Origin of the sequence: Streptomyces sp. NPDC047072 (assembly GCF_040643855.1) — a bacterium.
GTDB lineage: Bacteria > Actinomycetota > Actinomycetes > Streptomycetales > Streptomycetaceae > Streptomyces.
This window is the reverse complement of sequence record NZ_JBEYVC010000006.1, coordinates 57,672-112,921: the sequence shown is the minus strand read 5'-3', so window position 1 is coordinate 112,921 and position 55,250 is coordinate 57,672. Positions and strand designations below refer to the sequence as shown.

55 protein-coding genes (2 of these 55 cut by a window edge) are annotated in these 55,250 nt (G+C 71.8%); 22 read left to right on the top strand and 33 right to left on the bottom strand.

What is annotated here, in order from left to right; translation table 11 throughout:
* A protein-coding gene (locus tag ABZ896_RS04445) for an aldehyde dehydrogenase family protein (RefSeq protein WP_360921739.1) crosses the window boundary here: on the bottom strand, window positions 1–688 show its 5' end (the start). 767 nt of this gene lie to the left of the window's left edge; 688 of the gene's 1,455 nt are visible here — the first part of the coding sequence; it begins with the start codon at window positions 686–688; the stop codon falls past the left edge of the window.
* A gap of 103 nt (window positions 689–791) precedes the next feature.
* On the opposite strand from ABZ896_RS04445, the gene ABZ896_RS04440 reads away from it, so the two are divergent.
* Both ABZ896_RS04440 and ABZ896_RS04435 read left to right on the top strand, forming a co-directional pair.
* On the top strand, window positions 792–1,229 hold the full coding sequence (locus ABZ896_RS04440) for a MarR family transcriptional regulator (protein WP_360921737.1): 438 nt from the start codon (window positions 792–794) through the stop codon (window positions 1,227–1,229).
* 232 nt (window positions 1,230–1,461) lie between these two features.
* Window positions 1,462–1,842, top strand: coding sequence for an anti-sigma factor antagonist (locus tag ABZ896_RS04435; protein WP_360921734.1), 381 nt, complete (start codon window positions 1,462–1,464; stop codon window positions 1,840–1,842).
* A 26-nt stretch (window positions 1,843–1,868) separates the two neighbouring features.
* On the opposite strand, the gene tuf is transcribed toward ABZ896_RS04435, so the two are convergent.
* Both tuf and ABZ896_RS04425 read right to left on the bottom strand, forming a co-directional pair.
* The gene (tuf, locus tag ABZ896_RS04430) at window positions 1,869–3,062 is read right to left on the bottom strand and encodes an elongation factor Tu (RefSeq protein ID WP_360921731.1); all 1,194 of its coding nucleotides are present in this window, start codon (window positions 3,060–3,062) and stop codon (window positions 1,869–1,871) included.
* Window positions 3,063–3,119: 57 nt separating this feature from the next.
* On the bottom strand, window positions 3,120–4,073 hold the full coding sequence (locus ABZ896_RS04425; protein WP_360921728.1) for a ribose-phosphate pyrophosphokinase: 954 nt from the start codon (window positions 4,071–4,073) through the stop codon (window positions 3,120–3,122).
* A 198-nt stretch (window positions 4,074–4,271) separates the two neighbouring features.
* On the opposite strand from ABZ896_RS04425, the gene otr(A) reads away from it, so the two are divergent.
* Window positions 4,272–6,119, top strand: a complete 1,848-nt coding sequence (otr(A), locus tag ABZ896_RS04420; protein WP_360921724.1) for a tetracycline resistance ribosomal protection protein Otr(A) — start codon at window positions 4,272–4,274, stop codon at window positions 6,117–6,119.
* On the opposite strand, the gene ABZ896_RS04415 is transcribed toward otr(A), so the two are convergent.
* Window positions 6,106–6,270 carry a hypothetical protein gene (locus tag ABZ896_RS04415; protein WP_360921721.1) on the bottom strand — a complete coding sequence of 55 codons (165 nt, stop codon included), beginning with the start codon at window positions 6,268–6,270 and terminating at the stop codon, window positions 6,106–6,108. The genes otr(A) and ABZ896_RS04415 overlap by 14 nt on opposite strands.
* Window positions 6,271–6,332: 62 nt before the next feature.
* Entirely contained in the window at window positions 6,333–7,529 is a 1,197-nt protein-coding gene (locus ABZ896_RS04410; RefSeq protein WP_360921718.1) for a cytochrome P450, read from the bottom strand.
* Between the two features lie 153 nt (window positions 7,530–7,682).
* On the opposite strand from ABZ896_RS04410, the gene ABZ896_RS04405 reads away from it, so the two are divergent.
* Window positions 7,683–8,345 carry a DUF4230 domain-containing protein gene (locus ABZ896_RS04405; RefSeq protein ID WP_360921715.1) on the top strand — a complete coding sequence of 221 codons (663 nt, stop codon included), beginning with the start codon at window positions 7,683–7,685 and terminating at the stop codon, window positions 8,343–8,345.
* Here the strand turns inward: ABZ896_RS04405 and ABZ896_RS04400 are convergent, their stop codons facing one another.
* Genes ABZ896_RS04400 through ABZ896_RS04375 form a run of 6 tightly spaced genes read right to left on the bottom strand, consistent with a single transcriptional unit; the run spans window position 8,346 to window position 12,106 of the window.
* Window positions 8,346–10,106, bottom strand: a complete 1,761-nt coding sequence (locus ABZ896_RS04400) for a complex I subunit 5 family protein (protein ID WP_360921712.1) — start codon at window positions 10,104–10,106, stop codon at window positions 8,346–8,348. It abuts the gene before it with no gap.
* Entirely contained in the window at window positions 10,106–10,453 is a 348-nt protein-coding gene (locus tag ABZ896_RS04395) for a sodium:proton antiporter (RefSeq protein WP_360921843.1), read from the bottom strand. Before ABZ896_RS04395 ends, ABZ896_RS04400 begins: the two co-directional genes overlap by 1 nt.
* 10 nt (window positions 10,454–10,463) lie before the next feature.
* Window positions 10,464–11,219, bottom strand: coding sequence for a hydrogen gas-evolving membrane-bound hydrogenase subunit E (gene mbhE, locus ABZ896_RS04390; protein ID WP_360921709.1), 756 nt, complete (start codon window positions 11,217–11,219; stop codon window positions 10,464–10,466).
* The gene (locus ABZ896_RS04385; RefSeq protein ID WP_360921706.1) at window positions 11,216–11,482 is read right to left on the bottom strand and encodes a hydrogenase subunit MbhD domain-containing protein; all 267 of its coding nucleotides are present in this window, start codon (window positions 11,480–11,482) and stop codon (window positions 11,216–11,218) included. The genes mbhE and ABZ896_RS04385 overlap by 4 nt, the downstream gene beginning before the upstream one ends.
* On the bottom strand, window positions 11,475–11,927 hold the full coding sequence (locus ABZ896_RS04380) for a monovalent cation/H+ antiporter complex subunit F (RefSeq protein WP_360921703.1): 453 nt from the start codon (window positions 11,925–11,927) through the stop codon (window positions 11,475–11,477). Before ABZ896_RS04380 ends, ABZ896_RS04385 begins: the two co-directional genes overlap by 8 nt.
* On the bottom strand, window positions 11,924–12,106 hold the full coding sequence (locus ABZ896_RS04375) for a hypothetical protein (protein WP_360921700.1): 183 nt from the start codon (window positions 12,104–12,106) through the stop codon (window positions 11,924–11,926). Before ABZ896_RS04375 ends, ABZ896_RS04380 begins: the two co-directional genes overlap by 4 nt.
* Before the next feature lie 138 nt (window positions 12,107–12,244).
* Between ABZ896_RS04375 and ABZ896_RS04370 the strand changes: the two genes are divergently transcribed.
* Window positions 12,245–12,793, top strand: a complete 549-nt coding sequence (locus ABZ896_RS04370) for a VanZ family protein (RefSeq protein WP_360921697.1) — start codon at window positions 12,245–12,247, stop codon at window positions 12,791–12,793.
* 12 nt (window positions 12,794–12,805) lie between these two features.
* On the opposite strand, the gene ABZ896_RS04365 is transcribed toward ABZ896_RS04370, so the two are convergent.
* From ABZ896_RS04365 to ABZ896_RS04355, 3 genes are read right to left on the bottom strand one after another with little or no spacing between them, the layout of a single operon-like run.
* On the bottom strand, window positions 12,806–13,042 hold the full coding sequence (locus tag ABZ896_RS04365) for a hypothetical protein (protein WP_360921694.1): 237 nt from the start codon (window positions 13,040–13,042) through the stop codon (window positions 12,806–12,808).
* 43 nt (window positions 13,043–13,085) lie between these two features.
* Entirely contained in the window at window positions 13,086–14,102 is a 1,017-nt protein-coding gene (locus ABZ896_RS04360) for a DNA topoisomerase IB (protein WP_360921691.1), read from the bottom strand.
* A gap of 13 nt (window positions 14,103–14,115) precedes the next feature.
* Complete coding sequence (locus tag ABZ896_RS04355; RefSeq protein ID WP_360921689.1) at window positions 14,116–14,925, bottom strand: SDR family oxidoreductase; 810 nt, start codon at window positions 14,923–14,925, stop codon at window positions 14,116–14,118.
* A gap of 175 nt (window positions 14,926–15,100) precedes the next feature.
* Here ABZ896_RS04355 and ABZ896_RS04350 point away from each other — a divergent pair, with 175 nt between their 5' ends.
* From ABZ896_RS04350 to ABZ896_RS04335, 4 genes are read left to right on the top strand one after another with little or no spacing between them, the layout of a single operon-like run.
* A complete protein-coding gene (locus ABZ896_RS04350) occupies window positions 15,101–16,138 on the top strand; it encodes a PHP domain-containing protein (protein WP_360921686.1) in 1,038 nt (345 codons plus the stop codon).
* Between the two features lie 48 nt (window positions 16,139–16,186).
* On the top strand, window positions 16,187–16,843 hold the full coding sequence (locus ABZ896_RS04345; RefSeq protein WP_360921683.1) for an HAD family hydrolase: 657 nt from the start codon (window positions 16,187–16,189) through the stop codon (window positions 16,841–16,843).
* A 1-nt stretch (window position 16,844) separates the two neighbouring features.
* The gene (locus ABZ896_RS04340; RefSeq protein ID WP_360921840.1) at window positions 16,845–17,987 is read left to right on the top strand and encodes an aromatic acid exporter family protein; all 1,143 of its coding nucleotides are present in this window, start codon (window positions 16,845–16,847) and stop codon (window positions 17,985–17,987) included.
* A 34-nt stretch (window positions 17,988–18,021) separates the two neighbouring features.
* Entirely contained in the window at window positions 18,022–18,981 is a 960-nt protein-coding gene (locus tag ABZ896_RS04335; protein WP_360921680.1) for an SDR family NAD(P)-dependent oxidoreductase, read from the top strand.
* Window positions 18,982–19,002: 21 nt separating this feature from the next.
* On the opposite strand, the gene ABZ896_RS04330 is transcribed toward ABZ896_RS04335, so the two are convergent.
* Window positions 19,003–19,662, bottom strand: a complete 660-nt coding sequence (locus ABZ896_RS04330; protein WP_360921677.1) for a M15 family metallopeptidase — start codon at window positions 19,660–19,662, stop codon at window positions 19,003–19,005.
* Window positions 19,663–19,764: 102 nt separating this feature from the next.
* Here ABZ896_RS04330 and ABZ896_RS04325 point away from each other — a divergent pair, with 102 nt between their 5' ends.
* Entirely contained in the window at window positions 19,765–20,793 is a 1,029-nt protein-coding gene (locus ABZ896_RS04325; protein WP_360921674.1) for an SDR family oxidoreductase, read from the top strand.
* 37 nt (window positions 20,794–20,830) lie between these two features.
* Here ABZ896_RS04325 and ABZ896_RS04320 read toward each other — a convergent pair whose 3' ends face one another.
* The 4 genes from ABZ896_RS04320 to ABZ896_RS04305 all read right to left on the bottom strand — a co-directional run bounded on the left by ABZ896_RS04320 (window position 20,831) and on the right by ABZ896_RS04305 (window position 26,688).
* Window positions 20,831–21,040 (bottom strand): hypothetical protein, encoded by a 210-nt coding sequence (locus ABZ896_RS04320; protein ID WP_360921837.1) that lies wholly within the window; start codon window positions 21,038–21,040, stop codon window positions 20,831–20,833.
* A 123-nt stretch (window positions 21,041–21,163) separates the two neighbouring features.
* Window positions 21,164–22,453: an ROK family transcriptional regulator gene (locus ABZ896_RS04315; protein WP_360921671.1), complete on the bottom strand. Its 1,290-nt coding sequence runs from the start codon at window positions 22,451–22,453 to the stop codon at window positions 21,164–21,166.
* A gap of 76 nt (window positions 22,454–22,529) precedes the next feature.
* Entirely contained in the window at window positions 22,530–23,519 is a 990-nt protein-coding gene (locus ABZ896_RS04310) for an aminoglycoside phosphotransferase family protein (protein WP_360921668.1), read from the bottom strand.
* 19 nt (window positions 23,520–23,538) lie between these two features.
* Window positions 23,539–26,688 carry a cytochrome P450 gene (locus tag ABZ896_RS04305; RefSeq protein WP_360921665.1) on the bottom strand — a complete coding sequence of 1,050 codons (3,150 nt, stop codon included), beginning with the start codon at window positions 26,686–26,688 and terminating at the stop codon, window positions 23,539–23,541.
* A 141-nt stretch (window positions 26,689–26,829) separates the two neighbouring features.
* On the opposite strand from ABZ896_RS04305, the gene ABZ896_RS04300 reads away from it, so the two are divergent.
* Entirely contained in the window at window positions 26,830–27,450 is a 621-nt protein-coding gene (locus tag ABZ896_RS04300; RefSeq protein ID WP_360921663.1) for a PAS domain-containing protein, read from the top strand.
* Here the strand turns inward: ABZ896_RS04300 and ABZ896_RS04295 are convergent.
* Complete coding sequence (locus ABZ896_RS04295) at window positions 27,405–28,310, bottom strand: DUF3626 domain-containing protein (protein ID WP_360921660.1); 906 nt, start codon at window positions 28,308–28,310, stop codon at window positions 27,405–27,407. The two genes, ABZ896_RS04300 and ABZ896_RS04295, sit on opposite strands and share 46 nt — an antisense overlap.
* 82 nt (window positions 28,311–28,392) lie before the next feature.
* Window positions 28,393–29,391 (bottom strand): zinc-binding dehydrogenase, encoded by a 999-nt coding sequence (locus ABZ896_RS04290; RefSeq protein WP_360921657.1) that lies wholly within the window; start codon window positions 29,389–29,391, stop codon window positions 28,393–28,395.
* Window positions 29,392–29,530: 139 nt separating this feature from the next.
* On the opposite strand from ABZ896_RS04290, the gene ABZ896_RS04285 reads away from it, so the two are divergent.
* The 4 genes from ABZ896_RS04285 to ABZ896_RS04270 all read left to right on the top strand — a co-directional run bounded on the left by ABZ896_RS04285 (window position 29,531) and on the right by ABZ896_RS04270 (window position 33,947).
* A complete protein-coding gene (locus ABZ896_RS04285; RefSeq protein ID WP_360921650.1) occupies window positions 29,531–30,109 on the top strand; it encodes an ABATE domain-containing protein in 579 nt (192 codons plus the stop codon).
* 143 nt (window positions 30,110–30,252) lie between these two features.
* Window positions 30,253–31,539: an aromatic acid exporter family protein gene (locus ABZ896_RS04280; RefSeq protein ID WP_360921647.1), complete on the top strand. Its 1,287-nt coding sequence runs from the start codon at window positions 30,253–30,255 to the stop codon at window positions 31,537–31,539.
* Between the two features lie 28 nt (window positions 31,540–31,567).
* Window positions 31,568–32,593, top strand: a complete 1,026-nt coding sequence (locus ABZ896_RS04275) for a hypothetical protein (RefSeq protein WP_360921644.1) — start codon at window positions 31,568–31,570, stop codon at window positions 32,591–32,593.
* Window positions 32,594–32,690: 97 nt separating this feature from the next.
* Window positions 32,691–33,947: a lactonase family protein gene (locus ABZ896_RS04270; protein WP_360921641.1), complete on the top strand. Its 1,257-nt coding sequence runs from the start codon at window positions 32,691–32,693 to the stop codon at window positions 33,945–33,947.
* On the opposite strand, the gene ABZ896_RS04265 is transcribed toward ABZ896_RS04270, so the two are convergent.
* Both ABZ896_RS04265 and ABZ896_RS04260 read right to left on the bottom strand, forming a co-directional pair.
* Window positions 33,915–34,640: a DUF2470 domain-containing protein gene (locus ABZ896_RS04265; RefSeq protein WP_360921638.1), complete on the bottom strand. Its 726-nt coding sequence runs from the start codon at window positions 34,638–34,640 to the stop codon at window positions 33,915–33,917. The two genes, ABZ896_RS04270 and ABZ896_RS04265, sit on opposite strands and share 33 nt — an antisense overlap.
* Before the next feature lie 96 nt (window positions 34,641–34,736).
* The gene (locus ABZ896_RS04260) at window positions 34,737–35,345 is read right to left on the bottom strand and encodes a TetR/AcrR family transcriptional regulator (protein ID WP_360921635.1); all 609 of its coding nucleotides are present in this window, start codon (window positions 35,343–35,345) and stop codon (window positions 34,737–34,739) included.
* A gap of 107 nt (window positions 35,346–35,452) precedes the next feature.
* Between ABZ896_RS04260 and ABZ896_RS04255 the strand changes: the two genes are divergently transcribed.
* On the top strand, window positions 35,453–36,964 hold the full coding sequence (locus tag ABZ896_RS04255; protein WP_360921632.1) for a cytochrome P450: 1,512 nt from the start codon (window positions 35,453–35,455) through the stop codon (window positions 36,962–36,964).
* On the opposite strand, the gene ABZ896_RS04250 is transcribed toward ABZ896_RS04255, so the two are convergent.
* On the bottom strand, window positions 36,926–37,762 hold the full coding sequence (locus tag ABZ896_RS04250) for a pentapeptide repeat-containing protein (protein ID WP_360921629.1): 837 nt from the start codon (window positions 37,760–37,762) through the stop codon (window positions 36,926–36,928). The two genes, ABZ896_RS04255 and ABZ896_RS04250, sit on opposite strands and share 39 nt — an antisense overlap.
* A gap of 138 nt (window positions 37,763–37,900) precedes the next feature.
* Here ABZ896_RS04250 and ABZ896_RS04245 point away from each other — a divergent pair, with 138 nt between their 5' ends.
* Window positions 37,901–38,101 carry a DUF5999 family protein gene (locus ABZ896_RS04245; protein ID WP_360921626.1) on the top strand — a complete coding sequence of 67 codons (201 nt, stop codon included), beginning with the start codon at window positions 37,901–37,903 and terminating at the stop codon, window positions 38,099–38,101.
* A 1-nt stretch (window position 38,102) separates the two neighbouring features.
* Here ABZ896_RS04245 and sigJ read toward each other — a convergent pair whose 3' ends face one another.
* The 9 genes from sigJ to ABZ896_RS04200 all read right to left on the bottom strand — a co-directional run bounded on the left by sigJ (window position 38,103) and on the right by ABZ896_RS04200 (window position 48,048).
* On the bottom strand, window positions 38,103–39,014 hold the full coding sequence (sigJ, locus tag ABZ896_RS04240; protein ID WP_360921623.1) for an RNA polymerase sigma factor SigJ: 912 nt from the start codon (window positions 39,012–39,014) through the stop codon (window positions 38,103–38,105).
* Window positions 39,015–39,072: 58 nt separating this feature from the next.
* Window positions 39,073–40,374, bottom strand: a complete 1,302-nt coding sequence (locus ABZ896_RS04235) for an alpha/beta fold hydrolase (RefSeq protein ID WP_360921620.1) — start codon at window positions 40,372–40,374, stop codon at window positions 39,073–39,075.
* A 131-nt stretch (window positions 40,375–40,505) separates the two neighbouring features.
* Window positions 40,506–41,531 carry a LacI family DNA-binding transcriptional regulator gene (locus tag ABZ896_RS04230; protein ID WP_360921617.1) on the bottom strand — a complete coding sequence of 342 codons (1,026 nt, stop codon included), beginning with the start codon at window positions 41,529–41,531 and terminating at the stop codon, window positions 40,506–40,508.
* A gap of 79 nt (window positions 41,532–41,610) precedes the next feature.
* On the bottom strand, window positions 41,611–43,035 hold the full coding sequence (locus tag ABZ896_RS04225) for a BNR repeat-containing protein (protein ID WP_360921614.1): 1,425 nt from the start codon (window positions 43,033–43,035) through the stop codon (window positions 41,611–41,613).
* A gap of 22 nt (window positions 43,036–43,057) precedes the next feature.
* Complete coding sequence (locus ABZ896_RS04220; protein ID WP_360921611.1) at window positions 43,058–43,378, bottom strand: L-rhamnose mutarotase; 321 nt, start codon at window positions 43,376–43,378, stop codon at window positions 43,058–43,060.
* A gap of 23 nt (window positions 43,379–43,401) precedes the next feature.
* Window positions 43,402–44,481 (bottom strand): rhamnose ABC transporter substrate-binding protein, encoded by a 1,080-nt coding sequence (rhaS, locus tag ABZ896_RS04215; RefSeq protein WP_360921608.1) that lies wholly within the window; start codon window positions 44,479–44,481, stop codon window positions 43,402–43,404.
* 30 nt (window positions 44,482–44,511) lie between these two features.
* A complete protein-coding gene (locus tag ABZ896_RS04210; protein WP_360921605.1) occupies window positions 44,512–45,501 on the bottom strand; it encodes an ABC transporter permease in 990 nt (329 codons plus the stop codon).
* Window positions 45,494–46,534, bottom strand: coding sequence for an ABC transporter permease (locus tag ABZ896_RS04205; RefSeq protein ID WP_360921602.1), 1,041 nt, complete (start codon window positions 46,532–46,534; stop codon window positions 45,494–45,496). The genes ABZ896_RS04210 and ABZ896_RS04205 overlap by 8 nt, the downstream gene beginning before the upstream one ends.
* Window positions 46,531–48,048, bottom strand: a complete 1,518-nt coding sequence (locus ABZ896_RS04200) for a sugar ABC transporter ATP-binding protein (RefSeq protein ID WP_360921599.1) — start codon at window positions 48,046–48,048, stop codon at window positions 46,531–46,533. The genes ABZ896_RS04205 and ABZ896_RS04200 overlap by 4 nt, the downstream gene beginning before the upstream one ends.
* 273 nt (window positions 48,049–48,321) lie before the next feature.
* Between ABZ896_RS04200 and rhaI the strand changes: the two genes are divergently transcribed.
* The 5 genes from rhaI to ABZ896_RS04175 all read left to right on the top strand — a co-directional run.
* Window positions 48,322–49,482: an L-rhamnose isomerase gene (gene rhaI / locus ABZ896_RS04195; RefSeq protein WP_360921596.1), complete on the top strand. Its 1,161-nt coding sequence runs from the start codon at window positions 48,322–48,324 to the stop codon at window positions 49,480–49,482.
* 113 nt (window positions 49,483–49,595) lie between these two features.
* Window positions 49,596–51,635, top strand: coding sequence for a bifunctional aldolase/short-chain dehydrogenase (locus ABZ896_RS04190; protein ID WP_360921593.1), 2,040 nt, complete (start codon window positions 49,596–49,598; stop codon window positions 51,633–51,635).
* Window positions 51,636–51,643: 8 nt separating this feature from the next.
* Window positions 51,644–53,068, top strand: coding sequence for an FGGY-family carbohydrate kinase (locus ABZ896_RS04185; protein ID WP_360921834.1), 1,425 nt, complete (start codon window positions 51,644–51,646; stop codon window positions 53,066–53,068).
* Window positions 53,069–53,140: 72 nt separating this feature from the next.
* Entirely contained in the window at window positions 53,141–53,896 is a 756-nt protein-coding gene (locus tag ABZ896_RS04180; protein WP_360921590.1) for a (Fe-S)-binding protein, read from the top strand.
* On the top strand, window positions 53,893–55,250 hold the 5' portion of the coding sequence (locus tag ABZ896_RS04175; RefSeq protein ID WP_360921586.1) for a LutB/LldF family L-lactate oxidation iron-sulfur protein. The gene runs 130 nt beyond the window's last position; only the first 1,358 of its 1,488 coding nucleotides appear in the window; the start codon lies at window positions 53,893–53,895; the stop codon falls past the right edge of the window. The genes ABZ896_RS04180 and ABZ896_RS04175 overlap by 4 nt, the downstream gene beginning before the upstream one ends.

Here is a 55,250-nt window from a genome sequence, read left to right as displayed (position 1 = left end):
CGACCTTGTCGACGCCCCGGTGGCGCAGCAGTGCCTCGCCGGCGACCGGGCCCGCGCCGGTGACGACGTTGACGACGCCGTCCGGCACACCGGCCTGCTGGAAGAGGCGGGCCATGTAGAGGGCGCTGAGCGGGGTCTCGTCGGCGGGCTTGTGGACCACCGTGTTGCCGGCGGCCAGCGCGGGGCCGATCTTCGAACCGGCCAGGATCAGCGGGAAGTTGAAGGGGGTGATCGCGGCGACCACGCCGATCGGCTCGCGCCGGGTGTAGGCGAGGGCGTTCATCGGGGTGTCGCGCACCGCGCCGTCGAGCGCGTAGGCGAGGGAGCCGAAGTGCTCGTAGTCGTTGGCCGCGTTGGTCACGTCGACCGCCTGGCACAGCGAGATGGGCTTGCCGACGTCGAGGCTCTCCAACCAGGCGATGCCGTCGGCGTTCTCGCGGATGAGCTGGGCGATCCGGTGCAGGATCCGGCCCCGCTCGCGGCCGCTCAGGCCCGACCAGGCGCCGTCGTCGAAGGCCTCCCGGGCGGCCCGTACGGCCGCGTCCACGTCGGCGGCGCCCGCCTCCGCGACGGTGGTGACGACCGCGCCCCGGGACGGGTCGACCACCTCGGTGCGCGCTCCGTCGGCGGCCTCGCGCCACCTGCCGCCTATGAACAGTCGGCCGGGTTCGATCTCGATGGTGGTCATCACCGCTCCTCAGCTCCGTCGCCAAGATTTCAACCAACAGGATTCCTGTTGGTTCGCAGTCTCTTTACAGACAGGTTTCCTGTCAATGCTCTAGTCTCGGTTCATGCTCGACTCTCAGGTGACCAAGGCACCTCCGTCGCTCCTCTACATGGTCAAACAGGTGGAGCTCGTCGTCCGCTCACACCTGGACGAGCTGGTCAGACCGTCCGGGATCACCGCTCTCCAGTACACGGCACTGACCGTCCTGCAGCGACACGACGGGCTGTCCGCCGCCCAGCTGGCCCGGGACTCGTTCGTCACCGCCCAGTCGATCGCCGATCTCGTGCGCTCACTGGAGACCCGTGGACTGGTGCGCCGGGAACGCAATCCGGCCAATCGCCGCGAACTGCAGATCCTGCTCACCGAGGCGGCCCGGGAGCTGCTGGCCCGGTACGAGGGCCCGGTGCGGGAGCTGGAGGAGCGGATGGTGCGGGACCTCACCGCACACCAGGCCGAGCAGCTGCGGCAGGCCCTCACGAAGGCGTGGCACGCCCTGTCGTGAGCCGGGCGCGAGCCCCGCGTGAATCGGGCGCGATCCAGCGGCCGCAATTCGAAGACATATGTCAATCGAACATGCTCAAATTCACTCCATCGAGGGTAACTTGCAGGGCGGGGAAGGGATTTGCACGCACTCAGGGGCACGTGACGCGTCTACGCTCGCAGGACGTCGTCACCCCGGCCCCCGGTGACCTGCATCCCTGCTGTCCGAGGAGCCGGTTGGAGGCGATGTCGTCGTGGAGCAGGAGCCTGCGCCGCTGTCCCGGCATCTGCGTGTCCACCGGGACCGCGGTCACACGGTCCTGGAGTTCCGCGGGGAGATCGACATCGCCGCGGCCGTGGAGATCCTTCCGTATCTGGACCGGGTGACCGGCCGCCCCGACGTCCGGCTGGTGATCGACCTCAGCGCCGTGGAGTTCTTCGACTGCTCCGGGCTGCGGCTGCTCTTCCGCGCGCGCTCCCGGGTGCAGGACCGCGACGGCCGGCTGCTGCTGGTCTGCACGCACCCGCTCACGCTGCGGATCATGAGGGTGACGGGTCTGGCCAAACTGCTGCCCCCGCAGCCGTCGCTGGACGCGGCCCTGGGCCAGCCCGAGGCCACGTCCGGCACCTTATGACGGAGTTCTCCGTGCGATGACGGGGACTACTTCACGATCTTCGTGACCTGACCCGCGCCGACCGTCCGCCCGCCCTCGCGGATGGCGAACTTCAGCCCCTCCTCCATGGCGATGGGCTGGATCAGCTCGACGTGCATGGTGGTGTTGTCGCCCGGCATGACCATCTCGGTCCCCTTGGGCAGGGTGACCACGCCCGTGACGTCCGTGGTGCGGAAGTAGAACTGCGGGCGGTAGTTCTGGAAGAACGGCGTGTGCCGGCCGCCCTCGTCCTTGGAGAGGATGTAGGCGCGGGCCTCGAACCGCGTGTGCGGGGTGACCGATCCGGGCCTGATGACGACCTGGCCGCGCTCGACCTCCTCACGCTTGATCCCGCGCAGCAGCAGACCGACGTTCTCGCCCGCGCGGCCCTCGTCGAGGAGCTTGCGGAACATCTCGATGCCGGTGACGGTCGACTTCGTCTTCTGGGCGTGGATCCCGATGATGTCGACCTCGCTGTTGACCTTCAGCGTGCCGCGCTCGATCCGGCCGGTGACGACGGTGCCGCGTCCGGTGATGGTGAAGACGTCCTCGATCGGCATCAGGAACGGCTTGTCCACGTCACGCTGCGGTTCCGGGACCGCCGTGTCGACGGCGTCCAGCAGGTCGAGGACCGAGCGCGCCCACTCCGGGTCGCCCTCCAGGGCCCGGAGCGCCGAGACCTTGACGACCGGGACCTCGTCGCCGGGGAACTCGTACTCGTTCAGCAGCTCGCGCACCTCGAGCTCCACGAGTTCGAGGATCTCCTCGTCGTCGACCATGTCGGTCTTGTTGAGGGCGACGACGATGTAGGGCACGCCCACCTGCCGGGCCAGCAGCACGTGTTCCTTGGTCTGCGGCATCGGCCCGTCGGTGGCCGCGACGACCAGGATCGCGCCGTCCATCTGGGCCGCGCCCGTGATCATGTTCTTGATGTAGTCCGCGTGTCCGGGACAGTCGACGTGCGCGTAGTGCCGTCGTTCGGTCTGGTACTCGACATGGGCGATCGAGATCGTGATCCCGCGCTGCCGCTCCTCGGGCGCCTTGTCGATCTGGTCGAACGGCGTGTACGGGTTGAGGTCGGGGAACCGGTCGTGCAGCACCTTCGTGATGGCCGCCGTGAGGGTGGTCTTGCCGTGGTCGATGTGACCGATGGTGCCGATGTTCACGTGCGGCTTGGTCCGCTCGAACTTCGCCTTCGCCACTGCGGGGCCTCCTGGTCACCTGGATGATGCCGGGGTCGCCTTGCCTGAGACTCCTGTCTATTCGTTTCGTGGCGCGTCGAACAGGGCGCTGACGGACTCACCGTTGTGAATGCGCCGTACGGCCTCGGCGAGGGCCGGGGCGATGGAGAGGATCCGCAGCTTGTCGGTGCGCTCCTCCTCGGGGACCGGCACGGTGTTGGTGCAGACGATCTCCAGGACGTCGGGCTGCTCGCCGATCCGTTTGAGGGCACCGTCGGCGAACAGCCCGTGCGTACAGGCGACTCGGATGGAGCGTGGGCCCAACTCCCTTAGCTTGCCGAGGAGTTCCAGCACGGTGCTGCCCTTGGCGATCTCGTCGTCCAGCACGATGACGTCCCGGTCCGTGATCTCGCCGATGACGTCGCTGATGCTCACCCGGTCGTCGGCGAACCGCTGTTTGGCGCCGGCGGCCACCTGGGCGCCGATCAGCCGGGCGAAGGCGGCCGCCTCCTTGGCGTTGCCGAGGTCCGGGGAGACGACGGTGGTGCGGGTCAGGTCGTACTGCCGGAAGTGCGCGGCCAGTTCACGCAGCGCGTGCAGATGGTCGACGGGCACCGAGAAGAAGCCGTGCACCTGCGGGGAGTGCAGCGTCATGGCGAGGACGCGGCTGGCGCCCGCGGACACCATGAGGTCGGCGACCAGCCGGCCGCCCAGGGAGATCCGGGGCGCGTCCTTCTTGTCGGAGCGCGCGTAGGAGTAGTGCGGCATGACGACGGTGATCCGGCGGGCCGAGGCACCGCGGGCCGCGTCGCACATCAGCAGCAGTTCGACCAGGTGCTCCTGCACGGGTCTGACGAGGGGCTGGACGAGGAAGACGTCCCGCTCCCGGCAGTTGGCCTGGAGCTGCACCTCCAGGCAGTCGTTGGCGAACCGGCTGACCCGGGTGGGGCTGAGCGGCACACCGAGATGCGCGCAGACCTCCGCCGCCAGCTCGGGGTGGGCACTACCGCTGAACACGGCGATGTCTCGCACGGACCTGCTCCTCGGATGATCATCTCGGGCTGCCGGGGTCATGCTACTGGCCGTCGAAATCCGGTTGAGGGTCCCGGTGAGCGGGCGTCATCATGGCCGCGTCCGTATCGCCTCACGTCAGGACCCCTCGCATGCGCCGACTCCTCGACACGACCCAGTGCCCCTTCCGGCCCACGGTTCCCGAGGACTCGACTCCGCATGCACACCCTGAACATCGGCATTCTGGCCCACATCGACGCGGGTAAGACCAGCCTCACCGAGCGGCTGCTCTTCGACCACGGCGCGATCGACCGGCTCGGCAGCGTCGACGCCGGCGACACCCGTACGGACGACGGCGCGATCGAGCGGCAGCGCGGCATCACCGTCCGCTCCGCGGTCGCCTCCTTCACCGTCGGCGACACCCGGATCAACCTCATCGACACCCCAGGGCACTCCGACTTCATCGCCGAGGTCGAGCGCGCCCTGGAGGTCCTGGACGGCGCGGTCCTCCTGCTGTCCGCCGTCGAGGGCGTCCAGGCGCAGACCCGTGTCCTGATGCGCACCCTGCGCGGGCTCCGGCTGCCGACGCTGGTCTTCGTCAACAAGGTCGACCGCGCGGGCGCCCGCTCCGAGGGCCTGCTCGCCGACATCCGGCGCAGACTGACGCCGTACGTCGCTCCGCTGACGGAGGTGACGGACATCGGCACGCCGGACGCCCGGGTGACGTCCGTGCCCTACGGCCCGACGGTCGCCGAAGCCCTCGCCGAGGTGGACGCCGACGTCCTGGCCGCCGTCGTGGACGGCCCCGCGCCGACCCCGGACGGCCTCCGGTCCGCCCTCGCCGCCCGCACGGCCGACGGCTCCTTCCACCCGGTGTTCTTCGGCTCGGCCCTCGACGGACAGGGCATCCCCGAACTGGTCGAGGGCATCACCCGCCTGATCCCGCCGACCCCCACGACACCGGGCACCCCGCGGGGCACGGTGTTCGCCGTCCGGACCGGACCCGGCGGTGAGCGCATCGCGTATCTCCGGCTCTACGGCGGTGAGGTGACGGAGCGTCAGCGACTGACGTTCCTGCGCCGCGAGGCCGACGGCACGACGGCCCGGGTGTCCGGACGGGTCACCCGTCTCGGTGTCACCGGTGCGCTGACGGCGGGGAACATCGCCGGGCTGGTGTTCTCCACGGGCCTGCGCGTGGGCGACCGGCTCGGTGAACTCGGCGAGCGCGTGCCGCAGTTCGCGCCCCCGACCCTGGAGACCCTGGTCACCGCCCGTCACCCCGAGCAGGCCGCACGGCTCCGCGAGGCGCTGCTGGCCCTGGCCGACCAGGACCCCCTGATCCATGCCCGCCCCTCGGCCGGGGGTGCCACCTCGCTGCTCCTGTACGGCGAGGTCCAGATGGAGGTGCTCGCGGCGACCCTCGCCCAGGACTTCGGCGTCGAGGCGGACTTCGAGCCCGGCCGGGTGCGGTTCCTGGAACGGCCGCGTGGCGTCGGCGAATCCTGCGAGGAGCTGCCCTGGCTGCTCGGCACCCGGTACTGGGCGACGATCGGGCTCCGGGTCGAGCCGGGACCGCGCGGCTCCGGCGGGGTGTTCGCCTACGAGACCGAACTCGGCGCGCTGCCCCGGGCGTTCCACCAGGCGATCGAGGAGACGGTCCACGTGACCATGCGCTCCGGTCTGACCGGAGCGCCCGTCACGGACTACCGCGTCACCCTGATCCGCTCCGGTTTCGTGGGCCCGCTCAGCAAGGCGTCCGACTTCCGCGACCTCACGCCGCTCGTCCTGCGCCGGGCCCTGGAACGGGCGGGCACGCGCCTGTACGAACCGTGCCACACGTTCGAGGCGGAGGTCCCGCTGGACGCCCTGGCACCGGTGACATCCCAACTCGCCGCCGCGGGAGCCGAGTTCGGCAGCACCACAGGCGGCACCACATCATGGCTGATCTCCGGAGAACTCCCGGCCCGCCGGGTACGGGAGATCGAGCTACGGCTGCCGGGGCTCACGCACGGCGAGGGGATGTGGTGGTCCAAGCCCTCGGGTGACCGCGAACTCAAGGCGCCATGAAGCCGATCAGCAGGGCGAGCGGCAGGAGGACCAGGGCGGTCGCGGTCAGCCAGCCCGCCCGCCCGGACGACCGCGAACCGACCAGGACGCTGAACAGCGCCGCGAAGGGGCCGTAGATCAAGAACAGCACCAGGACGACGCCCGCCCCCACCGCACCCTCCTCGCGTCCAGGATTTGAACGCGTTCAACTCTAAAGGCTCGCGCGCCGAGACCTCACCACGACACCGGCAGCCTCCGCGGCCCCCGTGTCATCTGCCCCTCCCGCCACTCGATCCCCTCCGGTGTGAACTCGGCGCGCAGGCCAGGGAATCGGGCCGCCAGGCGGTGCAGGGCCAACCCCAGTTCCAGGCGGGCCAGCCACGCGCCCAGGCAGTGGTGGGGGCCCGCTCCGAAGACCACGCTCGGGGTCGGCAGGGGGGCGAACAGGTCGGTGCCGGAGGGCGGGAAGACCTCGGGGTCGCGGTTGGCCGCGTTGGTCTGCACGGCGACCACCGCCCCCGCCGGAATCGTCACCCCGCCGACCTCCACGTCCTCGACCGCCCGCCGGATCAGCCCCGGCAGCACCCGCCCCTCACTCAACGGCACGGTCCGCAGCAACTGTTCGACGGCGATGGACGCGCTCTCCTCGCTCTGCCCGAGCCGCGCCCACACCTCCCGCCCGTCCGCGTCGGTCAGCAGCCGGACGACGATGTTGCCGAGGGCCGTCATGGTCGTCTCGTGTCCGGCGACGACCAGGCCGAGGACCAACGTGACCAACCGCACCTCCTCGATGCCGAGTTCGTCACCCGCGGCGACCAGCGCGCTGACCAGATCGTCCCCGGGGTTCTTCCGCCGCTCGACGACCACTTCCCAGGCGAACACCCCGAACTCCCGCATGGCCGCGCCGACTTCCTCGGCGGAGTGCGCCCCGCCGGAGAGGGCGTGGTCGGCCCAGTACCGGATGCGTTCCCAGTCGGCGTCCTCCAGGCCCATCAGCCGGGCGATCACGGAGACGGGCAGCCGCCGGGTGAACGACTCGACGATGTCCGCGGGTTGCGGCCGCGCGGCGAGGTCGTCGAGGAGGGTCTCCACCACGGCCGCGGTCCAGGGCCGCCAGCGGGCGATCGCGCGCGGGGTGAAAGCCCGCTGGACCGTGCCGCGCAGCAACTGGTGGGGCGGGCCGTCCTGGTTGAGCAGCCCCTCGGGGGCGTCGAGCAGATTCGGCACGACGAGGAGCGGCGGGGCGTCCGGGGCCTTGAGGGACTTCCGGTCGAACCGCGGGTCCATCAGCACCTGGCGCACGTCGGCGTAGCGGGTGACGAGCCATACCGGGGTTCCGGTGGCCAGGGCGGTCAGCCGGGGCGGTCCGGACTCCGGGAGGGGGATGCGGTGCATGGGGCGAAGGGTCCGGGACGTACTGTCAGCGCTCATCCGGGTCTCCAGACACGGCCGTACGCAGAGTTCTCCACGCTAGTGCGCCACGCGCGCTCCCGTCAGTGTCGCAATCGGTCAACAAGACGTTTCGGCAAGGCTTTTGGCGGCCGTCGTGGGGCAAACGTGTCCAGTAGGAAGGAGGGCCGTCGCATGACGACTCCCATCAGGCGCGTGTCCAGGCGCATGCCCGGCTGGGCGAAGATACTCACCGCCGTCGTGGTGGTGCTCGTGGTGTTCTTCGCCGGGATCCGGTTCAGTGTGCTCCCTGGCCTCAAGGACCTGTTCGGCACGGAGACCCACGACCGCTCGGGTCCCGCACTTCTGGAGTCCATCCAGGACATCAGCCGTTACGACGCCGCCTCCGGCAACTTCCAGGTCGTCGTGGACCTGGAGAAGGACACCAAGTACCTGCCCGACGCGATCCGCGGCTCCCGCACCCTGTACGTCGGGGCGGGCACCGTCGACGCCTACGTCGACCTCGGCAAGGTCGCCAAGAACGACGTGACGGTCAACGACGACCGTACGATCGCCACCCTGCACCTGCCGCACGCCCAACTCGGCAAGGCGAGCCTGGACGTCGACCGCTCCTACGCGGTCTCCAAGAGCCGCGGTCTCCTCGACCGGCTCGGGGACCTCTTCTCCGACAACCCCAACGGCGAACAGGCCGTGCAGAAGCTCGCGGTGAAGCACATCACCGAGGCGGCCAAGGAGAGCGAACTGACCAAGCGCGCGGAGTCCAACACCACGAACATGCTGGAGGGGCTGCTGCGCTCCCTCGGCTTCACGAAGGTGACCGTCACCTACGGCACCTGATCAGCCGCCGATCGTGCCCGGCAGGGTGAGCGCGCCGAGCACGGTCGTGCCGACCAGCACCCAGGCCACGTAGTCGCCGACGTGCCCGGACTGGAGACGCCTGAGGGGCGTCGCCCAGTCCGGCGCGGCGAGCAGTTTCGGGCGGGTGACGGCGAGGAGGGCGAGGCACCCGGCGAGCAGGGTCGAGAGCAGGCCCAGCAGGACACCGGGCGCACTCCAGTGCACGGCGGTGGCCGGTCCCGCGGATCCGGCCTCGTTCACGGAGCGTGCGACGACCTCGGCGAAACCGGGGGCCATGCCGGCCGCGAGGGCGGCGGTGAGCAGGACGGCGGGTACGACCGTCATGGTGTCCGGGATCCGGCCGAGCCGGTGCCGGGTCTCGGGCCGCTCGCCGGAGCCGGTCGTCTCGTACCCCTTCCCCGCCTCGGGCCGCGGGCCCAGGCCCAGGAAGACCCGGGCGGCCACGCGCAGAACCGCTCCGGCGGTCACCGCGCTCACCAGCACGTACAGCACGGTGAGCGGGCCGCCCACGGCCTCCTCGGTGACGGCCTTGCCGAGTGCCGTGCCGAAGGGCGGCAGGCCCGCGAGGCCCAGCCCGCCCAGGGCGAACATCACCGCGACCCCCTTCAGCTCCCTCGCCCTGCCGTGCAGGGCGTGCTCGTCGACGCTGCCGTACCGGTCGAGGAGGATGCCCGTGCAGGCGAACAGGGCGGCCTTCACTCCGGCGTGCCCGAGGAGGTACAGGGCGATCCCGTCGTCGGCCTCCGGCCTGAGCACGCCGATGCCGACGAGGAAGAGGCCGGTGTGGGCGACGGTCGAGTAGGCGAGCAGCCGCTTGATGTGCCGTTGGTACCAGCACATCACCGCGCCGATCACGGCGGTCAGCGCACCGAGCACCACGAGGGCCCGCTCGAACTCCGGGGCCGGGATCCCGCCGGGCCCGGCGAAGACGGTGCTGTACACGCGCCAGACGCCGAAGGCGCCGAGTTCGACCATGACGCCGGAGAGCAGCATGCACACCGGGGTGGGGGCGACGGCGTGCGCGTCCGGCAGCCAGAAGTGGAAGGGCACGGCGGCGGCCTTGACCAGCAGACCGGTCAGGACGAGGACGAAGGCGGCGAGGACGAGCGCGTCGGGCCGGCCGTGCGCGTCGAGGCCCCGGCCGATCTGGCGCATGGCCAGCTCTCCGGTCCGCGCGTACAGCAACCCGAGCCCCATCAGCAGGGCGTAGGCGCCGAGCGAGGTGACGACGGCGAAGGTCAGCGCGCCCTGCACGGCCCGCGCCTCCTCGACCCGGTAGCCGGTCAGCGCGTACGCCACGACGCTCATCAGCTCGAACCACACGAAGGCGTTGAAGAGGTCCCCGGCGACCGCGAACCCGCACATCCCGCCCTGGAAGAGCAGCAGGAGCGCGGGAAAGGACCCGGCGTGCCCGCTCGGCGGTTCGTCGAAGTAGTGCCAGGAGTACGCCAGGGCCGCCAGCGTCAGCAGGGAGGCGAGCGCGGCCATGCCGAGGCCGGGGCCGTCCCCGACCAGGACGATGCCGACGCTCTCCCCGTCCACGGGTGTCCAGCCGCCGACCCATTCCACGGCGGGCGGCGAGGAGTGCAGCAGGAGCACCAGCGCGAGCGCGGCCGTAGCGGCGCAGACCGCGCAGCCCACGGTCTCGGCGACGACCCGGGGCACCAGGCGCCCGCCGGCGATCAGCAGGGCGGCGCCGAGCAGGGGCACGGCCACGAGCAGTGGCAGCAGGTCGCTCATCAGCCGCGCAGCTCGGAGAGTTCGTCGGGGTCGACGGTGCCGTGCCGTTTGGAGATCTGCACGACGAGGGCGAGGAGCAGGGCGGTGACGGTGGCGCCGACGACGACGTCGGTGAGGGCGAGCGCCTGCACCACCGGGTCGACGACCGGGCGGGAGCCGGGCTCGATGTCGGAGAAGACGGGGGCGGTGGCGCCGTCGCGGTAGCCGACGGCCAGCAGCAGGACGTAGGTTCCGGCCTGGCACACGGAAAGGCAGCCGACGGCGTGGATGAGGTTGCGGCTGGTGGCGAGGCCGTAGCAGCCCGCCAGGAAGACCCAGCCGGCGACCAGGTAGGGCAGGACGTCCATCACGGTGCTCTCACCTCTTCTCGTGGCTCTCGGCCCCGGAGGGCTCGATCTCGACGGCCTGGTCCAGGAAACGGGCGAGCAGGACGACGACCGCGCAGGCGACCTCCATGCCGATGGCCGCGTTCAGCAACGGGACGGTGCCGCCGGAGGACAGCGTGTTGAAGGTGCCGTACGGCAGGAGGGTGTTCGCGAGGAAGGCCGTACCGCCGATGAGGCCCGCGAGGCCGGTGACCAGGTAGGCGGAGGCGGCGATCGCGTCGCCCGCCTCGAACAGGCCGATCGGGCGGACGCGTTCCAGGGCGCGGTAGTCGGCGCCCAGGTAGAGCAGGTGCAGGGAGGTCGCGGCGACGACCCCGCCCTGGAAGCCGCCGCCGGGGCTGAGCTGGCCGTGGGCGACGATGTAGAGGCCGGTGAGCAGGGCGACGGGCAGGACGAGGAGGGCGTAGCGGCGAACGGGCCGTGCCACCTCCTCGGGGCAGGGGCGTTCGCGGCGCTCGTCGCGGGTCTGGCGGAGCAGGACCACGCAGCCGAGGACGGCCGCGAACAGGATGGTCATCTCGCCGAGGGTGTCGAAGGCGCGCTGGTCGAAGTTGACGGAGGAGACGGTGTTGGCGGTGTGCCGGGCCAGCGAGGTGTGCACGGCCCGGTCGCCGTAGGGGTGGCGGTCGCCGCCGAAGCGGGGGAGGTCGAGGCAGGCGGCCGCGAACAGGGCGGCCAGACCGGCGCCGCCCACCAGCACGAGCCACAGCCGCACCCGCGGGTTCACCTGCGGGGCCCTTTCTCGGGATCGCGTCCCCGCCGCTTGACCTTGTGGACCGCGAGCAGGAGCAGCAGCGGGGTGAGGGCGGAGCCCACGGCGAGCTGGGACAGGCCCACGTCGGGGGCCTGGAGCACGGTGAACAGCACCGCGAGGACCACGCCGAGCACCGACAGGACGAGGGCCTGGCGGACCGGGTCGCGGACGGCCACCGCCGCGGTCGCGGAGGCGGCGACCAGCAGCAGCGCGACGACGATCACCGCGTCAGCCACGGCGGATCCCGGGGAAGCCGCCGGACAGGGCGCGGGAGGCGACGAGGTTCCCGCCGATCAGCAGTGCGCCGACGACCAGGAGCTTGACCATGGCGCGGCTCGGCCCGGTGGCCACGCACAGCGCCGGGACGACCACGGCGCCGACGGCGGCGGCCGCGTAGGTCAGTGCCCAGGCGCGGGGCGGGTCGGCGGCCAGTTCGTCGGCGAGCAGGCGGGCGAAGACCAGGGTGCCGACCGGGCCCAGCAGGGCGAGGACCAGGGCGAGATCGACGTACGAGGGACGGCCGTAGGCCTGGGAGAGCAGCAGGAGGGCGGGGCAGGCGAACGCGGTGCACAGGTTCTGCGCCACCACCCGGCGGCGCAGCGGTCCGGTGGCGACGCCCCAGACGGTCGCGCCCACTCCCCCGGTGAGCGTGACGGTCGCCGCGAGCGTCCAGCCGTTCACCGTCCGGTCACCGCCCGCCGGGCGGCCCGGGCGGCGAGCGCGCCCGCGGCGGCGCAACCGGCACCGACCGATACCTCCAGGACGTCCACGGTGCTGACGAGCACGAGCCAGAGGGCGGCGATCCCGGTCCACCAGGCAAGGAGTTCGGCCGTGGCCAGGAGGGTCGTACGCCTGTTCATGTGCCACCTCCGTTGTGGGTCCGGAGTGCCCCGACCGCACGAGGGGAAACCGCGAGCGGTTGCGAGGCGAACGCATTCTCGGGTCGTTCAGGGGTAATCGCCTTACCACAGAGGGAAGTTGATGAGTGGAGGACCGTCATGGCCTGGGCACCCTCACGTTCGCGAGCGGCGTCGGACGCCGATACCGCCAAGAGCGAGCGCGCGCCGAAGCCCGTCCGCCCGCGGCGCAATCCGCTCTCGCTCGTCGTCCGGTTCGTGGCGATGGTGTTCGCGTTCGCCTTCATGGTGGCGTTCGCCGTCATCCTGGCCCGGCTGACGCTGGAACCCTCGCCCGCGTCGGTCGACCTCACGCACACCAACCTGCATCCGGGCGCCTCGCTCAAGCTCTATCTGGACCAGCCGGAGATGCGGGACGCGATCCGGCAGATCGGCGGGAACATCCTGCTGGGCGTGCCGTTCGGCATCCTGGTCCCGGTCATCGCCCCGAAGACCCGTGGGATCCTCAGGATCCTGCTGCTGACGGCCGTGGTCATGCTGCTGGTCGAGTTCGCGCAGGGCGCCCTGGTGGAGGGCCGCGCCTTCGACATCGACGACGTCATCCTCAACACGAGCGGCGCCCTGATCGGCTACCTGCTGCTCGGTCGGCGGCTGAGCCGGGCGGTGCACAAGCCCGCGAAGAAGGCGTAAGCGCCGTGGGGGTCAGTGCCGGGTCCAGGTGAACTTGTCGCCGCCCACCCAGCGGATGACGTCCGGGTCGTCCAGGTCGTGGACCGTGATACCGAAGGCGGCGGCTGCCTCCAGCACGTCGGTGACGGTCCTGGCCTCGCCGACCACCTCACCGTCGATCTCCACGATCCGGAACGGCGGCGTGGTCGGCTGGACCCCGAGCACCATGATCCGCGGGTTGGCGATGTGCGGGCTCGCTATTTCGGTCATGGACCGAGCGTAGAACGCATCGCCCGGAAGGGAGAGTCGTGGTTCACCCGCCGAGCAGGTCCAGGACCGCCGCCTCCACGGCCCCCTGCGTGGCCGGACGCCCGAAGTCCCCGTGTTCGCCCAGCCGGGTGAGCGCGGGGGCGATCGTCTCGCCCCGCTCGAACAGTTCGAAGACCTTCGGGTCGATGTACGAGGCGCGGCACACCGCCGGGGTGTTGCCCAGGTAGTGGCTCACCTCCCGGACGGCACGGACCGTCTGCCGGTGCCGGGCCGCCGCGGTGGCCCGGGCCTCCTCGGCGGTGACGGCGAGCGCGACGGCGGCCAGGACCGTGGCGTGCCAGGTGCGGAAGTCCTTGGCCGTGATGTCGGTGCCGGACAGCCGGCGCAGCGCCTCGTTCAGGTCCGCGCCGTGCAGGTCGTGCCAGGCGCCCCGCTCCCAGTACACGAGCAGCCGCTCCCCGCCCCGCCTGCGGCGCTTGAGCGCGCGTACGACGGTCAGGGCCCCGTCGTCGACGAGCGCGCGGACGATCTCGGTGCCGCCCTTGGCCGGGAAGGCGAAGGTCAGCTCCTCGCGACCGCAGGTGACGTGCTCCTTGAGCATCGTGGTCAGGCCGTAGGTCTCGCTGAAGCGGGTGTGCCGGTCGCTGCCGATCCGGAAGAACCCGAGGTCGAGGAGGCGGACCGCGCAGGCGGTGACGCGGGTGCGGCTGAGGCCGCGGCCCGCGAGGTCGGCGGTGACCTGCTCGCGCAGGGCGGGCAGGGCCCGGGCGACCTCCCGCACGTGCTCGTGCTTGGCCTGCTCCTGCCGGGCCCGGAACTCCTCGTGGTAGAGGTACTGGCGGCGACCGGCGTCGTCGGTGCCGACGGCCTGGAGGTGCCCGTTGGGCCACGGGCAGATCCACACGTCCCGCCAGGCGGGCGGGATGACCAGCCCTCGGATGCGGGCGAGCTGTTCTGGGTCCTTGACGGCGGCGCCCGACTCGTCCCGGTAGCGGAAGCCGCGACCGCAGCGGACGCGGGTGAGTCCGGGGCGGTCGCAGGAGCTGGTGCGGAGTCTCACCGGCGGCCCCTTCTCAAGGCCGCCGCCACTCGTCGTCCTCCAAATGCGAGCCCGCCTGCGGTCCCATCCGCAGCATCCCGCCGTCCACGCTCCAGGACGCGCCCGTGACGTACGACGCCTCCGGGCCGGCGAGGAAGGCGATCACGGCGGCCACCTCACGCGCGTCGCCGGGGCGGCCGAGCGGGACGCCGGGGCGGTCCTCGGTGTGCGGGTCGGTGTCCTCCTGGCCGGTCATCGGCGTGGCGATCTCTCCGGGCGCGACCGCGTTGACGGTGATGCCGTGCTCGGCGAGCTCCAGGGCCATGACCTGGGTGAGCAGACCGAGTCCGCCCTTGGCCGCGCAGTACGGCGCCGCGCCGACCCGCGGCTGGTGCTCGTGCACGGAGGTCACGTTGACGATCCGGCCGCCGTCGCCCTGCCGGATCATGTGCCGGGCCGCGCGCTGTCCGCACAGGAAGGGGCCGACGAGGTCGACGTCGAGGACCTCGCGGACGGTGTCCAGCTCCAGGTCGAGGAAGGGCGTCATGGTGCCCGTACCCGCGTTGTTGACCAGGACGTCGAGGCGCCCGAGCCGGTCGCACAGCTCGTCGACCGTGCCTGCGGCGACCGGCAGCCGGGTCAGGTCCATCTGGGCCACGGCGGCCCGCCGCCCGTGCGCGCGCACCTCCTCGGCGGTCTCCTCCGCGCCCTGGAGATCGGTGTGCCAGGTGATCCCGACGTCCATCCCCGCCCGGGCGAGCCGGACGGCGGTGGCCCTGCCGATGCCGGAGTCGGCACCGGTGATCACGGCCACCTTGGTACGGGGTGCGGTGGGGGCGGACATGGCAGGACCTCCTCGTGGACGCGTCCGAGAGCGGTACGGATCGGACGAGGCATCGCAGTACCCGACGCGCCACCGGACAAACCGCGCGCCCGTCACGCCGGACGCACGGGACCGGCCGACGTGCGCCACCCCTCCCCCTGGGGAACCCTGGTAGGTCTCCGGAGGAGGAGGTGGCATGGACCCCGTCGCGGCCCTGGACCGGATCGCCTTCCTGCTGGAGCGGTCCCTGGCGCCGACGTACCGCGTGCGTGCCTTCCGTACGGCGGCCCGCGTGCTGTCCGGGCTCTCCGCCGACGAGGTGCGCGAGCGGTCGGAGGCCGGGTCGCTGGAGTCGCTCAAGGGCATCGGCCCGAAGACGGCCCAGGTGGTCCGGGAGGCGCTGGCCGGCGGGGTGCCGGGCTATCTGGAGAAGCTGGAGGGCGAGGCCGGCAAGCCGCTCACCGGGGGCGGGCAGGCGCTGCGGGCGCTGTTGCGCGGGGACTGCCATCTGCACTCGGACTGGTCGGACGGCGGCAGCCCGATCGAGGAGATGGGCCGGGCCGCGGCGGCGCTCGGCCACGAGTGGGCCGTCCTCACCGACCACTCCCCCCGTCTGACCGTGGCCCGGGGCCTGTCCCCCGAGCGGCTGCGGCACCAGCTGGACGTGGTCGCGGAGCTGAACACCACCTGGGCGCCGTTCCGGCTGCTCACCGGCATCGAGTGCGACATCCTCGACGACGGCTCCCTGGACCAGGAGCCGGAGCTGCTGGAGCGCCTGGACGTCGTGGTCGTGTCCGTGCACTCCAAGCTGCGCATGGAGGCCCGCGCGATGACCCGGCGCATGGTGGCCGCCGTACGCGATCCGCACGCCGACGTCCTCGGGCACTGCACGGGACGGCTGGTGACCGGGCGGGGGCGGCCGGAGTCGGAGTTCGACGCGGCGGAGGTGTTCGCCGCGTGCGCCGAGTCCGGGACGGCCGTGGAGATCAACAGCCGTCCGGAACGCCTCGACCCACCGCGCCGGCTGCTGCGGCAGGCGGTCGACGCGGGCGTGCTGTTCTCCGTCGACACCGACGCGCACGCGCCCGGCCAGCTGGACTGGCAGATCCTCGGCTGTGCCCGCGCCGAGGAGTGCGGGGTGCCGCCCGAGCGGGTCGTGACCACGTGGAGCCGCGAGGAGTTGCTGGCGTGGACCCGGGAGGGCCGGACACCGTCCCGAGTGGCAGGGCCCTGACGTGGTACTCGTCCGCCGGAGAAGGAACGCACGCGAAAGGAACCGCGTATGGAACGGGCGGCTGTGTTCGACGTCGACGGCACCCTCGTCGACACCAACCACCTGCATGTCACCACCTGGTGGGAGGCCTTCCGCCAGGCCGGTCACCGGGTGCCGATGCACGCCGTCCACCGGGCCATCGGCCTGGGCTCCGACGACCTGATCGCCCATCTCCTCGGCGACGACCGCGACAAGGAGCGGGACGCCGAGCTGAGCGCCGCCCACAAGGCCCTGTACGGGCAGTACTTCGACCGGCTGCCCCCGCTCGAGGACGCGGGCCGGCTCCTGCGGCGGCTGGACAGCGCGGGCTGGCGGGTCGTCCTCGCCACCTCGGCGGGCGGCTCGGAGCTGTCCGCGCTGCGCCGGGCGATCGGCGCGGACGACGCGATCGCCGCCACCGCGAGCGCCGACGACGTCGAAGAGGGCAAGCCCTCGCCCGAACCCGTCGAGCACGCCCTGGAACTGGCCGAAGTCCCCGCCGAGCACGCGGTCTTCGTCGGCGACACGGTCTGGGACATGCGGGCCGGCAGTCGCGCCGGGGTGCGCTGCGTGGGCGTGCTGTGCGGCGGAATCCCCCGCGCGGACCTGGTGGAGGCGGGCGCCGGGACGATCTACGACGACCCCGCCCAGCTGCTGGCGTCCCTGGCGGACAGCCCCTTTGCCTGACGTGCGCCCGGAGTGGCTCTCCCGGGTGACGACGGTCGTACGACAGGACACGCGCTCGGTGGGCCGGGCCGCGCGGGCTGCCTGGCGCGGGCCCGGGCGGGAGCGGGACCTGTTCGTGCAGTCGCTCAAGGCCGCGGCGGCCGCGCTGCTCGCCTGGACGGTGTCGAGCGTCTGGCTGAACGACCCGATGGCGCTGATGGCGTCCTGGGTGGCGCTGGTCCTGGTGCAGGCCACCGTCTACAGCTCGCTGCGCCAAGCCGGGCAGCAGGTGGCGGCGATCTGCGCGGGAACGCTGGTGGCGTCGGCGGCCCAGTGGCTGACCGGGAACACGGTGGGCGCGCTCGCGCTGTCCGTTCCGGTGCTGATGCTCCTCGCGAACTGGCCCCGCTTCGGCGACCAGGGCGTCTTCGCGGCCACGACCGCGCTGTTCACCCTGGCCACCGGCACCGCCGAGGCGGTCGAGGTGGGGCACCGGGTGGGGCAGGCGGCGCTCGGCGCGGTGATCGGGGTCGCCGTGAACGCGCTGGTCCTGCCGCCGATCCATCTGCGGGACGTCCGCGAGAACCTCGCGGCGCTGGCCCGGGAGGCGGGCGATCTGCTGCACACCGTCGCCGCCGACCTGCGGACCTCCGAGTGGGACGCGCAGACCGCGGCCCGCTGGTCCAGCGCCTGCGCGAGCCTGGAGCGCCGGCTGGAGACACTGCGCGCGGCCCGTGCCTGGAGCCGGGAGAGCCTGCGGCTGACGACCGGGCCGCTGCGTGTCGTACGGCGGCCTCCGGGGCCGGTGCCGCCGGAGGCGGACGACGAACGGTGGAGCCGGGTCACCGGGCACATCAGGGTGCTGACCCGGACCCTGTCCGTCGCGGCCGACGAAGGACGCTCCCCCGTCCCGCCCGACGGACCCGAACTCCACGCCTACGCCGAGCTTCTGGACCTGATCGCCGACGCCTGCCACGCGGAGAGCGAACGCCTGCTGGGCACCGGCGACACCGTCGCCCCGGACGGCGAGGCACTGCGGGATCTGCACACCCGCCTGGAGGGGCGCCTCCTGGACCACGCGGGCTACCAGGCGACCCGCACAACAGTCCTCGGCACCCTCCTCCTCCAGGTCGAGAACCTCTGGAGCGAGACGGTCCCCTCTTGACTTCGAGCGCACTCCAATTCGTAGCGTTCCCAGCATGAACACTGCACAGCACAAGATCGGTTCGGGGTTCGGGGCTCGGAGCACCGCCGACGACGTTCTCGCCGGTGTCGACCTGTCCGGCCGGCTCGCGATCGTCACCGGTGGCTATTCGGGGCTGGGGCTGGAGACCACGCGCGCGCTCACCAAGGCGGGCGCCCGGGTCGTCGTTCCGGCCCGGCGTCCCGACGCGGCGCGGGAGGCCCTGGCCGGCCTGGAGCGCGTCGAGGTGGACGATCTCGACCTCGGCGACCTGGAGAGCGTGCGCGGCTTCGCGGAGCGGTTCCTCGCCTCCGGCCGCACCATCGACTTCATGATCGACAACGCCGGGATCATGGCCTGCCCGGAGACCCGGGTCGGCCCCGGCTGGGAGACGCAGTTCGCGACCAACCACCTCGGCCACTTCGCCCTGGTCAACCGGCTGTGGCCGGCGATCGAGCCCGGCGGCGCCCGGGTCGTGTCGGTGTCCTCCCGAGGCCACCACAACTCCGGCGTCCGCTGGGACGACATCCACTGGCGGCAGGGCTACGACAAGTGGCAGGCCTACGGCCAGGCGAAGACGGCGAACGTCCTGTTCGCCGTCCATCTCGACCGCCTCGGCCGGGACCGTGGCATACGGGCCTTCGCGCTGCACCCCGGCGGCATCCTCACCCCGCTCCAGCGCCACCTCGCCAAGGAGGAGATGGTCGAGCGCGGCTGGATCGACGAGCAGGGCGAACTCCTGCACCCCGAGATCTTCAAGACCCCGGAGCAGGGCGCGGCCACCCAGGTGTGGGCCGCCGCCTCCCCCCAGCTGGACGGCATGGGCGGGGTCTACCTGGAGGACTGCGACATCGCCGAGCCCGCCGTCGAGGGCGACGAGAGCGGCGGCGTCAAGGACTGGGCGATCGACCCGGAGCAGGCGGCCCGGCTGTGGACGCTGTCGGCCGAGCTGACCGGCGTGAACGCGTTCGCCTGACCCCGGAGAGTCCGCCGCCCCCTACTGCGCGTCGAGTTCCCTCGGCCCGTACAGGGCGGCGGGCGCCCCGGTCATCAGGGCCCAGTAGCGGTCGCCGTAGGACCAGTGCCACCACTCCGTCGGGTAGTTGACCATGCCCGCGTCGCTCAGCGCGGCGCCGAGGACCTTGCGGTTGGCCCTCGCTTCCTCGCTGATGTTGGCGGCGTCCGTGTAGCAGGCGCCGTCGCTCTCCTCTGGGGTGGCGTCGAAGGGCGAGCCCATGTCGAGTTCACGGCCGTCGGCGTCGGCCAGAGTCAGGTCCACCGCCGCGCCGGCGGTGTGCGGACCGATCTCCGGCGGGGAGACATAGCGGCTGGCCGCGGAGCGGATCTGCTCGGCGGACCAGTCGGGGTGCAGGGCACGGAGCCCGGAGGAGTAGTCGTCGAAGATGGCGCGCTGGAGGGAGGGCGGCCGGTACCCCTCGACGAAGAGCAGCCGCAGTCCGGCGGGCAGCAGCTTCTGTGCCTGGACCAGCCTGTCGAGGACCCCCTGCCGCAGATAGACCTCGGCGCCGCCGAAGTCCGGGTTCTTCCGGTCGTCGACGAGAAGGTGGTCGCTCACGTCCACCAGTGCTTCGCCTTCGTCCCGCACGGGCACGGCGACGACGCGGGGGTCGGATATCAGGATGATCTCGCTACTCATGGTCCGATTCTCGCAGTCCGCGGGGCCGTTTCGACCCGCGTGGGTCGCCGAGGGCCGGGTACCCGGTGGTCTCCGCCGTCCCGACGGCCGTGAGGAGCCGAGATGAGCACCGCAACGGGCAGCAGGATCGTCGTCACGGGCGCCACCGGCAACGTCGGAACCAGCGTGGTGCGCCTGCTCTCCCAGGACCCGGAGACCGGCTCCGTGCTGGGGCTGGCCCGGCGGATCCCCGACTCGTCGCCGCCGCGGACGGAGTGGTCGGCCGTCGACCTGGCGTCCGAACAGGCCGATCTGGCCGAGCAGTTCGCGGACGCCGACGCGGTGATCCATCTGGCCTGGGCGTTCCAGCCGACCCACGATCCGGCGACGACCTGGCGTACCAACGTCCTCGGCACGATCCGGGTCTTCGAGGCGGTGGCGGCGGCCAAGGTGCCGACGCTGGTGCACGCCTCCTCCGTGGGCGCCTACTCGCCGGGCCCGAAGGGGCACGCGGTGGACGAGTCGTGGCCGACGCACGGCTGGCCGGACGCGGCGTACTGCCGGGAGAAGGCGTATCTGGAGCGGGCCCTGGACACCTTCGAGCGCGACCACCCGGCGGTCCGCGTGGTGCGGATGCGCCCGGCGTTCCTGTTCAAGCGGGAGTCGGCGAGCGAGCAGCGCAGGATCTTCGGCGGCCGCTTCCTGCCGGGCCCGCTGGCCCGCCCCGAACTGCTGCCCGTCCTCCCCGACGTCCCGGGCCTTCGGGTCCAGGCCCTGCACACCGACGACGCGGCCCACGCCTATGTGCTGGCGGTGCGCTCGGAGGTCTCCGGTGCCTTCAACCTGGCGGGCGAGCCGCCGGTCGACGCCGACATGCTGGGCGAGATGCTGGGCGCCCGCCCGGTCCGGCTGCCTCGCACGGCGGCCCGCTCGGCGATCGCCGCGGCCTGGGGGCTGCATCTGCTGCCCGCGTCCCCGCACCTGTTCGACGCCGTGCTCAGGCTCCCGCTGATGGACTGCACGCGCGCGCGTACGGAGCTGGGGTGGCGTCCCGAGCACACGGCGGCCGAGGTGCTGGAGGAGTTCCTGCGGGGGATGCAGCAGGGAGCGGGCGCGGGGACGGAACCGATGAAGGGCCGCAAGGTCGGCTGAATCACCGAGAGGTCACCCCCGTGGACTCCTGGAGAGGTCACCCCGTGGACTCCTGCGGCCCCGGATGCTCCGGGTGCACGGTGTCCGTCCGCGGCACGCCCTGCCGCCCGGTGCCGGCCTCGTCGGTGTCGGGCACGTCGGTGCCGGCGTCGGAGGCGTCGGAGTCCTCGTCCTCCTGATCGCCGTCGGCGACGAACGGCGCGACCTCCCAGGGGTCCTCCCCCTCCCGTGCCTGCTGGTCCGGCATGTCCCGCGGGACGGCGGTGCCGTTCTCTCCGGGGCCCTCGTTGCGGTGGTCCACGGCGTGCTCCTTTCCCACGCGGGGCTTCCGCGCGGGAGCGCGAGTACCTCCGGCCCGGTCCGCGAAACGTCAGTGCGGGGCGCGCTCCTCCAGAGCGGTCCGCCAGGCCGGTGCCGGACCCTCGGGCGCGGGTTCGGCGCGACGGCCGCCGCGGGCGAAGAAGTCGTCGAGGGGCAGGATCGCCGCGCCGACGGTGACCGCGTCGGGCCCGAGCTTCCCGAGGTCGACGGTGACCTTCTCGGCCGGGTACCTGAGGGCGTACGAGGACGCGTGGCGTCGTACGGCGGGCAGGAACCGCGCGCCCAGCTGGAGCCCGGCCCAGCCGCCGATGAGGATCCGCTCGGGCTGGAAGAGGTTGATCAGGTCGGACAGGCCTGCCCCCAGGTACTCGGCGGTCTCCTCCAGGACACCCAGCGCGACCGGGTCGGCCTCGCCGCCCTCGACCGGGTAGGCGGCGGCGAGCAGGGCGGTCAGGGCCGTCTCCTCGTCGGTGCCCTCGGGCGGGCCGCCACCCGCCTCCCGCCAGCGTTCGAGGAGCGACTCGGCACCGGCGTAGGCCTCCAGGCAGCCGAGGGCCCCGCAGCGGCAGCGGCGCCCCCGCACCCGTACGGTCAGATGCCCCCATTCGACCGCCCGCCCGTGCTCCACCTCGGGCGTCACCAGACAGGCACCGACCCCGGAGCCGAACAGGACGACGACCGCGTTGTGGGCGCCCCGGCCGCCGCCGAACCACATCTCGGCCTGGCCGAGGGTCTTGGCGCCGTTGTCGATGAAGTACGGCACCCCGGCGGGCAGCGGGGAGCCGGTGCGCAGCAGCGCTTCGAGCGGGACCCCGTCCCAGCCGATGGTCTGGCCGTGCACCACGGCGCCCCGCTCCGGAGTGTGCTCGACGATGCCGGGGACGCCGATGCCGACCCCGAGGAGCCGTTCGGGGGCGAGGCCGGCGCCGTCCAGGACCTCGGCGACGCCGTCCCGGATGTGCCCGACGATCACCTCGACGGCGTAGCGCTGCGGGGTCAACGGGCGCTCGGCGCGGGCGAGTTCGGTGAGGGTGAGGTCGAACAGCTCGACGCGCACCCGGGTCTCGCCGACGTCGACCCCGATCATGTGGCCGCTGCCCGGCGCGACCCGCAGCAGGGTGCGGGGGCGGCCGCCGTCGGAGTCGACGCTGCCGGCCTCCTCGACCAGGCCGTCGGCGACCAGGTCGGCGACGACGTTGCTGACCGAGCCGGAGCTGAGGCCGGTGACCGGGCCCAGCTCGAAGCGGCTGAGGGGTCCGTCGAAGTAGAGGCGTTGCAGTACGGCGGTGCGGTTGGCCCGCCGGAGATCGCGTACCGTACGCCCGTTGCGCCCCGTCATGGCGTTCCCTTCCTCAGACCCTTAATTCACACTATGAGGTAAGGGGTGGATGAATCAAGGTGATCAGGACCGGCGATCAGGATCCGGCGGCGAGCATCTCGATCTCGTCCAGGGCGACGACGAGTTCGGGGGCGACGACCGCCTGCACCCAGCGTTCCTGCTCCACGTCGACCGCCCTGGGACCCGTCTCGACCAGCATGATCAGGTAGAGGTAGGCGCGGTAGAGGGCCAGGCGCAGCCGGGCCGGGGTGTCGAACTCGGCGCGGCCGCCCGCCTCCCGGTAGCCCGCGAGGAAGGCCTCGTCCTTCTGGATGTCCCCGAGCAGGGCCAGGGAGACGAAGTCGGCGAGGGGGTCGCCCCAGAACATCCGCTCCCCGTCGATGAGTCCGCCGATGCGGGGCTCCCCGTCGGCCGGGCGGTCGACGAGGATGTTGCCGTCCCAGAGGTCGAAGTGGACCAGCGCAGGGACGGTGACCTCGTCGAGGGCGGGGTAGGCGGCCTCGATCATGTAGGTGATCTGGTCGACGGAGCGGGGCAGCCGGGACGTGTAGTAGCGGGCGTCGTCCAGGACGGCCTCGACCATGCCGGTGACGGCGGTCCGCCAGTCGGGGGCGAGCGGGCCGAGGGCGCCGGAGGGGTAGCCGTAGCCGGGTCCGGTCACGGTGTGCAGGCGGGCCAGCTGACAGCCCAACTCCCGGCGCAGCACCGCTTGTTCGGCTTCGGTGACCGAGTCGTCCCAAGGCGTGCCGGGACACGCCGTCAGCAGCAGATGCGGTACGCCCGCCTCCTCGCCGACGGCCAGGACGTGCGGCGCCTCGACGTCGGCCTCGGCGGCGGCTCGGTAGAACTCCACCTCGGAGACGAGGAGTCGGCGCTCGTAGCGCATGCCCGGGACGGTGGGCGCGGGCGCCGTCTTGAGGACGTAGCGGGTGCCGTCGTCCAGGAGGAGTTCCTCGACGGTGCTGTAGGTGCCGCCGGTCAGGGGCCGGACGCCGGCGAGCCGGTCCGGGGCGAGACGCGCCTCCTCGAGAATCCGCCGCGCCCGGTCCCAGGAGTCCTCCGACATCCCGCCCCTTTCCCTCACGTCACCCGGCGGCGTACACGTCCTCGACGTATCGCCCGTCCCGTACCAGTCCGTCGAGCCACCGCCCGGCCGCCGTGTCGTCGGCGCCCGGGGTGCGGTCCCGGAACAGGGTACGGAACGCTTCCCGCACGCCGGGGGCCATTTTCGAACCGTCGCCGCAGATGTAGACCCGGCCTCCCGCCTGCAGGAGGTCCCAGACCTCGTCGCCCTCGGCGGCGATGCGGTGCTGCACGAAGCCGCTCTCCGGGACCGCGCTGAAGGCGGGCCGCAGCCGCACCGCTCCGACGGCCTCGGCGGAGCGCAGTTCGTCGGCGTGCAGGAAGTCGGCGTCCGGGGCGTCGCAGCCGAAGTAGCAGAGCGCGGGCGGGAGTTCGTCGCCCCGGCGCAGGGCGGCGACCCGGTCGGCGACGGCTCCGCGGAAGGGTGCCAGTCCGGTGCCCGCCGCGATCATCACGACCGGGGCGGAGTGGTCGACGCGGAACGCCTCCCGGCACGGCTGGATGCGGGCCAGGACCGTGTCACCGGGCTGGACGTCGGTGAGATGACCGGAACCGGTGCCCCGGTAGGTGCCGGTCCCGGAGCGGGCGGGCGCCTCCAGCAGGGAGACCATGAGGTCGATGTGCCGGGGGTCGGCGGCCGGGGACGAGGACACCGAGTAGTGGCGCGGGCGCAGCGGCGGGAGCAGGTCGAGCAGGGCCGGCCAGTCGAGCGCGCCGCGCAGGGCGGGGTGGGTCTCGAAGATCTCCACGAGGGTGCGCGGGTCGTCGCTCAGGCCTTGGAGCTGGACCCTTTCCGGCGGGCAGGGGTTGGCGGCGGCCAGCGCCGACAGATCCGAGGCGGTCGGGCGCTGCCGCAACTCCACATGATGGGTGAGCAGTTGGCGTACGGTCAGCGGCCGGTCCACGGCGAGTCCGTCGCGGCGCGGGCGGGTGGCGCGGATGTCGAGGACGGCGTCCAGGTCCACGCCGAACGCCACGGCGGCCCGTTCGACGAGCGCCTTGTCGTTGACCGGGAGCACGGTCACGTGGTCGGCGGTGCGGAAGGTGACGCCGTCCGGGAGGGCGAGTCGTACGAACCGCTTGAGGCGGGGGTGGCCGGGGGCGGTGAGGTCGTGGGCCTCGGTGACGGTCATGGGGGTCAGGCCGTGCCGCTCGGCTAGGGCGTCCAGGGGGCCGGCGGTGAGGGTGCGGATCTCGTAGGCGGCCGTGGGTTCGGTGGCGGTCGTCGCCTCGGGGTCGCCGTACTCCTGGAGCAGGGCCGTGCGCAGGTCCGCGGTGAAGGTGCGGACCGTGCCGGTGAGGTCTCCGGAGGCGTCGCCGGCGGCGCGGTCGAGGAGCCGTCGGGCGCCCAGGTCGGTGAGGCGCTCGTCGATGCGGGTCGGGACGTGCTGGTAGGTGGCGGCCCAGTTGCGGTCGCCGACGCCGAGGACGGCGTAGGTGACGCCGGTCAGGTCGTGCTCCTCCTCCAGGCGGGCGGCGAACTTCCGTGCGTCGTCGGTGGGTTGGCCGTTGTAGGAGGCGGCGGTGATCACGACCGGACGGTCGGTGGGAAGGCCGTCGGCGTAGGCGTCGAGGGCCGCGACCTCGGTCTCACAGCCCAGGAGGGCGGCCTCGTCGGCCAGCCCCGCCGCGAAGTCACGGCAGGTGCCGTAGTTGCTGCCGTGCAGGAAGAGGGCGCGGGTGCCGGGGAGGACCCGGGCGGGGAGGCTCGCGTCGGCGGTTGTGGCGGCCTCGGGGCGGGACACGGCACCCGGCAGGGGCGTGTGCGCGCGGTCCGCGGTGGTGCGCGCGGTGAGCGCGAGGGTGAAGCCGTCGGGCTTGAGGGTGAGCGCCTCCTTGATGGTGAGGCGGTAGTCGGTGTGGTCGTGCAGGCGGTAGCGGTGGACGAGGAGGGCGAGCAGCATGGTCGCTTCGTGCAGGGCGAACTGCCGCCCGATACAAGCGCGTTCACCGGTGCCGAAGGGCTTGAAGGCGTGCGGTGAGCGGGCGGCCTCGGCCTCGGGGGTGAACCGGGAGGGGTCGAACAGCTCGGGGTTGTCGCCCCAGACGGGCTGCCGGTGCAGCATCGGGGCGACCACGGTGAGGGCCTGTCCGGCGCGCACCGGGATCCGCCCGCCCAGCAGGGTGTCCGCGCGGGCCTGCCGGCTGAAGGCGGAGGCCGTGGGCCAGAGCCGGAGCGCCTCGTTGAGGACCTGCCGGGTGTAGGTCAGCCGTCCGACCTCGTCGAAGGTGGGCTCCGGGTCGGCGCTGTCGCCCCACATCTCGTCGACCTCGCGCCGCACGAGCTGGAGCACGGCCGGGTGCTTGACGAGGTAGTACATCGCGAACGACATCGCGCCGGAGGTCGTCTCGTGGCCGGCGATCAGGAAGGTGATCACCTGGTTGCGGATGTTGGTGGTGTCGAGGGTCGTCCCGTCGGCGGGGTGCCGGGCGTCGAGCATGAGGCCGAGGAGATCGTCGGAGGCGCTCCCGCCGGACGCGACGCGCGCGCTGATGACGTCGTCGACGACCTGGGCGAGGTGGTCGGCGTCCGTGCGGAAGGCCGCGTCGGCGGCGCTGTAGTCGCCGCCCGGCGTACGGGCGAGCCGGGTCATGGCCCACTCCAGGCAGCGCACCATCGACTCGACGAAGGGGTGCGGCTCGTCCCGGTCGAAGGAGCCGAAGTCGTAGCCGAACCCGGCGAGTCCGATGGTGTCGAGGGTCATGCGGGTCATGTCCTCGGGGACGTCCACGGGCCTTTTGTCCCGGGCGGCCCGGTCCCAGGCCCCGATGAGCCGCCGGGCGACCCGGAGCATCACGGGGTGGTAGGTGCGCATCGAGCCCAGTGCGAAGGCGGGCATCAGGATGTCGTGCGCCTTGGCCCAGTTGGGCTCGTCGTTGTAGGCGGTGAACAGTCCGTCGGCGGCCAACTCGCGGACGTTCTCCAGGGCGGGCCCGACGGCCTTGGCGAACCGGCTCTCGTCGGCGAGTTCGGTGACCAGGTCCAGATCGGAGACGAAGGTGACGTCCCGCCCGTGCAGCCGCCGCACCAGCAGCGGACCGTGCTCGCGCATCAGCCCCATGACCTGCTGGAGGGGGGTGCGGCCGGGGCCGGTGGCGGAGATGTCGACGACGGGGATCTCGGTGGGGGTGGTCTGCGCGGTGGGGGGCATGGCGCGACAACTGCCTTTCGCGGTACGGGAGTACTGCGCTCCAGCCTGCTCGACGGACCCCGGCCGCCCGCGCCGCCGCACTACATGATTGTGTAGTGCAGGTATGTCTGTCGTGCTTGCGCCGAGCGGCCGGAGGTGCTGGTGGACCGGAAGCGCGCGGAGGCGGTGGTGTGGCGCAACCGCGCCCTGCTCCTCTTCGACCGGGTCTCGGTGCCGGTCGCGGTCTGCGATGTGTACGGCGCCGTCCTGCTGGCGAATCCGGCGATGGCGGCGGAGTGCGGGACGACCCCGGGGCGGCTGCGCGGCAAGGACGTGCTGGAGTTGTTCCGCCCGCAGGAGGCGACCCAGGTGGAGCGGATCGCCGAGGCGCTGCGGCTGCGGCACCGCTCGCGCTACCAGGTGGCGGTGTGCTGGCCTGCGCCGGGAGGCGGGGAGCGGTACGGCGAGTTGACGGCGGACCCGGTGAGCGACTCGGTGGAGGAGACGCCCTCCCTGCTGGTGATGCTGCGGGTGGCAGGTGAACGGGAGGTGCCGGTCGCGCCGGCTGTCGAGGCCGGCCCCGTGGAGCGGCGGATCCTGGCGCTCCTCGCGGGCGGTGCCAGCACCGCGCAGGCCGCCAGGGAGACGGGGCTGACCGCCGACGGCGTGAACTACCACCTGCGGCGGCTGTCGGCGCGGTGGGGAGCGGGGAACCGTACGGAACTGGTCGCGCGCGCCTACGCGCTCGGCGTGCTGACCGCCGGCGTCTGGCCCCCTGGGTAGGCGCCCCCTGGAGACGCCCCCTCCGGCGCCCCGAAGCGCGCCAGGGTGTGCCACACCATCTTGAGGTCCTGGAGTACGTACCGTCCGGTGCGGGCCGCGTCCCCGATGATCCGCGGGTCGACCGTCCCGTCCTCGGCGATCGACTCGCCCAGGTCGGCGTACTCCTGACCGCGGTAGTCGGCGTGGCGGTGCAGGTCGGCGACGGTGAGCCGGTAGCCGGGGTGCCACTCGACCGGCACCGGGAGCCGACGGGCCGCGGCCTCGACGGGTGTGTCCCGGTAGCTCGCGTCCAGGACGAGCGCCTCGATGTCCCGGGCGAGGTCGACACCCCCGTGGATCTGGCTCTCGATGTAGTCGTTGAGGGCGTCCTGCTCGTCCACCTCGGCCAGGGCGATCAGGGACATCCCGGCGGCGACGCCGAAATGGACCGGCTCGGCCGCGCTGTCGGGGTAGCAGAAGGTGGCGCGGGCGAGCGCCTCCCCGGTGAGCCGGAAGTGCGAGGAGCCGAAGCGCGGGGCCGCGCCGACCATCTGGCGGCGGAAGTTGAGCGCGCCGTACACGGGCCGCTCGTGCGGGGCCGCGTCGTCGTAGACCCCGCCGAAGATCCGGCTCTCCCAGCGCCAGCGGTCGCCGCCGGGGTGCGCGGTCAGACCGCCGTTGCTGGTGCCGGTCACGAACTGCGAGTGGTACGCGCCGTCCTGGGCGAGCGCCGCCAGGATCGGCAGGCCGCCCGCGAGGCGGTCCGGGTGGAAGTTCAGCGTGATCCGCACGTCCGCGCCGACCGCCGGACCCTCCGAGAGGGCCGCCACGTGCCGCAGTGCGGCACGCGCGCGTGGCGACCCGATGTCCTTGTGCTCCACGGACTCTCCCTCACCGACGACATCCCGTCGAAGATCACCCGCCGGGCGGGGCGTCCGCAAGGCATTTGTCGACCGGAACCCCCTACTCCGCGGCCACCGAGAGCACGATCTTGCCGCGGTTTCCGCGCTGCTCCAGCCGCTCGTGGGCGGCCCGGGCCCGCTCCAGGGGGAGGACGGTCTCGACCGGCACGCGATACACCCCGGCGGCGACCCGCTCGGCCAGTTCGCGCAGGTCCGGGCGGGGATCGTAGCCCTGGATCTGGAGGTTGGTGAGCTGGAAGCCGTGGATGGAGACGTTCTTCGGATAGAAGTCGCGGGTGTCGACGGTGCTCGGTTCCAGGGCGACGTTGGCGAGGGCGACCACCCGTCCGCCCTGCCCGGCCTCGCGCAGGCTCCGCCCGAAGGACGCCCCTCCGACGGTGTCGAGGACGACGTCGGCACCGCGCCCGTCGGTGAGCCGGAGCACCTCCTCGACCTCGGCCTCGTCCGGGTGCGCGGAGGTGTCCACGACGACCTGGGGGCCGAACTCCCGCACCCAGGCGGCCTTCTCGGGGGATCCGGCGAGGGCGATGACCCGGGCACCGGCCTCGACGGCGATCTGTACGGCCGCGGTGCCCACCCCGCTCGCGGCGGCCTTCACCAGGACGGTGTCGTCCTTGGTGACCCGGGCCAGCTCCCGCAGGCAGTACCAGGCCGTGAGCCAGGCGATCGGCAGCGCGGCCGCCTGGACGAGGTCGATGCCGTCGGGAAGGGCGACCACCTGGTCGACCGGCACCGTCGCCGCCTCGGCGTAGAAGCCCGAGGACTTGCCGCCGTCCAACGCGACGACCCGCTGCCCGGGCGAGAACTCGCTCACCCCCTCCCCCACCGCCGCGACGATCCCGGCGGCCTCCGCTCCCGGTATCAACGGCGGGCGCCCGGCCCGGTGGTAGCGGCCCGAGCGGAGCAGGGCGTCCGCACGGTTCACACCCGCCGCGACGACCCGCACCAGCACCTCCCCCGGACCAGGGACCGGGTCGGGCACCTCGACCGGCACCAGCACCTCCGGCCCGCCGAACTCGTCGATCCGCACCGCACGCATACCGCACCCGCTCTCTGCCGCAGTCGCCGGAGCGACTGACACCGATTGAACTGGTGTCACCATCGGACACCGCTTCAACCGGTGTCAAGTGCCCGCAGCTCCGCGCGGACACCACATGAACCGGTGTACGCTCGACCGCATGACCGGCAGCCCCGATCCCGCGCTCGCGTTCCCGTTCCTCGGCGGCCGCCCCTGCCTCGACTTCGTCGCCACGCTCGGAAAACGGCATGCCACGCCCCTGGAGCGGATCCCGGACCCCGACGCCCTGTCCCGCTGGTTCACCGAGGCCGGGCTGGCCGCGGGCGAGAACCAGGTCCGGGTCACCGCGCGGGAGCTGGCCGAGGCCCGGCTGCTGCGCGAGGCCATGTACCGCCTCCTGCACGCCTCGATGGCCGGGGGCGCGGGGGATCCGGCCGACGTCGTGCGGGTCAACGCGGTCGCCGCCCAGCCGGATCTCGCGCCCCAGCTGGGCCCGGCCCCCTGGGCGGCGCGCAGTCCGGCCCGCGCGGCCCTGTCGACGGTGGCGCGGGACGCCGTACTCCTGGTGCGTGGGCCCCTGCTGGAGCGGGTCAAGGAGTGCGGAAACCCGGACTGCTCCCTGCTGTTCCTGGACGACTCCCAGTCCCGGCGGCGCCGCTGGTGCTCGATGGACCGCTGCGGCAACCTCGCCAAGATCGCCGGGTACCGCTCCCGCAGCCGGGCGGCGTCCGCGCCCTGAAGGGCCGCGTCCACGTCCGCACCCTGAGGAGCCCGGGCCGTGTCCACCGTCACCGCCCTCGCCTCTTGCCCGCGACCGCCCGCCGCCCCGACCCTTACGGACGGTCACGGTCCGCACGGACCGCGAAGGGGTACTAGCTGAGGATGCAAGTGGTACGTGAGTGGACGGCGTCCCTCGTGAGCTATGTGAAGCGGCGCCGGGACCCCGTCGTCGTGCAGACGCTGCGTTCGGCGGCCGCGGCGACGATCGCCTACGTCATCGCGCTGCGCCTCAGTCCCGAGGCGGCCCCGCTCACCGCGCCCCTGACCGCCCTGCTGGTCGTCCAGGTCACCCTCTACTCGACGCTCACCACCGGGGTCCGCCGGGTGAACTCCGTGGTGGCCGGCGTGCTCGTCGCCATCGCGTTCAGCCTGCTGGTGGGTCTGACCTGGTGGAGCCTGGGCCTGCTGATCGTGGCCTCGCTGGTGGTCGGGCGGATCGTCAGGGTCGAGGAGTTCGTGCCCGAGGTGGCGATCAGCGCGATGCTGGTGCTCGGGGTGACGACGGTCGGGGACACGGCCTGGGCGCGGGTCGTGGAGACGCTGATCGGCGCGGTCGTCGGGCTCGGCTGCAATCTGCTGTTCGCGCCGCCGGTGTGGGTGGACGAGGCGGGTGAGTCGATCGAGGGGCTGGCCCGCCGGGTGCGCCGGCTGATGCTGCGGATGGGCGAGGAGGCCGCGGGCCGTACGCCCGTGGAGCTCGCGACCGCCCGGCTGTACGAGGCCCGCGCGCTCGACCACGACATCGTCGAGGTGGACGCGGCCCTGAAGCAGGCCGAGGACAGCCTCAAGTTCAACCCCCGGGTGAAAGAGGGCATGCTGCACCGGGTGGTGCTGCGCACCGGCCTGGACACCCTGGAGATCTGCACGGTCGTCCTGCGGGTCCTCGCCCGCACCCTCACCGACCTCGCGAAGGAACGCGACCCCTTCGCCGACGAGCCCGACCTGCTCGACGACGAGGGACCGGATCCCGAACCGCTGTTCGGGGCTGAGACCGGCCGGACCGTGGAGCGGCTGCTGTCCGAGATCGGCGACGCCGTGGTCAGCTTCGCCGTCCTGGTCACCACGCACGTCAGCGTGAGCGCGGAGTCCGCGGAGGCCCGGCTCACCGCGGAGCTCCGGCAGGCCACGGCCACCCGGGACAAGCTGGCCCAGCTGCTGCTGGAGGAGGTCCAGCGTGACGCCCGCCACTGGCAGCTGCACGGCGCCGTCCTGACCGAGGTCAACCGCATCCTCGACGAGCTGGACACCGAGCACCGCTCGCGCCGGCTCCTGGAGGAGCTGGACCGTGCCGCGCGGGAGCAGCGCGAGCGGATGCCCCACCTGACCCGTCTGCAGGAACGGCTGCGGGGGAACCGGACGGCCCGTGCCCGTCGTTCCCCTTCCAGGTGAGGCACGCACGACAGGCCAGGGGGACCGCATGACCGACACCGCCGTCCGCGTCGACGGGAACACACTGCGGCTGCCGGGCGGGGTGGCGGTGCGGTTCATCCGCACCCTGCGCCTGCCCGAGACCGGCACGCATCCGCTGCCACCGGGGCTCGGGGAGTTCCCGGTGCGCCGGGTCGCCGACTACCTCGACACCGTGCCGGAGCAGTGGCGGGCCCGGGGCGGGGTGATGCTGCCGGTCTACCTGCGCGAGGCGATGTGGCTCAGCTTCGGCGCCACCACCGAGCCCGCCGCGCTCCAGGTGGGGGTCGGCAAGGTGTGCGCGGTGTCCGGGAAGCCCTGGAGCGACCGGCTCTCCCGTGATCCGCAGAACTACGTGGTCCTCCCCCGCCAGCCGTGGCTGGACGGCATCAACTCCGGGAAGGGCACGGTCCGCCAGTTCGTGGCGGTGCCGCTCGGGCTCGGGGCGACCGTCGAGGGGCAGGTCACCGGCGAGGAGGTCTGGGGCGGGGTCCAGCTCCAGTCGTTCCCGCTGGTCGAGGAGCGGCTTGAGCGGTGGCGCGAGGACCAGCGGCGGGTGCGGGCGGCCCGGCCCGCCATGGCCTACGGCGCGGCCATGCCGATGGCGATGCCGGCCCCCGCGGCTCCGGCGGCGGCCGGGGCGCCCCGCAGTGCCGCGGCGATGGGGCTCGGCGTGGGCGGGTCGATGCGCCAGGAGGTCTACAAGGACGAGCGGCCGCTGTCCGACTGGGCGAAGACCCCGGCCGGGCGGGTCTTCGTGCACCTGGTGACACCGCCCGAGTGGCGCCGCATCACCAGCGAGGCGCCGCCGCCCTCACCGGTGAACCGCGCGGCCTACACGCAGGCGGGACTGCCCTGGTTCGACTACTACGACCAGGACGCGGAGGATCTGGCGCCGACGGACACACTGGAGGGTGTGAAACCGGTCGGTGACTGGATCGGGGACGATCACGAGCCCTGGCAGGCGCCGACGCCTGACCAGGTGAAACAGCTGGGGGACGCACCGGGGAAGCCGGTGGAGGACGGCGACTGGTAGCGGACGGCCCGGGTCCGCTTGTTTGCGCGGGACGGGTGGGGCACGTCAAGGTGGCTGTTCAGGACCGAGACGGACGATCACCCGGGGTGTTGCGGAGATGGGCGGTACGGGCGCGCCGGCGGACGGCGGCTGGAGCAGGCGCCGGTTCGTCGGCGCCCTCGCCGGAGCGGGGGTGGGGGCGGGGCTCGTGGGCTGCTCGTCCTCGACGGGCTCATCGCCGGGTTCCGCGTCGAGGACGGCGGCCGGGGGGGCACAGGGCAGCTCGCCCGAGACTCCCTCCCCTACGGCATCCGCCGCGTCACCGAGTCCTACGGCGACGCCGAGCGGCCCCCGCCCCCTCTACCTCGGCACCTACACCACCGCCGAGGACGGCGGCGACGGCATCGGCCTGGCCACCTACGACACCGGCAGCGGCCGCATCAAGCACACCGGCACACTCACCGGGCTCACCAACCCCTCCTACCTCGCCCTGCACCCCGACGGCCGCACCCTGTACACCGTCGCCGAGCAGGACGCGGGGGCCGTGACCGCCGTACGCCTGGCCGACCGCAGGATCCTGGGAAGCCGGAGCACCGGCGGCGCCGGGCCGTGCCATCTGTCGGTGCATCCGAGCGGGCGCTGGCTGCTCAGCGCCAACTACGCCTCCGGCAGCGTGGCCGTCCACCCGATCGACGCGTCGGGGGCGCTCGGCGAGCGCAGGGAGTCCGTCACGCACTCCACTCCGGCGCCCGGGCCGGGGCAGGAGGGTCCGCACGCCCACCAGTTCGTCACCAGCCCCGACGGCGGCCATGTGCTCGCCGTCGACCTGGGCACCGACACCGTCTACAGCTACCGACTGAACCAACGCACCGGCACGCTCACGGAGGTCGCGCGGGCGCACACCCGGGCGGGCGCCGGACCGCGCCACCTGACCTTCCACCCCGGGGGCCGGTACGCCTATCTCGCCAACGAGGTCGACAACACGGTGGCCGTCTGCGCGTACGACCGCGCGACCGGCCGGCTCACCGTCGGGGCGGCCCAGTCGACGGGCACGGGCTCGACCACCAGTTACCCGGCGCAGCTCCTGGTCACCGCCAACGGCTCGTACGCCTATCTCGCCAACCGGGGCCACGACAGCCTCACGCGCTATGCCGTCGAGGCCGACGGCGCCCGGCTGCGGCTGCTCGACACCGTGCCGGTGTCGGGCGACTTCCCCCGCCAGATCGCCTTCTCACCGGACGGCACGCTGCTGTTCGCGGCGAACCAGCGCTCCGGCACGGTCAGCGTGTTCCACGTGGACGAGGAGAGCGGTGGACTGCGGCTCGCCGGGAAGCCGTTCGCCTCACCCGTCGCCGTCTGTGCGCTGCCGCTGTAGGGCGCGCGGGCAGGACGCGGCGCTCGCCTGGGTCAGCAGCACGTGCATGCGCTCGGTGAGCCGGGAGACGTCGTCGGCGGGCGCGTGGAAGGGCAGCCGTACGTCACCGTGGGCGCGGGCCCGCTCGATGCGCAGGGTCAGTCCATGGCGGTCGACGGCGAGCGGCTGGACGCGTACGGCGCCGTGCAGGCTGTCGGACTCGACGAGCCGGGTGAGCCGCTCGACCGCGTCGGGGTGGCAGTCCGCGAGGTGGGTGAGCAGCCGGGCCTCGGCCGTGGCCAGCGGGTCGGGCGCGGCGTCGGCGAAGTCGTCGAGGTCGACGACGACCGCGCCGGACGAACGGCGCAGCACCACTCGCGTGGCCTTGAACTCCAGCCCGTCCTCCGCGGGAACGAACCAGCCGGCCATCCACAGCCGGGCGCGGATCCGGTGGCGCACCGGGACGGGTGCCACGTCGGCGAACTCCAGGACGGCGGACGGCTCGCCGCGGGGCGCGCAGATCGCGGCCGCGGTCAGCGTGCTCTCCTCGGGTACCGTCAGCAGCACCCGTCCGTCCTCCGTCACGGTGTGGGCGCCGACGAACTCCTCGCGACCGCCTTCCGCGGTCACCGCGCAGGACCACGAGGCGGCGAGCACCGACCGGGCCCGTTCCGCCGCGGAGGGCTCGGCCGTCCAGGTCTGGGTGTCACCCATCCATTGCCTCCTTAGGTAAGCCTTGCCTAACTTATCGAAGATCGGCGACGAAGCCAACCACCGGCGTGGGGGCGGTCGTGGTGAATCGGTGTGAATTCAGGCGGCGAGCACGCCGAGCAGCGCCCGCGCGCACAGATCGCGCACCTGCTCGCGCGTCAGCTCTGAGCCGCGCAGCCACTCCAGGCAGACGGCCGTGGTGAAGGCGAGCCAGCCGCGGACGGCCAGCCGTGTGTCGGGGTGCGCCTCGGCCAAGGGCCCGAACTCGGGGTCCGCGGCCAGCGCCGCGAGGATCTGCCGCTCCTGGGTGGCCAGCGCCCGCTGGTAGACCCGGCGCACGGCCTGGTCGCCGGTGGCGTCGGCGCGATGGAAGGCGCGGTAGCCGTGGGCGTGCGCCTGCACGTACTCCAGGAAGGTGTCCAGATTGGCGGTGAGCTGCTCGCGCGCCGGGATGCCGGGCACCGCCGCGGTCATGGTCAGCATCCGCTCGCTCTCCCGCTCGACGACGGCGGCGAAGAAGTCCCGCTTGGTCGGGAAGTAGTGGTAGAGCAGCCCGCGCGAGACACCGGCGATCTCGGCGACCTGCTCGATCCACACGTCGTCGTAGGGACTCTCCGAGAACAGCCGCGCGCCCACCGACAGGAGCTGCTCCCTGCGCTCCCCGGTGCTCAGCCTGCGCCGCGCGCGCTCGCCCTGCTTCCCGGCCATGCCCGCACTTTACTTGACGTCGATTCAACAAGGGGACCAGACTGGATCACGCTATTGAACTCACGTACAACGTGCTCGACCGCCGGTGGATCAAGGGAGATCGTGTGATGGCGCAGACCACGACGAGTCAGGCACTGCCCGCCGGGTTCCGCAGCGCCGAGCAGGGCTGGCCGGAGCTGCGCCGCATCCCGCATCCGCCCCGGCGGCTGCCCCTGCTGGGTGATGTGCTGGGCGTCAACCGGACCACCCCGCTCCAGGACTCGCTGCGCTTCGCCCGTCAGCTGGGGCCGATCTACCGGCGCAAGGCGTTCAACCGGGAGTTCGTGTTCGTCTGGGGTGCCGATCTGGTGGCGGACCTCGCGGACGAGTCCCGGTTCGCCAAGCACGTGGGCCTCGGGGTCGCGAATCTGCGGCCGGTCGCCGGGGACGGGCTGTTCACGGCGTACAACCACGAGCCGAACTGGCAGCTGGCGCACGACGTCCTCGCCCCGGGCTTCAGCCGGGAGGCCATGGAGGCCTACCACCCGATGATGCTGGCCGTGGCCGGCCGCCTCACCGACCACTGGGACCGCGAGCAGACGGCAGGACGGACGGTGGACGTGCCCGGGGACATGACGAAACTGACCCTGGAGACCATCGCGCGCACCGGGTTCGGTCATGACTTCGGCTCCTTCGAGCGCGAGCGCCCGCACCCCTTCATCACCGCCATGGTGGGCACCCTCACCTACGCCCAGCGGCTCAACTCCGTACCTTTTCCTGCCCTGTTGCGGCAGGCCGCGCAGCAGAACGCGGAGGACATCGCCTACCTCAACCGCATGGTCGACGACCTGGTCCAGGAGCGGCGCAAGGCGAGCGGCGACGGCGACCTGCTGGACCGGATGCTGGAGACGGCTCACCCCGACACGGGCGAGCGGCTCTCCGCGGAGAACGTCCGCCGTCAGGTCATCACCTTCCTGGTCGCGGGTCACGAGACCACCTCGGGCGCGCTCTCCTTCGCCCTGCACTACCTCTCCCGTCACCCCGAAGTGGCGGCCCGCGCCCGCGCGGAGGTCGACCGGGTCTGGAACGACACGGAGACGCCCGGCTACGACCAGGTGGCGAAGCTGCGGTACGTGCGCCGGGTGCTGGACGAGTCGCTGCGGCTGTGGCCGACGGCGCCGGCGTTCGCCCGGGAGGCGCGCGAGGACACCGTGCTGAACGGCGAGCACCCGATGCGCCGGGGCGCCTGGACGCTGGTGCTCACGCCGATGCTGCACCGCGATGCCACGGTGTGGGGCGCCGACGCGGAGGAGTTCGACCCGGACCGCTTCGACCCCAAGGCCGTACGCTCGCGTCCGCCGCACGCCTTCAAGCCGTGGGGCACCGGCGCGCGGGCCTGCATCGGCCGGCAGTTCGCGCTGCACGAGGCCACGCTGGTGCTCGGACTGCTGCTGCGCCGCTACGAGTTGAGGGCGGACCCCGAGTACCGGTTGCGGATCACGGAGCGGCTGACGTTGATGCCGGAGGGGTTGCGGCTGGGGTTGGAGCGGAGGGCGGCTGTCGGCGTGGCGGCGCCCACGGATGTCCCCGACGAGGTTCCGTCAGAGGCCCGCTGTCCAGTGCACCGGACGGCTGACTGACCCCGGCAGTCGCGTGCCCGCACTCCCCCGCGCCGCGTTCAGCTGGGGCTGGGTGAGGAAGAAGGCGTCGGTCAGGTCCGCGTCCGTGAGGTCGGCGTCGCGCAGGTCGGCGCCGATCATGTCCGCGCCGCGCAGGTCGGCCCCGGTGAGGTCGGCGGCTATGAGGTAGGCCCCGCGCAGGCTCGCGCCCCGCAGGTCGGCGCCCTTGAGACGGGCGCCCATCAGGTCGGCGCCCCGGCGGTTCTTCTTCCTGCCCCTGCCGCCGTGCCCGGCCCGTACCAGGTCGCTGGTGCGCAGCAGGAGTTCGTTGACCTCCTGCCGGTGGCCGGGGACGTCCAGGGCCGTCAGTTCCTCCGGTGTGCCCCGGGTGAGCGCCTCGGTCCTCTCCCGCATCCGGCTCAGGTCGGCGTGGACCGGGCGGGCCGCCGGGAGCGTGAGGGCCTCGGTGAGGTACCAGAGCAGTTCGTGGAGCTGCCGGACCACCGGGAAGGCGTCGAACATCCGCCGGGCGTGCTCACCGGAGCCGGTGCGCCAGTCGCGGCCGCCGAAGGTGACCTGCGCGACCTTCTGTCCGGCGCCGAAACAGTCGTAGACCGTGCATCCGGTGAAGCCCTCGGTGCGCAGCTTCGTGTGGATGCCGCAGCGGTGGTCGCCCCGGAGGTTCGGGCAGGGCTTCCCGGCCGGCTTGTCGAGGGCGAAGTCGGTGGAGGCGGCGAAGGGCAGGGCGACACAGCACAGGCCGAAGCAGCGCGCGCAGTCGCCGCTCAGCTCAGCGAGTTCGATCGTTTGTTCTTGCATCGACTCGAGCCTACCCGGGCGAACTCACCGATGAATTTTCCGCGTTGTGGGGGTCTCCACATACAGAGGAAAACAAGCTCGGCTACCACGGAGACACGAGTCGGCCGAGGCAGGAGCCGACCGCATAGAGGAGACGTCATGTGCAGCCACCAGCCTTCGTGCCCCACCGCCGACCGCCCCGACCACCACACCGCGATGATCGTCTCGGCCCATCCCGAACAGGGGTGGAGCCTGCTGTGCAACGGCACCGTCGTCTTCGACGACACCGGTGAACTGCTGCCCGACGGGCGGGTCGTGAGCCCGCACCGCACCCTCGGCCCGCTGGCCGTCGCCGCCTGAGTCAGCCGCCCGTGCCCGGCAGGTCCAGTCGGGCCAGGCGGTCCGGGTCGGCCAGGATGTACATCTCGGTGATCCGGCCGTCCACGACGGTGACGCCCGCGACCGACAGCGGCCGGCCCTCGGGGACGTTGACGACGCCGACGTCGCCGTTGAGCAGTGCGAGCCGCGCGTACTGGGCGAACTGCCGGAACAGCATCGCCTCTTCGGCGACCGCGGCCGCCCCGCGCACCACCTTCGAGGCCGCCGCTCCCCCGACCAGCGCACCGGAGTCGACACGCAGCACGACGTCCGGGTGGAGCACGGCCAGCAGCGCCTGGAAGTCCCCCGCCTTGGACGCGGCCAGGAACGCCTCAAGGACCTCGCGCTGTCTGCCCGGGTCGCGCTCCCGGGCGGGTTCGGCCCCCTGCACCCGGCGCCGGGCACGGCTGGCGAGCTGCCGGGTCGCGGCCGGGGTGCGTTCCAGGACCTGCGCGATGTCGTCGAAGGGCACGGCGAACATGTCGTGCAGGACGAACGCGAGGCGCTGGGCGGGCTCCAGGTTCTCCAGCACGACCAGGAGCGCGAGGCCCACCTGGTCGGCGTGCAGGACCTCCTGCTCGGGGTCGATCCGGGACAGCGGGCTGATCACCGGGTCCGGTACGAAGGTCTCGCTCAGGGGGTCCTCGCGGCGGGTGGCCCGGGAGCGCAGCATGTCCAGGCAGACCCGGCCGGTCACGGTGGTGAGCCAGCCGCCCAGGTTGCGGATCTCCTCCGCGTCTCCCCGGCTCAGCTTCAGCCAGGTCTCCTGGACCGCGTCGTCCGCCTCCGCCAGCGAGCCGAGCATGCGGTAGGCCACCGCCCGCAGATGCCCGCGATGCTCCTCGAAGCGCTTCGCGAGCAGGTCCGTTCCGTCCACGCCGTCCCCCCGTGCCATCAGTGAAAGCGTGACGATCAAATCATGCCCACGACAAAGGTCAAAGGCGTTCCCGAGATCAGGCCTCGTCGCGGGTGAGGGCGAGCAGCCGGTCCAGCACCCGGGGGCCGCCCGCACGGACGCCGTCGTGCTCGAACTCGTCGGTGACCCAGGTGCGCAGACCACGGATCGCGCGGGCGGTCTCCAGGGAGTGCGCGGTGTCGACGTACATGTCGTCGTGGTAGACGGCCGCCGCCACCGGGACCTCGTTGGCGGCGAGGCGGGCGCGGTCGTACAGCGGCCGCCAGTCGGTGCGGGCGGCGAGGAGGTCGGCGGTCTCGCGCAGCGGGCGCAGCGCGGGGTCGCAGTCGAACATCCAGGGGTGGATCGACTCGCCGGTGAACAGCAGCGGCTCGTCGCCGGCGAGCGCCTTGGCCGCGTCGAAGCGCGGGAACTCGGCGCGGACGCGTTCGGCCGACCAGGCGGTGGGGCGCCGGTCCTGGCCGTAGATGGCCTCGTGGACGAGGGCGTAGAGCGGGTGGCCGGCGTACGACAGGAGGTTCTGGACCTCTTCCTGGAAGGCGTCGGAGAGCGCGGGGCCCTCGGGGGTGCGCACGAAGGCGTGCTCCAGGAGGTAGTGCAGGCGGTGGCTGCCCTCGCTGCCGCCGAGGAGGATGCCGAGGGACTGGAAGGCTTCGACGGTGAGGCGGTAGCCGTTCGGGAGGACCACGTCGCCGCCCAGGAGGTGCTCGGCGATCCGGCGAGCGCGCTCGACGTCCTGCGGGTAGCGGGCGTAGTGCGCGGCGACCTTGCGCTCGATGCGCGGGAAGGCGGCGCGGTAGACGTCGTCGGCGTGCGCGTCGAGGGAGGGCAGGCCGCCGGTGAGGACGGCGGCGGCCAGGCCCTCGGGGGCGGTGGAGAGGTAGGTGGTCGCGCAGAAGCCGCCGAAGCTCTGGCCGAGCAGGGTCCAGGGGGCGCCGCCGGTGAGCCGCGGGCGGATCGTCTCGCAGTCCCGGACGATCGCGTCGGCGCGGAAGTGCGTGAGGTAGTCGGCCTGGGCGGCGGCGTCGCCGCGCAGCGGGAGGGTCTGCCGGTTGGCGGGGGTGGAGTGGCCGGTGCCGCGCTGGTCCAGGAGGAGGACGCGGTACTCCTTCAGGGCCCGGCCGAGCCAGGCTCCCTTGCCGACGAAACGGTTCGCCCCGAAGCCCGGACCACCCTGGAGATAGACCAGCCACGGCAGCTCCTGGCGCGCCTTGTCGCTCGCGACGACCTCACGGGCATAGAGCTCGATCGTCTCCCCGGCCGGGTCTGCGTGGTCCAGGGGCACGGTGAAGTGGCGGTCGGTCAGGACGACGCCGGGCTGGCGGTAGGTCGCGGTCAACGGGGCTCCCGGGACGGACGGAGGTGCGGACGCGTCCCAGTTCAGCACATGTCCGTCCGATATCCGATCCCCGGGATCATGAAATCGTACTGAATACCCGATCAGTGGGCCGAGAGGCGGGAGACGACCGGTCAGCGGGCCGCGAGGCTGGAGCGCCGCACCACCAGCTCGGGCTGGAGCACCACCCGGCGGTGCTCGTGCCGCCTGCCCGTGGTCTCCGCCTCGGACTCCTCAAGGAGCAGTTCGGCGGCGAGGGCGCCCATGGTGACGGCGGGCTGGCGGACGGAGGTGAGCGGGACGGCCGCGGCGGCGGCGAACTCGATGTCGTCGTAGCCGACGATGGCCAGGTCGTCCGGGACGGTGACGCCGGCCGCGTACATCGCCTGCAGGACGCCGAGGGCGAGCAGGTCGTTGGCGCAGAAGACGGCGGTGGGGCGGTCGGCGAGGCCGAGCAGGCGGGCGCCCGCGTCCCGGCCCGCGGCGACGTCGAGGCGCTCGGTGGGCAGCTCGCGCAGGTGCTCGGGGCCCAGGCCCGCCTCGGCGAGGGCGTTCATGGCGCCGGTACGGCGGTCGCGGACCTGGTTGAGTCCGGGCGGGCCGCTGACGTACGCGATGGAGCGGTGTCCCGCGTCCACGAGGTGCCGTACCGCCAGGGCGCCGCCCGCCACGTCGTCCACGGAGACGGAGCACTCGGTGGTGCCCTCGGCGACCCGGTCGACGAGGACGAAGGGGATGCCGTGGCGCCGGAAGGACTCGATGTTGCGGCCGGACGCGTCGGTCGGGGTGAGCAGCACGCCCCGCACCCGCTGCTCGGCGAAGAGGGAGAGGTACTCGGCCTCCTCGCTGGCGCTCTGGGCGCTGTTGCAGACCATCACGCCGAGGCCGTCCTCGCGGGCGGCCCGCTCGGCGCCGCGGGTCACGTCCACGAAGAAGGGGTTGCCCATGTCCAGGACGAGCAGGCCCATGATCCGGCTGCGGCCCGCGCGCAGCTGACGCGCGGACTCGCTGCGGACGTAGCCGAGCCGGTCTATCGCGGACAGCACGCGCGCCCGGGTCTCGGTGGCGACGGAGTCCGGACGATTGATGACGTTCGAGACCGTGCCGACGGAGACTCCGGCGGCGCGGGCGACGTCCTTGATACCCACCGACTGGGCCATCGGGCAGGGACCTCCAGGGAAACGAGGGGGCGGCGGGGCCCTTCACACTACCCGCAGGCCGCCCCCACATCGGATGCGGTCAGGCGGGCAGCGCGAAGTCCACGACATGGAGCGCCGAGGGGGTCGTCCCGCTCGACTTCTCCTGGTACATGAACGACAGCACGTTGTCCTGTGCGATCCGCATCTCGTCGATCACGACCTCGCCGAAGGCGTTCAGGCCGCTGCCGTCGAACAGGACCGTCCAGTCGGTGTACCCGGACGCCTTGGAGGCTCCGGCGATCCGGCCGAACGGGAAGATCGCGTAGGCGTTGTCGTACTTGTCCAGGACCAGCTTGGTGCGCTGGCTGGAGCCGAGCACGACCGGGATCTCGGTCTTCTGCCAGGTGCCCGCGGAGTTCTTGCGGACGTGGAAGGCGCGGCCGTTGGCGGTGCGGTCGGAGACGTAGTTCGTCGTGCACTGGCCGAAGCGGCCGGGGACGTAGCTGATGATCGCGTGTGGCAGGCCCGAGGAGTCCGTGGCCTGGCTCTCCTGGTTCATCAGGGAGTGGTCCGGGTTCAGGGAGTCGATCACCAGGCCGGAGTCCGTGACGGCGACCTTGTCGGAGCCGCCCGTGGTGCCGACGACGGTCCCGGCGTTGTTGCGCCAGGTCCGGCCGCGGTCGTCGGAGTAGACGTAGCCGGTGTCGTGGTTGGTGATGCCGCCGCTGTTGCACATCACGGCGCCGTTCTGCTCGCGCCAGGTGAAGAACGAGTGCAGCCGGCCGTTCTTGTCGTAGTCGATGCCGTGCAGGTACATGTTGCGGGCCGTCGAGGAGCCGTGCTCGCTGGTGTAGGTGCCGGTGGCGCTGGACCACTCCCCGAGGTTGGTCCAGGTCGAACCGTCGTACTCGGCAAGGGCGTTGCGGCCGTTGCCGGAGATCGCGACGCGGTAGCTGAGCTGGAGCTTGCCCTCGGGCGTCGATATGAACTGCGGGTAGGTGAACTGGCTCGTCAGGGCCACGCCGTCCAGCGTGGACTGGGGTGCACCGAAGCGGGCCGCGGTCCAGCTCAGGCCCGACGGGTTGTCCATCAGGCCGGCGACCGACTTGACGTAGGTGTAGCCGTCGCTGTGCGAGTCCATGGTGAGGTGGAGGCGGCCGTCCACCTTGGAGACGCCCATGGAGATCACGTTGTGGGAGTCACTGGCCTTGAGGGTGTGACCGACCTGGACGGTGGACCAGGTGCTGCCGCCGAGCACGCGACGGCCGACGACGGCGTTCTTGTCGGCGGTGTACCAGACGGCGTACTGGTAGCCCTTGTAGGTCAACAGGCCGTTCTTCTGGAACGAGTTGTTGTTGACCAGGCCGTCGTAGGAGACGAAGAAGACGGCCGAGCTGTCGAGCGTGGTGGTGCCGGTCCGGGTGACGGAGGGACCGGGGTCGGCGGCGCGGGCGGTTCCCGACGTGAGGGCAGGTGTCACAACGGCTCCAGCGAGGGCGGCGCCGAGCAGCGTACGTCTTTTCATGTATGCGGCTCCTGATGGGGTGTCAGGCGAGGTGGAACACTTCGGTGAGCGGTTTCATCGCCTCGTCCGGGCGGGCGCCGTCGAGGGACTCGAAGAACGGGGACATCTCGGCCTGCCAGCGGGCGTTGACCTCGGCGGCCTCCATGCCGGCCTGGGCGGCCTCGAAGTCCTCGGTCTCCAGATAGCCGACGAGCAGGCCGTCGTCTCTGAGGAAGAGCGAGTAGTTGTGCCAGCCGGTGGCCGAGAGTGCGTCGAGCATCTCCGGCCACACGGCCGCGTGGCGTTCGCGGTACTCGGCGAGCTTGTCCTGACGGACCTTGAGCAGGAAACAGACGCGCTGCATGGAGTACCGCTCCTTCACAGGGATCAGAAGTCGAACTGGTCGATGTTCTTGACGTTGAACACGGTCGGCTTGCCGAGGTTGATCACGCCGTCCTTGCCGATGGTGTACGTCGTGTCGCCGGCCTTGAAGGTCTCGCCCTCGGCGCCGGTGATCTGGCCGGAGGACAGGGCGACGGCGGTCTGCGCGGCGAGGGCGCCGAGCTTCGCCGGGTCCCACAGCTCGAAGGCCTCGACGGTGCCGTTCTTGACGTACTTGCGCATGTCGTTGGGGGTGCCGAGGCCGGTCAGCTTGACCTTGCCCTTGTACTTGGAGCCGGACAGGTACTGGGCGGCGGCCTTGATGCCGACGGTGGTCGGGGAGATGATCCCCTTCAGGTTCGGGTACTCCTGGAGCAGGCCCTGGGTCTGCTGGAAGGACTGCTGGGCGTCGTCGTTGCCGTACGCGACCTTGACGAGCTTGATGTCCTTGTACTTGCTGTCCTTCAGCTCGTCCTTCATGAAGTCGATCCAGGTGTTCTGGTTCGTCGCGGTCTGCGCGGCGGACAGGATCGCGATCTCGCCCTTGTAGCCGATCTGCTCGGCGAGCAGCTGCACCTCGGTGCGGCCGAGGTCCTCGGCGGAGGCCTGCGAGACGAAGGCGTTGCGGCAGTCGGGCTTGGTGTCGGAGTCGTAGGTGACGACCTTGATGCCGTTCTTCATGGCCTGCTTCAGCGCGGTGCACAGGGCGCCCGGGTCCTGCGCGGAGACGGCCATCGCGTCGACCTGCTGCTGGGTGAGCGTGTTGACGTAGGAGACCTGGCCGGCGGTGTCCGTGGCGCTGGAGGGGCCGACCTCCTTGTACTTCGAACCCAGCGCGGTCAGGGCCGCCTCGCCGCCCTTGTCGGCGGAGGTGAAGTAGGGGTTGTTGACCTGCTTGGGCAGGAAGCCGACGGTCAGCCCCTTCTTGGTGGCCGCGTTCGGGTCGGCCTTGGCGGTGGAGGAGGCCGAGGCGCCCTCGTTCTCCACGTCCTTCTTGGTCGTGCCGCCGCAGGCGGTCAGGGCGAGGGCGAGCGAGGTTCCGGCGGCGAGGGCCGCACAGGCACGGCGGAGCGATGACTTGCGCATGATGAAGGTCCTTTACGAGGGTGAGCGGGGTTACGAGGTCGGAGTCGAGGCGGCCCTTCGGCCCGCCCTCGCCACCGCGATCTGCCGTGCCACCCGGGGGCCGAGCACGGACAGGACGAGCAGAACGCCGGTGACGACGATCTGCGACTGGGCGGAGACGTCCTGGAGACTCATCACGTTCTGGAGCGCTCCGAGCAGGAACACACCGGCGATCGCGCCGCCGAGCGTTCCCTTGCCGCCGTCGAAGTCGATGCCGCCGAGCAGCACCGCCGCGATGACGGAGAGTTCGAGCCCGGTGGCGTTGTCGTACCGGGCACTCGCGTAGTGCAGGGCCCAGAAGATCCCGGTGAGCGAGGCCATCAGGCCGGTCACGGTGAAGAGGATCAGCTTCTGCCGCTTGACCCGGATGCCGGCGAACCGGGCGGCCTCCTCGCTCGCGCCGATCGCGAACGTGGAGCGCCCGAACGGCGTGGCGTGCAGGACGACCACGGCGATCGCGAAGAGCACCAGGAAGGGCAGGAAGGCCTGCGGGATGAAGGTGTCACCGACACGCCCCGCCGCGAAGTCGAGGTACTGCGTGGGGAAGTCGGTCACCGCGTCCGAGCCGAGCACGATCTGTGCGATGCCCCGGTAGGCGGCGAGGGTGCCGATGGTGACGGCGAGCGAGGGCAGCCCGAGCCGGGTGACGAGCAGACCGTTGACCAGGCCGCAGACCACGCCGAGCACCAGGCAGATCGGGATGATCACCTCGATCGTCAGGCCCTGGTTCCACAGGGCGCCCATCACCGCGCCGGACAGACCGGCGGTGGAGGCGACGGAGAGGTCGATCTCGCCCGAGACGACCAGCAGGGTCATCGGCAGGGCGATCAGGGCGATCGGCAGGGTGTTGCCGATCAGGAACGACAGGTTGAGGGCGTTGCCGAACCCGTCGACCGTTCCGAAGGACAGCAGCAGAACGACGATGAGCAGCGCGCCGACGACCGTGTCCCACCGGATCGCGCGGCTGAGGGACTCAGGCATGGCGGGCGTTCCTCTTCTTCAGGGCGGAGGCCACGCGCAGCGCGACGACCCGGTCGACCGCGATGGCGAGGATGAGCAGGATGCCGTTGATGGCGAGCACCCAGACCGAGCTGACGCCGAGGGCGGGCAGCACGCTGTTGATCGAGGTCAGCAGCAGGGCGCCGAGGGCCGCGCCGTAGACGCTGCCGGAGCCGCCGGTGAAGACGACACCGCCCACCACGACCGCGCTGACGACGGTCAGTTCGTAGCCGTTGCCGGTGCCGGAGTCGACGTTGCCGAACCGGGCAAGGTACAGGGCGCCGGCGAGACCGGCGAGACCGCCGCAGAAGGTGTAGGCGGCCAGGATCCGCTTGCGCACCGGGATACCGGCGAGCCGGGCGGCCTCGGGGTTGGAGCCGAGCGCGTACAGCTCGCGTCCGCTGCCGAAGTGCTTGAGGTAGTAGGCGGTGGCGATGAGCACCGCCAGCGCGATCAGGGCCAGCCAGGGCACGGCGGAGAAGCCGCCGGAGCCGAAGTTCACGAAGCCGTCCGGGAGGTCGGCCGCGGTGATCTGGCGGGAGCCGACCCAGATCGAGTCGATGCCCCGGATGATGTAGAGCGTGCCCAGGGTGACCACCAGCGCGGGCACCTGGCCGAGGCTGACGAGCAGGCCGTTGAGCAGGCCGAAGCCGACCCCCAGCAGGACCGCGAGCACGATCGCGACGACCGCGTTGCCGCCGCCGTGCAGATAGGTGCCGGCGGCGAAGGCGCTGATGCCGAGGGTGGAGCCGACCGAGAGGTCGACGTTCCTGGTGATGACGACCATCGACTGGCCGGTGGCGACCAGGACCAGGATGGTGGCGTTCAGCAGCAGGTCCTTGATGCCCTGCTCGGTGAGGAAGTCGCTGTTCCCGATCTGGGTGACGACGATCATCGCCAGGAAGACGACCAGGATGGCGAGTTCGCGCATCTTGAAGACGCGGTCCACGAGCCGGGTGGCACCCGCCTTGGGCACCTCGCCCGCGGGGGCTTGCTGAGGGGTGGTGACCGTCATGCGGCGGCCCTCCCGGTGGCTGCGGCCATCACGGTCTCCTCGGTGGCTTCGGAGCGTGGGATCTCGGCGGTGAGCCGGCCCTCGTGCATCACCAGCACGCGGTCGGCCATGCCGAGGATCTCGGGCAGGTCGGAGGAGATCATCAGGACGGCCACGCCGTCGGCGGCCAGCTCGCTCAGCAGCCGGTGCACCTCGGCCTTGGTGCCGACGTCGATGCCGCGGGTCGGCTCGTCGACGATGAGCACCTTGGGGCCGGTGGCCAGCCACTTGGCGAGGACGACCTTCTGCTGGTTGCCGCCCGACAGGGTGTTGACGGTGTCGGCGATCCGGGCGTACTTGACCTGGAGCTTGACGGCCCAGTCGAGGGAGCGGCTGCGCTCGGCGCCGCGGTCCATCAGGCCCGCCTTGACGGTCGTACGGAGTCCGGTGAGGCCGATGTTCCGCTCGATGGACATGTCCATCACCAGGCCCTGGGCGCGCCGGTCCTCGGGGACCAGGGCGAGTCCGGCGGCCATCGCTGTGGAGGGGGCGCCGTTGGTCAGCGCCCTGCCGTCCACGGAGACCTCGCCGGCGTCCCAGCGGTCGATGCCGAACACGGCTCGGGCGACCTCGGTGCGGCCCGCGCCGACGAGCCCCGCGAGTCCTACGATCTCGCCGCGCCTGACCTCGAACGAGACATCGGTGAAGACGCCCTCCCGGGTCAGCCGGCTCACCGTGAGCGCGACCTCGCCGGGCCGTACGTCCTGCTTGGGGTAGAGCTCGTCCAGGTCACGGCCGACCATGCGGCGGACCAGGTCGTCCTCGGTCATGCCCTCGATCGGCTCGCTGGAGATCCAGGCGCCGTCGCGCAGGGTGGTGACCGTCTGGCAGATCTGGAAGATCTCTTCCAGGCGGTGCGAGATGAACAGCACCGCGGCACCCTGCTCACGCAGGGCCCGTACGACTCCGAACAGGCGGGCCACCTCGCTGCCGGTCAGGGCGGCGGTCGGCTCGTCCATGATCAGGACGCGGGCGTCGAAGGAGAGCGCCTTGGCGATCTCGACGATCTGCTGGTCGGCGATGGACAGGCCGCGCGCCGGGCGGTCGGGGTCGAGTTCGACACCGAGCCGCTCCATCAGCGCCTGCGTCGCCGCGTGCGTGGCCTTGTGGTCGATCCGGCCGAGGGCCTTCCTGGGCTGGCGGCCCATGAAGATGTTCTCGGCGATCGACAGGTCGGGAAAGAGCGTGGGCTCCTGGTAGATCACGGCGATACCGGCGTCGCGGGCGTCGCCCGGACCGTGGAACACGACGGGACTGCCGTCGAGCAGTACCTGGCCGGCGTCCGGGCGGTGCACCCCGGCGAGCGTCTTGATCAGGGTCGACTTGCCCGCGCCGTTCTCACCTGCGAGGGCGTGCACCTCCCCGGGGTAGAGCTCCAGGGAGACGTCCCGCAGGGCGCGGACCGCTCCGAAGGACTTCGAGATGTCCTTCAGGGCGAGAACCGGGGCCGGACCCGTGTCGGACGGGTGGGTCATGAGGGCTCCTCGACGGCGCCGGCGGGACGGCCCTCACGGCGTCGTGAAAGGTTTCAACTTGGTTGCCGGGACGTTAGGCATGGAGCGCATGTCACGTCAATGGGTCCGTGTCGAAAAGTTTTCGATGCACTCAGGTCACAGCGGGGTCACGGGCAACAGCCTTGGTCGCAGGGGTTGACACCTCTGCCCGGTCCTCATACTTTCCCGTCTTGAATCGTTTCACAGAGAAGCAGTTCACACAGCCCTTCGGACCCGACGTCACAGGAGCCCTCAGTGACCGAGCTCGCCGCGGTGAAGGCCGCGCTCAAGACCCAGGCAGTCGAGACGCCGTCGTGGGCGTACGGGAACTCGGGGACCCGCTTCAAGGTGTTCGCCCAACAGGGGGTTCCGCGGACCCCGCGCGAGAAGCTGGCCGACGCCGCGCAGGTGCACGCCGTGACCGGGGTCGCGCCGACGGTCGCCCTGCACATCCCCTGGGACAAGGTCGACGACTACGCCGCGCTGGCGAAGTACGCCGAGGAGCACGGCGTGAAGCTGGGCGCCATCAACTCCAACACCTTCCAGGACGACGACTACAAGCTGGGCAGCATCTGCCACCCGGACGCCGCCGTGCGGCGCAAGGCGCTGGACCACCTGCTGGAGTGCGTCGACATCATGGACGCGACCGGGTCCACGGACCTCAAGCTCTGGTTCGCCGACGGGACGAACTATCCCGGTCAGGACGACATCCGCGCGCGGCAGGACCGGCTCGCCGAAGGTCTCTCCGAGGTGTACGGCCGTCTGGGTGACGGGCAGCGGATGCTCCTTGAGTACAAGTTCTTCGAGCCGGCGTTCTACTCGACGGACGTGCCGGACTGGGGGACGGCGTACGCGCACTGCCTCAAGCTCGGGCCTCAGGCGCAGGTCGTCGTGGACACCGGGCACCACGCGCCCGGGACCAACATCGAGTTCATCGTCGCGACGCTGCTGCGGGAGGGGAAGCTCGGTGGGTTCGACTTCAACTCGCGGTTCTATGCCGACGACGACCTGATGGTGGGGGCGGCGGATCCCTTCCAGCTGTTCCGGATCATGTACGAGGTCGTGCGGGGTGGTGGGTTCACGCCCGACGTCGCGTTCATGCTCGACCAGTGTCACAACATCGAGGCGAAGATTCCGGCGATCATTCGGTCGGTGATGAATGTGCAGGAAGCGACCGCCAAGGCTCTGCTGGTCGACCGGGAGGCGTTGGGGGTTGCTCAGCGTGAGGGTGACGTTCTCGAAGCCAATGCCGTGCTCATGGATGCCTACAACACCGATGTGAGGCCTCTGCTTGCCGAGGTGCGGGAAGAGATGGGGTTGGACGCGAACCCGATTGCTGCGTATCGGCGGTCCGGGTGGGCCGAGAAGATCGTCGCTGAGCGAGTTGGTGGGCAGCAGGCCGGGTGGGGGGCGTAAGCGTCTGCCTCGTTCTGTTGTCTGCGGTCTGCGGGCCGTATGTGGCTTGTCGCGCAGTTCCCCGCGCCCCTAGGGAAACTCCCCCGCTCTCTTTCAGATAGGAACCGGAAGTCATGGCTACCCATCCCGAAGCCGCCGCCCTCCTGGCTCGATCCCACCGGCTCGGCGCCGACACCCGAAACACCAACTACGCCGGTGGCAACGCGTCTGCCAAGGGCACTGATGTCGATCCCGTCACCGGGGGTGATGTCGAGCTGATGTGGGTCAAGGGGTCCGGTGGGGATCTCGGAACGCTCACCGAGGCGGGGCTGGCCGTGTTGCGGCTGGATCGGATGCGGGCGCTCGTTGACGTCTACCCCGGTGTGGAGCGCGAGGACGAGATGGTCGCCGCGTTCGACTACTGCCTGCACGGGAAGGGTGGGGCGGCGCCGTCCATCGACACCGCCATGCACGGGCTGGTCGAGGCCGCTCACGTCGATCACCTGCACCCGGACTCCGGGATCGCGCTCGCCTGTGCCGCCGACGGGGAGAAGCTGACCGCCGAGTGCTTCGGGGACACCGTCGCGTGGGTGCCGTGGCGGCGGCCCGGGTTCCAGTTGGGGCTGGACATCGCCGCCATCAAGGCCGCCAACCCGCAGGCCATCGGCGTCGTCCTCGGCGGGCACGGGATCACCGCCTGGGGCGACACCGCCGAGGAGTGCGAGAAGAACTCGCTGCACATCATCCGGACCGCCGAGAGGTTCCTGGAGGAGCGCGGCAAGGCCGAGCCCTTCGGGCCCGTCATCGAGGGGTACGGCGCCCTCGGCGAGGCCGATCGCCGCGAGCGGGCCGCCGCGCTCGCGCCGTACGTCCGGGCGATCGCCTCCCAGGACAAGCCGCAGGTCGGGCACTTCAACGACTCCGAGGTCGTCCTGGACTTCCTCGCCGCCGCCGAGCATCCGCGGCTCGCCGCGCTCGGCACCTCCTGCCCTGACCACTTCCTGCGCACCAAGGTGCGGCCGCTCGTCCTCGACCTGCCGCCGACCGCCCCGCTGGACGAGGCGATCGCCCGGCTCAAGGAGCTGCACGCCGAGTACCGCGAGGAGTACGCCGCCTACTACCGGCGGCACGCCCTCCCGGACTCCCCCGCCATGCGCGGCGCCGACCCGGCGATCGTGCTGATCCCGGGTGTCGGCATGTTCTCCTTCGGCAAGGACAAGCAGACCGCGCGGGTCGCCGGCGAGTTCTACGTCAACGCGATCAACGTGATGCGGGGCGCCGAGGCCGTCTCGTCGTACGCGCCGATCGAGGAGTCCGAGAAGTTCCGCATCGAGTACTGGGCTCTTGAGGAGGCCAAGCTCCAGCGGATGCCGAAGCCCAAGCCACTCGCGACCCGGGTCGCGCTGGTGACGGGTGCGGGCAGCGGGATCGGAAAGGCCATCGCGCAGCGGCTGGTCGCCGAGGGCGCGTGTGTCGTCGTCGCCGATCTCAACGGTGAGAACGCCTCCGCCGTCGCCGAGGAGCTGGGCGGGCCCGACAAGGCCGTCGCCGTGACCGTGGACGTCACCTCCGAGGAGCAGATCGCCGCGTCCTTCAAGGCGGCCCTGCTCGCCTTCGGCGGTGTGGACCTCGTCGTCAACAACGCCGGTATCTCCATCTCCAAGCCGCTCCTGGAGACCTCCGCCAAGGACTGGGACCTCCAGCACGACATCATGGCGCGCGGTTCCTTCCTGGTGTCGCGGGAGGCGGCCCGGGTGATGATCGCCCAGGAACTGGGGGGCGACATCGTCTACATCGCCTCCAAGAACGCCGTGTTCGCCGGTCCGAACAACATCGCCTACTCCGCCACCAAGGCCGACCAGGCCCACCAAGTCCGGCTGCTGGCAGCCGAGTTGGGCGAGCACGGCATCCGCGTCAACGGCGTCAACCCCGACGGTGTGGTGCGCGGCTCCGGGATCTTCGCCGGTGGCTGGGGTGCCCAGCGGGCCGCCGTGTACGGCGTGGAGGAGGAGAAGCTGGGCGAGTTCTACGCCCAGCGGACCATCCTCAAGCGCGAGGTGCTCCCGGACCACGTGGCCAACGCGGTCTTCGCGCTGACCGGCGGGGAGCTGACGCACACCACCGGGCTGCACGTCCCGGTCGACGCCGGCGTCGCGGCCGCCTTCCTGCGGTGAGCGGGTCCGTGAAGTCGTACGCCGCGGTCGACCTCGGCGCGTCCAGCGGGCGCGTCATGGTCGGCCGCGTCGGCCCCGACAGCCTGGAGCTGACGGAGGCCCACCGGTTCGTTAACCGTCCGGTCCGGGTCCCGGAGGGCCTGCGCTGGGACATCCTCTCGCTCTACGGCGGTGTCCTGGACGGGCTCAAGGCGGCGGGCCAGGTGGATTCCGTCGGCATCGACAGCTGGGCCGTGGACTACGGGCTGCTGGACGCGGACGGCCGGCTGCTCGGCAACCCCGTGCACTACCGGGACTCCCGCACCGAGGGCGTCGCGGAGAAGGTGTGGGCGACCGTGCCCGCGCCCGAGCTGTACGCGGCGACCGGGCTCCAGTACGCGCCCTTCAACACGCTGTACCAGCTCGTCGCCGAGCAAGTCACGGGTGCGGAGCGGCTGTTGCTCATCCCCGACCTGCTCACCTACTGGCTCACCGGCGAGCAGGGCACCGAGCTGACCAACGCCTCGACGACCCAGCTGATCGATCCCCGGACGCGTGCGTGGTCGTACGGCGTCGCCGAACGGCTGGGCATCGACCTGGAGTTGTTCGCGCCGCTGCGGCAACCCGGCGATCCGGCCGGTCTGTTGCGCCCCGAGGTGCTGGAGGAGACCGGGCTCACCGGGCCCGTGCCGGTGACCGCCGTCGGCTCGCACGACACCGCCTCCGCCGTGGCCGCCGTACCGGCGACCGGTGAGCGGTTCGCCTACATCTGCACCGGGACCTGGTCCCTGGCGGGCCTGGAACTGGGCGCGCCGGTGCTGACCGAGGAGAGCCGGGCCGCCAACTTCACCAACGAGCTGGGGCTGGACGGGACGGTCCGGTATCTGCGGAACATCATGGGGCTGTGGCTGCTCCAGGAGTGCGTACGGGCCTGGGGTGACCCGGATCTGGGCGAGCTGCTGCTGGAGGCGGCCAAGGTGCCGGCGCTGCGGTCCGTGGTGGACGCTGGCGACGCCGTCTTCCTGGCGCCAGGCCGGATGCCGGAGCGGATCGCCGAGGCGTGCCGTGCCTCCGGGCAGCCGGTGCCCGGGACGCCCGCCGAGGTCACGCGGTGCATTCTCGACTCGCTGGCCCTGGCCCACCGCAAGGCCGTCGAGGACGCCCAGCGGCTGGCCGACCATCCCGTCGACGTCGTGCACGTCGTGGGCGGCGGCACCCGCAACGCCCTGCTGTGCCAGCTCACCGCCGACGCCTGCGGGCTGCCCGTGGTGGCGGGGCCGACCGAGGCCGCGGCGCTCGGGAACGTGCTGGTCCAGGCCCGTGCGCACGGCCTCGTCGGTGACCTCGCGGGCGGACGTGAGCTGCTCACCCGTACCCAGCCGCTGACCCGGTACGAGCCCCAGGGCGACACCGAGCGCTGGCGCGAGGCGCAGGCCCGGCTCGCCCGGGCCTGACCCGGGGTCTCCCCTCGACCCATACCCCCGACTACGCTTCACTCATCCGATGATCGACCACAAGGAGCCGCGATGCGTGTCGCCCTGTTCCTGACCTGTGTCAACGACACGCTCTATCCGGACACCGGGCGCGCTGTGGTGAAACTGCTGACCAGGCTGGGCGTCGACGTCGACTTCCCGATGGCGCAGACCTGCTGCGGGCAGGCGCACTACAACACCGGCTACCGGCATGAGGCGGAGCCGCTCGCCCGGCATTTCTCCGATGTATTCCGGGACTACGAGGCGATCGTCACCCCGTCCGGTTCCTGCGGGGCGATGGTGCGGGAGCTGTATCCGCGGATGGGTGAGCGGGCCCGGGCCGAGGGGCGCGGGGAGAGCCTCGCGGCGACGCTGGCGCCCGTGGTGCCGAAGACGTACGAGCTGACGGAGTTCCTGGTGGACGTGCTGGGGGTGACGGACGTCGGGGCGTACTACCCGCACACGGTGACCTACCACCCGACCTGTCACGGACTGCGCGGCCTCGGGCTCGGCGACCGGCCCCGGCGGCTGCTCCAGGCGGTCGAGGGGCTGGAGCTGAAGGAGCTTCCGGGGGCCGACGAGTGCTGTGGGTTCGGCGGTACCTTCGCCCTCAAGAACTCCGATGTCTCCGCGGCGATGGGCGCGGACAAGGTGCGCAACGCCGAGTCGACGGGCGCCGAGGTGCTGTGCGCGGCCGACAACTCCTGTCTGATGCACATCGGGGGCACGATGGGCCGGCTGGAGTCGGGCATGCGGCCGGTGCACATCGCGGAGATCCTGGCGAGCACGGAGAAGGAGCCGGCGGCATGAGCGGGACGTTCGTGGGGATGCCGGCCTTCCCCCAGGCCGCGCGCGAGGCGGTCGGCGACAAGACGCTGCGCGGGAATCTGCGCCACGCGACGCACACGATCCGCGCCAAGCGCGCGAAGGCCGTCACGGAGGTCTCCGACTGGGCCGAACTGCGCGAGGCGGGCAAGCAGATCAAGGACCACACGCTGCGCCATCTCGACCGCTATCTCGTCCAGTTGGAGGAGTCGGTCACGGCGGCGGGCGGCACCGTGCACTGGGCGGCCGACGCCGACGAGGCCAACGCGATCGTGACCCGCCTCGTCAAGATGACGGGCGAGTCGGAGGTCGTGAAGGTCAAGTCGATGGCCACGCAGGAGATCGGGCTCAACGAGGCGCTGGAGGCCGCGGGCATCCGGGCCTACGAGACCGATCTCGCCGAGCTGATCGTGCAGTTGGGCAAGGACCGGCCCTCGCACATCCTCGTCCCGGCGATCCACCGCAACCGGGGCGAGATCCGGGACATCTTCGAGCGCGAGATGAGCGAGTGGGGCCGCCCGGCGCCCGAGGGCCTCACCGACACGCCCGCCGAACTGGCGGAGGCGGCCCGGCTGCATCTGCGGGAGAAGTTCCTGCGCGCCAAGGTCGGGATCTCCGGCGCCAACTTCATGGTCGCCGACACCGGCACCCTGGTGGTCGTCGAGTCCGAGGGCAACGGGCGGATGTGTCTGACCCTGCCCGAGACGCTGATCTCGGTCGTCGGCATCGAGAAGATCGTGCCGACCTGGCAGGACCTGGAGGTCTTCCTCCAGACACTCCCCCGCTCCTCCACCGCCGAGCGCATGAACCCGTACACGTCGACCTGGACCGGCACCACCGACGAGGACGGCCCACAGACCTTCCATCTGGTCCTGCTCGACAACGGCCGCACCGACACCCTCGCCGACGAGGTCGGCCGCCAGGCCCTGCGCTGCATCCGCTGCTCGGCCTGTCTGAACGTCTGCCCGGTGTACGAGCGCGCGGGCGGCCACGCCTACGGCTCGGTCTACCCGGGCCCGATCGGCGCGATCCTCAGCCCCCAACTCCGGGGCACCGCAAGCGAGATCGACGCCTCGCTGCCGTACGCCTCCTCGCTCTGCGGGGCCTGCTACGAGGTCTGCCCGGTCGCCATCGACATCCCCGAGGTGCTGGTGCATCTGCGGGAGCGGGTCGTTCAGGGCGGGCCGGTGGTCCGTGAGGGCAACAAGGTCGTGCTGAAGCCGGCCAAGGGACATGCCGCCGAACGGGCGGCGATGCGGGCGGCACGCTGGGCGTTCGCGCACCCGGGTGCGCTGCGCGGCGGCCAGCGGCTGGCCTCGCGGACACGTCGTTTCCATCC

Coding starts and splice junctions, on each gene's coding strand:
- ABZ896_RS04440 (WP_360921737.1), top strand. CDS start 792: ATGCTCGACTCTCAGGTGACCAAGGCACCTCCGTCGCTCCTCTACATG.
- ABZ896_RS04410 (WP_360921718.1), bottom strand. CDS start 7,529: ATGAGCGCTGACAGTACGTCCCGGACCCTTCGCCCCATGCACCGCATC.
- ABZ896_RS04405 (WP_360921715.1), top strand. CDS start 7,683: ATGACGACTCCCATCAGGCGCGTGTCCAGGCGCATGCCCGGCTGGGCG.
- ABZ896_RS04400 (WP_360921712.1), bottom strand. CDS start 10,106: ATGAGCGACCTGCTGCCACTGCTCGTGGCCGTGCCCCTGCTCGGCGCC.
- ABZ896_RS04395 (WP_360921843.1), bottom strand. CDS start 10,453: ATGGACGTCCTGCCCTACCTGGTCGCCGGCTGGGTCTTCCTGGCGGGC.
- ABZ896_RS04375 (WP_360921700.1), bottom strand. CDS start 12,106: ATGAACAGGCGTACGACCCTCCTGGCCACGGCCGAACTCCTTGCCTGG.
- ABZ896_RS04370 (WP_360921697.1), top strand. CDS start 12,245: ATGGCCTGGGCACCCTCACGTTCGCGAGCGGCGTCGGACGCCGATACC.
- ABZ896_RS04365 (WP_360921694.1), bottom strand. CDS start 13,042: ATGACCGAAATAGCGAGCCCGCACATCGCCAACCCGCGGATCATGGTG.
- ABZ896_RS04355 (WP_360921689.1), bottom strand. CDS start 14,925: ATGTCCGCCCCCACCGCACCCCGTACCAAGGTGGCCGTGATCACCGGT.
- ABZ896_RS04350 (WP_360921686.1), top strand. CDS start 15,101: ATGGACCCCGTCGCGGCCCTGGACCGGATCGCCTTCCTGCTGGAGCGG.
- ABZ896_RS04345 (WP_360921683.1), top strand. CDS start 16,187: ATGGAACGGGCGGCTGTGTTCGACGTCGACGGCACCCTCGTCGACACC.
- ABZ896_RS04335 (WP_360921680.1), top strand. CDS start 18,022: ATGAACACTGCACAGCACAAGATCGGTTCGGGGTTCGGGGCTCGGAGC.
- ABZ896_RS04330 (WP_360921677.1), bottom strand. CDS start 19,662: ATGAGTAGCGAGATCATCCTGATATCCGACCCCCGCGTCGTCGCCGTG.
- ABZ896_RS04325 (WP_360921674.1), top strand. CDS start 19,765: ATGAGCACCGCAACGGGCAGCAGGATCGTCGTCACGGGCGCCACCGGC.
- ABZ896_RS04320 (WP_360921837.1), bottom strand. CDS start 21,040: ATGCCGGACCAGCAGGCACGGGAGGGGGAGGACCCCTGGGAGGTCGCG.
- ABZ896_RS04315 (WP_360921671.1), bottom strand. CDS start 22,453: ATGACGGGGCGCAACGGGCGTACGGTACGCGATCTCCGGCGGGCCAAC.
- ABZ896_RS04310 (WP_360921668.1), bottom strand. CDS start 23,519: ATGTCGGAGGACTCCTGGGACCGGGCGCGGCGGATTCTCGAGGAGGCG.
- ABZ896_RS04305 (WP_360921665.1), bottom strand. CDS start 26,688: ATGCCCCCCACCGCGCAGACCACCCCCACCGAGATCCCCGTCGTCGAC.
- ABZ896_RS04290 (WP_360921657.1), bottom strand. CDS start 29,391: ATGCGTGCGGTGCGGATCGACGAGTTCGGCGGGCCGGAGGTGCTGGTG.
- ABZ896_RS04285 (WP_360921650.1), top strand. CDS start 29,531: ATGACCGGCAGCCCCGATCCCGCGCTCGCGTTCCCGTTCCTCGGCGGC.
- ABZ896_RS04280 (WP_360921647.1), top strand. CDS start 30,253: ATGCAAGTGGTACGTGAGTGGACGGCGTCCCTCGTGAGCTATGTGAAG.
- ABZ896_RS04275 (WP_360921644.1), top strand. CDS start 31,568: ATGACCGACACCGCCGTCCGCGTCGACGGGAACACACTGCGGCTGCCG.
- ABZ896_RS04270 (WP_360921641.1), top strand. CDS start 32,691: ATGGGCGGTACGGGCGCGCCGGCGGACGGCGGCTGGAGCAGGCGCCGG.
- ABZ896_RS04265 (WP_360921638.1), bottom strand. CDS start 34,640: ATGGGTGACACCCAGACCTGGACGGCCGAGCCCTCCGCGGCGGAACGG.
- ABZ896_RS04260 (WP_360921635.1), bottom strand. CDS start 35,345: ATGGCCGGGAAGCAGGGCGAGCGCGCGCGGCGCAGGCTGAGCACCGGG.
- ABZ896_RS04255 (WP_360921632.1), top strand. CDS start 35,453: ATGGCGCAGACCACGACGAGTCAGGCACTGCCCGCCGGGTTCCGCAGC.
- ABZ896_RS04250 (WP_360921629.1), bottom strand. CDS start 37,762: ATGCAAGAACAAACGATCGAACTCGCTGAGCTGAGCGGCGACTGCGCG.
- ABZ896_RS04245 (WP_360921626.1), top strand. CDS start 37,901: ATGTGCAGCCACCAGCCTTCGTGCCCCACCGCCGACCGCCCCGACCAC.
- sigJ (WP_360921623.1), bottom strand. CDS start 39,014: ATGGCACGGGGGGACGGCGTGGACGGAACGGACCTGCTCGCGAAGCGC.
- ABZ896_RS04230 (WP_360921617.1), bottom strand. CDS start 41,531: ATGGCCCAGTCGGTGGGTATCAAGGACGTCGCCCGCGCCGCCGGAGTC.
- ABZ896_RS04225 (WP_360921614.1), bottom strand. CDS start 43,035: ATGAAAAGACGTACGCTGCTCGGCGCCGCCCTCGCTGGAGCCGTTGTG.
- ABZ896_RS04220 (WP_360921611.1), bottom strand. CDS start 43,378: ATGCAGCGCGTCTGTTTCCTGCTCAAGGTCCGTCAGGACAAGCTCGCC.
- rhaS (WP_360921608.1), bottom strand. CDS start 44,481: ATGCGCAAGTCATCGCTCCGCCGTGCCTGTGCGGCCCTCGCCGCCGGA.
- ABZ896_RS04210 (WP_360921605.1), bottom strand. CDS start 45,501: ATGCCTGAGTCCCTCAGCCGCGCGATCCGGTGGGACACGGTCGTCGGC.
- ABZ896_RS04205 (WP_360921602.1), bottom strand. CDS start 46,534: ATGACGGTCACCACCCCTCAGCAAGCCCCCGCGGGCGAGGTGCCCAAG.
- ABZ896_RS04200 (WP_360921599.1), bottom strand. CDS start 48,048: ATGACCCACCCGTCCGACACGGGTCCGGCCCCGGTTCTCGCCCTGAAG.
- ABZ896_RS04190 (WP_360921593.1), top strand. CDS start 49,596: ATGGCTACCCATCCCGAAGCCGCCGCCCTCCTGGCTCGATCCCACCGG.
- ABZ896_RS04180 (WP_360921590.1), top strand. CDS start 53,141: ATGCGTGTCGCCCTGTTCCTGACCTGTGTCAACGACACGCTCTATCCG.